52 protein-coding genes (2 of these 52 cut by a window edge) are annotated in these 55,903 nt (G+C 60.3%); 36 read left to right on the top strand and 16 right to left on the bottom strand.

Going from position 1 to position 55,903, the window contains the following annotated elements; all coding sequences use genetic code 11:
- Together MRBLRC7O_RS16765 and MRBLRC7O_RS16760 are read left to right on the top strand one after the other, a co-directional pair.
- A protein-coding gene (locus MRBLRC7O_RS16765) for a GlxA family transcriptional regulator (RefSeq protein ID WP_112539570.1) crosses the window boundary here: on the top strand, positions 1-765 show its 3' portion. It extends 222 nt beyond the left edge of the window; 765 of the gene's 987 nt are visible here — the last part of the coding sequence; its start codon lies off the left edge, out of view; it ends in the stop codon at positions 763-765.
- A 95-nt stretch (positions 766-860) separates the two neighbouring features.
- Positions 861-1,592, top strand: coding sequence for a FadR/GntR family transcriptional regulator (locus tag MRBLRC7O_RS16760; RefSeq protein WP_060726935.1), 732 nt, complete (start codon positions 861-863; stop codon positions 1,590-1,592).
- A 27-nt stretch (positions 1,593-1,619) separates the two neighbouring features.
- Here MRBLRC7O_RS16760 and MRBLRC7O_RS16755 read toward each other — a convergent pair whose 3' ends face one another.
- A complete protein-coding gene (locus tag MRBLRC7O_RS16755) occupies positions 1,620-2,255 on the bottom strand; it encodes a LysE family translocator (RefSeq protein WP_099087263.1) in 636 nt (211 codons plus the stop codon).
- A 312-nt stretch (positions 2,256-2,567) separates the two neighbouring features.
- On the opposite strand from MRBLRC7O_RS16755, the gene MRBLRC7O_RS16750 reads away from it, so the two are divergent.
- Genes MRBLRC7O_RS16750 through MRBLRC7O_RS16735 form a run of 4 tightly spaced genes read left to right on the top strand, consistent with a single transcriptional unit; the run spans position 2,568 to position 6,075 of the window.
- On the top strand, positions 2,568-3,590 hold the full coding sequence (locus MRBLRC7O_RS16750) for an ABC transporter permease (protein WP_003506959.1): 1,023 nt from the start codon (positions 2,568-2,570) through the stop codon (positions 3,588-3,590).
- On the top strand, positions 3,590-4,477 hold the full coding sequence (locus MRBLRC7O_RS16745) for an ABC transporter permease (RefSeq protein ID WP_003506957.1): 888 nt from the start codon (positions 3,590-3,592) through the stop codon (positions 4,475-4,477). Before MRBLRC7O_RS16750 ends, MRBLRC7O_RS16745 begins: the two co-directional genes overlap by 1 nt.
- 3 nt (positions 4,478-4,480) lie before the next feature.
- A complete protein-coding gene (locus MRBLRC7O_RS16740) occupies positions 4,481-5,317 on the top strand; it encodes an ABC transporter ATP-binding protein (protein ID WP_060724875.1) in 837 nt (278 codons plus the stop codon).
- Positions 5,317-6,075, top strand: a complete 759-nt coding sequence (locus tag MRBLRC7O_RS16735) for an ABC transporter ATP-binding protein (protein WP_003506952.1) — start codon at positions 5,317-5,319, stop codon at positions 6,073-6,075. Before MRBLRC7O_RS16740 ends, MRBLRC7O_RS16735 begins: the two co-directional genes overlap by 1 nt.
- 383 nt (positions 6,076-6,458) lie before the next feature.
- Here the strand turns inward: MRBLRC7O_RS16735 and MRBLRC7O_RS16730 are convergent, their stop codons facing one another.
- The 3 genes from MRBLRC7O_RS16730 to MRBLRC7O_RS16720 all read right to left on the bottom strand — a co-directional run bounded on the left by MRBLRC7O_RS16730 (position 6,459) and on the right by MRBLRC7O_RS16720 (position 9,923).
- Positions 6,459-8,057 (bottom strand): ABC transporter substrate-binding protein, encoded by a 1,599-nt coding sequence (locus tag MRBLRC7O_RS16730; RefSeq protein WP_112539572.1) that lies wholly within the window; start codon positions 8,055-8,057, stop codon positions 6,459-6,461.
- 81 nt (positions 8,058-8,138) lie between these two features.
- Positions 8,139-8,768, bottom strand: coding sequence for an SGNH/GDSL hydrolase family protein (locus MRBLRC7O_RS16725; protein ID WP_080866902.1), 630 nt, complete (start codon positions 8,766-8,768; stop codon positions 8,139-8,141).
- A 6-nt stretch (positions 8,769-8,774) separates the two neighbouring features.
- Positions 8,775-9,923 (bottom strand): mandelate racemase family protein, encoded by a 1,149-nt coding sequence (locus MRBLRC7O_RS16720; RefSeq protein ID WP_020012026.1) that lies wholly within the window; start codon positions 9,921-9,923, stop codon positions 8,775-8,777.
- Positions 9,924-10,347: 424 nt separating this feature from the next.
- Here MRBLRC7O_RS16720 and MRBLRC7O_RS16715 point away from each other — a divergent pair, with 424 nt between their 5' ends.
- Positions 10,348-11,376, top strand: coding sequence for an LLM class flavin-dependent oxidoreductase (locus tag MRBLRC7O_RS16715; protein ID WP_060724872.1), 1,029 nt, complete (start codon positions 10,348-10,350; stop codon positions 11,374-11,376).
- Between the two features lie 83 nt (positions 11,377-11,459).
- Here the strand turns inward: MRBLRC7O_RS16715 and MRBLRC7O_RS16710 are convergent, their stop codons facing one another.
- A complete protein-coding gene (locus tag MRBLRC7O_RS16710; protein ID WP_020813150.1) occupies positions 11,460-12,767 on the bottom strand; it encodes an NtaA/DmoA family FMN-dependent monooxygenase in 1,308 nt (435 codons plus the stop codon).
- Between the two features lie 357 nt (positions 12,768-13,124).
- On the opposite strand from MRBLRC7O_RS16710, the gene MRBLRC7O_RS16705 reads away from it, so the two are divergent.
- The 9 genes from MRBLRC7O_RS16705 (at position 13,125) to MRBLRC7O_RS16665 (ending at position 23,016) form a co-directional block, all read left to right on the top strand.
- Complete coding sequence (locus tag MRBLRC7O_RS16705) at positions 13,125-14,192, top strand: ABC transporter substrate-binding protein (RefSeq protein ID WP_112539573.1); 1,068 nt, start codon at positions 13,125-13,127, stop codon at positions 14,190-14,192.
- A gap of 9 nt (positions 14,193-14,201) precedes the next feature.
- Positions 14,202-15,098 carry an NmrA family NAD(P)-binding protein gene (locus tag MRBLRC7O_RS16700; protein WP_112539576.1) on the top strand — a complete coding sequence of 299 codons (897 nt, stop codon included), beginning with the start codon at positions 14,202-14,204 and terminating at the stop codon, positions 15,096-15,098.
- The gene (locus MRBLRC7O_RS16695) at positions 15,089-16,273 is read left to right on the top strand and encodes an LLM class flavin-dependent oxidoreductase (RefSeq protein ID WP_111791668.1); all 1,185 of its coding nucleotides are present in this window, start codon (positions 15,089-15,091) and stop codon (positions 16,271-16,273) included. Before MRBLRC7O_RS16700 ends, MRBLRC7O_RS16695 begins: the two co-directional genes overlap by 10 nt.
- A 92-nt stretch (positions 16,274-16,365) precedes the next feature.
- Positions 16,366-17,565, top strand: coding sequence for a M20 aminoacylase family protein (locus MRBLRC7O_RS16690; RefSeq protein ID WP_020813154.1), 1,200 nt, complete (start codon positions 16,366-16,368; stop codon positions 17,563-17,565).
- A 35-nt stretch (positions 17,566-17,600) separates the two neighbouring features.
- On the top strand, positions 17,601-19,190 hold the full coding sequence (locus MRBLRC7O_RS16685) for an ABC transporter substrate-binding protein (protein WP_087745743.1): 1,590 nt from the start codon (positions 17,601-17,603) through the stop codon (positions 19,188-19,190).
- Positions 19,156-19,494 (top strand): hypothetical protein, encoded by a 339-nt coding sequence (locus tag MRBLRC7O_RS16680; RefSeq protein ID WP_112961742.1) that lies wholly within the window; start codon positions 19,156-19,158, stop codon positions 19,492-19,494. Before MRBLRC7O_RS16685 ends, MRBLRC7O_RS16680 begins: the two co-directional genes overlap by 35 nt.
- Before the next feature lie 137 nt (positions 19,495-19,631).
- Positions 19,632-19,982 (top strand): DUF3088 domain-containing protein, encoded by a 351-nt coding sequence (locus tag MRBLRC7O_RS16675; RefSeq protein WP_080865082.1) that lies wholly within the window; start codon positions 19,632-19,634, stop codon positions 19,980-19,982.
- Positions 19,983-20,022: 40 nt separating this feature from the next.
- The gene (locus tag MRBLRC7O_RS16670; RefSeq protein ID WP_080864818.1) at positions 20,023-21,618 is read left to right on the top strand and encodes an ABC transporter substrate-binding protein; all 1,596 of its coding nucleotides are present in this window, start codon (positions 20,023-20,025) and stop codon (positions 21,616-21,618) included.
- A gap of 45 nt (positions 21,619-21,663) precedes the next feature.
- A complete protein-coding gene (locus MRBLRC7O_RS16665) occupies positions 21,664-23,016 on the top strand; it encodes an LLM class flavin-dependent oxidoreductase (RefSeq protein WP_020813158.1) in 1,353 nt (450 codons plus the stop codon).
- 16 nt (positions 23,017-23,032) lie between these two features.
- Here MRBLRC7O_RS16665 and MRBLRC7O_RS16660 read toward each other — a convergent pair whose 3' ends face one another.
- From MRBLRC7O_RS16660 to MRBLRC7O_RS16630, 7 genes are all read right to left on the bottom strand, one after another.
- Positions 23,033-24,004, bottom strand: a complete 972-nt coding sequence (locus tag MRBLRC7O_RS16660) for a LysR substrate-binding domain-containing protein (protein ID WP_020813159.1) — start codon at positions 24,002-24,004, stop codon at positions 23,033-23,035.
- A gap of 37 nt (positions 24,005-24,041) precedes the next feature.
- A complete protein-coding gene (locus MRBLRC7O_RS16655; protein WP_020813160.1) occupies positions 24,042-25,280 on the bottom strand; it encodes an acyl-CoA dehydrogenase family protein in 1,239 nt (412 codons plus the stop codon).
- Between the two features lie 71 nt (positions 25,281-25,351).
- Positions 25,352-26,407 (bottom strand): aldo/keto reductase, encoded by a 1,056-nt coding sequence (locus MRBLRC7O_RS16650; RefSeq protein WP_060724862.1) that lies wholly within the window; start codon positions 26,405-26,407, stop codon positions 25,352-25,354.
- Between the two features lie 18 nt (positions 26,408-26,425).
- On the bottom strand, positions 26,426-27,361 hold the full coding sequence (locus tag MRBLRC7O_RS16645) for an ABC transporter ATP-binding protein (RefSeq protein WP_080864821.1): 936 nt from the start codon (positions 27,359-27,361) through the stop codon (positions 26,426-26,428).
- The gene (locus MRBLRC7O_RS16640) at positions 27,339-28,337 is read right to left on the bottom strand and encodes an ABC transporter ATP-binding protein (RefSeq protein WP_003506916.1); all 999 of its coding nucleotides are present in this window, start codon (positions 28,335-28,337) and stop codon (positions 27,339-27,341) included. Before MRBLRC7O_RS16640 ends, MRBLRC7O_RS16645 begins: the two co-directional genes overlap by 23 nt.
- Positions 28,334-29,329 (bottom strand): ABC transporter permease, encoded by a 996-nt coding sequence (locus MRBLRC7O_RS16635; protein ID WP_003506910.1) that lies wholly within the window; start codon positions 29,327-29,329, stop codon positions 28,334-28,336. The genes MRBLRC7O_RS16640 and MRBLRC7O_RS16635 overlap by 4 nt, the downstream gene beginning before the upstream one ends.
- On the bottom strand, positions 29,326-30,315 hold the full coding sequence (locus tag MRBLRC7O_RS16630) for an ABC transporter permease (protein WP_367727498.1): 990 nt from the start codon (positions 30,313-30,315) through the stop codon (positions 29,326-29,328). The genes MRBLRC7O_RS16635 and MRBLRC7O_RS16630 overlap by 4 nt, the downstream gene beginning before the upstream one ends.
- Positions 30,316-30,586: 271 nt before the next feature.
- On the opposite strand from MRBLRC7O_RS16630, the gene MRBLRC7O_RS16625 reads away from it, so the two are divergent.
- From MRBLRC7O_RS16625 to MRBLRC7O_RS16615, 3 genes are all read left to right on the top strand, one after another.
- Complete coding sequence (locus tag MRBLRC7O_RS16625) at positions 30,587-32,194, top strand: ABC transporter substrate-binding protein (RefSeq protein ID WP_020808992.1); 1,608 nt, start codon at positions 30,587-30,589, stop codon at positions 32,192-32,194.
- A gap of 110 nt (positions 32,195-32,304) precedes the next feature.
- Positions 32,305-33,336, top strand: a complete 1,032-nt coding sequence (locus MRBLRC7O_RS16620) for an ABC transporter substrate-binding protein (RefSeq protein WP_031233451.1) — start codon at positions 32,305-32,307, stop codon at positions 33,334-33,336.
- On the top strand, positions 33,333-34,511 hold the full coding sequence (locus MRBLRC7O_RS16615) for an acyl-CoA dehydrogenase family protein (RefSeq protein ID WP_003506903.1): 1,179 nt from the start codon (positions 33,333-33,335) through the stop codon (positions 34,509-34,511). Before MRBLRC7O_RS16620 ends, MRBLRC7O_RS16615 begins: the two co-directional genes overlap by 4 nt.
- 60 nt (positions 34,512-34,571) lie before the next feature.
- Here the strand turns inward: MRBLRC7O_RS16615 and MRBLRC7O_RS16610 are convergent, their stop codons facing one another.
- Positions 34,572-35,642, bottom strand: a complete 1,071-nt coding sequence (locus tag MRBLRC7O_RS16610; RefSeq protein WP_020808990.1) for an LLM class flavin-dependent oxidoreductase — start codon at positions 35,640-35,642, stop codon at positions 34,572-34,574.
- 399 nt (positions 35,643-36,041) lie between these two features.
- On the opposite strand from MRBLRC7O_RS16610, the gene MRBLRC7O_RS16605 reads away from it, so the two are divergent.
- The 7 genes from MRBLRC7O_RS16605 (at position 36,042) to MRBLRC7O_RS16575 (ending at position 42,570) form a co-directional block, all read left to right on the top strand.
- Positions 36,042-36,644: an alpha/beta hydrolase gene (locus tag MRBLRC7O_RS16605; RefSeq protein ID WP_020808989.1), complete on the top strand. Its 603-nt coding sequence runs from the start codon at positions 36,042-36,044 to the stop codon at positions 36,642-36,644.
- Between the two features lie 264 nt (positions 36,645-36,908).
- Positions 36,909-37,838, top strand: a complete 930-nt coding sequence (locus tag MRBLRC7O_RS16600) for a sulfurtransferase (protein WP_020808988.1) — start codon at positions 36,909-36,911, stop codon at positions 37,836-37,838.
- Between the two features lie 78 nt (positions 37,839-37,916).
- Positions 37,917-39,098, top strand: a complete 1,182-nt coding sequence (locus tag MRBLRC7O_RS16595; RefSeq protein ID WP_364653171.1) for a YeeE/YedE family protein — start codon at positions 37,917-37,919, stop codon at positions 39,096-39,098.
- 206 nt (positions 39,099-39,304) lie between these two features.
- Positions 39,305-39,502, top strand: a complete 198-nt coding sequence (locus tag MRBLRC7O_RS16590; protein WP_003506893.1) for a hypothetical protein — start codon at positions 39,305-39,307, stop codon at positions 39,500-39,502.
- Positions 39,503-39,670: 168 nt separating this feature from the next.
- Positions 39,671-40,840: an FMNH2-dependent alkanesulfonate monooxygenase gene (gene ssuD / locus MRBLRC7O_RS16585; protein WP_020808986.1), complete on the top strand. Its 1,170-nt coding sequence runs from the start codon at positions 39,671-39,673 to the stop codon at positions 40,838-40,840.
- Positions 40,841-41,029: 189 nt separating this feature from the next.
- Positions 41,030-41,575, top strand: coding sequence for a flavin reductase family protein (locus MRBLRC7O_RS16580; RefSeq protein WP_003506889.1), 546 nt, complete (start codon positions 41,030-41,032; stop codon positions 41,573-41,575).
- Positions 41,576-41,625: 50 nt separating this feature from the next.
- On the top strand, positions 41,626-42,570 hold the full coding sequence (locus MRBLRC7O_RS16575; RefSeq protein ID WP_020808984.1) for an acyl-CoA dehydrogenase family protein: 945 nt from the start codon (positions 41,626-41,628) through the stop codon (positions 42,568-42,570).
- A 44-nt stretch (positions 42,571-42,614) separates the two neighbouring features.
- Here the strand turns inward: MRBLRC7O_RS16575 and MRBLRC7O_RS16570 are convergent, their stop codons facing one another.
- Positions 42,615-43,064, bottom strand: coding sequence for an RrF2 family transcriptional regulator (locus MRBLRC7O_RS16570; RefSeq protein WP_003506886.1), 450 nt, complete (start codon positions 43,062-43,064; stop codon positions 42,615-42,617).
- A 289-nt stretch (positions 43,065-43,353) separates the two neighbouring features.
- On the opposite strand from MRBLRC7O_RS16570, the gene MRBLRC7O_RS16565 reads away from it, so the two are divergent.
- The 7 genes from MRBLRC7O_RS16565 (at position 43,354) to MRBLRC7O_RS16535 (ending at position 51,402) form a co-directional block, all read left to right on the top strand.
- Positions 43,354-44,358, top strand: a complete 1,005-nt coding sequence (locus MRBLRC7O_RS16565; protein WP_020808983.1) for an LLM class flavin-dependent oxidoreductase — start codon at positions 43,354-43,356, stop codon at positions 44,356-44,358.
- Between the two features lie 22 nt (positions 44,359-44,380).
- Complete coding sequence (locus MRBLRC7O_RS16560; protein WP_367727497.1) at positions 44,381-45,721, top strand: LLM class flavin-dependent oxidoreductase; 1,341 nt, start codon at positions 44,381-44,383, stop codon at positions 45,719-45,721.
- 83 nt (positions 45,722-45,804) lie between these two features.
- On the top strand, positions 45,805-46,992 hold the full coding sequence (locus MRBLRC7O_RS16555; RefSeq protein WP_020812197.1) for a M20 aminoacylase family protein: 1,188 nt from the start codon (positions 45,805-45,807) through the stop codon (positions 46,990-46,992).
- A 21-nt stretch (positions 46,993-47,013) separates the two neighbouring features.
- Entirely contained in the window at positions 47,014-47,568 is a 555-nt protein-coding gene (locus MRBLRC7O_RS16550) for a GNAT family N-acetyltransferase (protein WP_003506874.1), read from the top strand.
- Between the two features lie 13 nt (positions 47,569-47,581).
- A complete protein-coding gene (locus tag MRBLRC7O_RS16545; RefSeq protein ID WP_077998640.1) occupies positions 47,582-49,387 on the top strand; it encodes an amino acid ABC transporter permease/ATP-binding protein in 1,806 nt (601 codons plus the stop codon).
- Positions 49,388-49,410: 23 nt separating this feature from the next.
- Positions 49,411-50,349: an ABC transporter substrate-binding protein gene (locus MRBLRC7O_RS16540; protein ID WP_020812196.1), complete on the top strand. Its 939-nt coding sequence runs from the start codon at positions 49,411-49,413 to the stop codon at positions 50,347-50,349.
- 117 nt (positions 50,350-50,466) lie between these two features.
- The gene (locus MRBLRC7O_RS16535; RefSeq protein ID WP_020812195.1) at positions 50,467-51,402 is read left to right on the top strand and encodes an ABC transporter substrate-binding protein; all 936 of its coding nucleotides are present in this window, start codon (positions 50,467-50,469) and stop codon (positions 51,400-51,402) included.
- A gap of 67 nt (positions 51,403-51,469) precedes the next feature.
- Here MRBLRC7O_RS16535 and MRBLRC7O_RS16530 read toward each other — a convergent pair whose 3' ends face one another.
- Entirely contained in the window at positions 51,470-52,393 is a 924-nt protein-coding gene (locus tag MRBLRC7O_RS16530; protein WP_020812194.1) for a LysR family transcriptional regulator, read from the bottom strand.
- A 113-nt stretch (positions 52,394-52,506) separates the two neighbouring features.
- Here MRBLRC7O_RS16530 and MRBLRC7O_RS16525 point away from each other — a divergent pair, with 113 nt between their 5' ends.
- From MRBLRC7O_RS16525 to MRBLRC7O_RS16515, 3 genes are read left to right on the top strand one after another with little or no spacing between them, the layout of a single operon-like run.
- Positions 52,507-52,818, top strand: a complete 312-nt coding sequence (locus MRBLRC7O_RS16525; protein ID WP_031234289.1) for a (2Fe-2S)-binding protein — start codon at positions 52,507-52,509, stop codon at positions 52,816-52,818.
- Complete coding sequence (locus tag MRBLRC7O_RS16520) at positions 52,797-54,179, top strand: FAD/NAD(P)-dependent oxidoreductase (protein ID WP_367727496.1); 1,383 nt, start codon at positions 52,797-52,799, stop codon at positions 54,177-54,179. Before MRBLRC7O_RS16525 ends, MRBLRC7O_RS16520 begins: the two co-directional genes overlap by 22 nt.
- A complete protein-coding gene (locus MRBLRC7O_RS16515) occupies positions 54,172-55,323 on the top strand; it encodes an NAD(P)/FAD-dependent oxidoreductase (protein WP_031234288.1) in 1,152 nt (383 codons plus the stop codon). Before MRBLRC7O_RS16520 ends, MRBLRC7O_RS16515 begins: the two co-directional genes overlap by 8 nt.
- A 7-nt stretch (positions 55,324-55,330) precedes the next feature.
- Here MRBLRC7O_RS16515 and MRBLRC7O_RS16510 read toward each other — a convergent pair whose 3' ends face one another.
- Positions 55,331-55,903: the end of an NAD(P)/FAD-dependent oxidoreductase gene (locus MRBLRC7O_RS16510; protein ID WP_020812190.1), read on the bottom strand. It continues 753 nt past the right edge of the window; 573 of the gene's 1,326 nt are visible here — the last part of the coding sequence; the start codon falls outside the window, past its right edge; its stop codon occupies positions 55,331-55,333.

Here is a 55,903-nt window from a genome sequence, read left to right as displayed (position 1 = left end):
ATTTTCGTTGTACCCGGCCGGTTGACGGGGCCCACTGAGATCGAGGAAGCCGAGCCTTATGCCCGCTGGCTGCTGGATCGGCATGCGCAGGGGGCGACGCTCGCCGCCAGTTGCGGCGGCTCCTTCATGATTGCGGCCACGGGCCTCCTGTCTGGTCGCCCGGCCACCACCCACTGGCTGTTTGCCGAGCGTTTCCGCGAGCGTTTTCCCGATATCCGGCTGGAGATAGACAAGATCGTCATAGAGGATGGCGATATCATCACGGCTGGCGGGCTGATGGCATGGACCGATCTTGGCCTGCGCATCGTCGACCGGCTGCTCGGACCTTCGGTGATGATCGAGACCGGCAAGTTCCTGCTGATCGACCCTTCGGGGCGTGAACAACGCCATTATAGCAGTTTCGCCCCAAGGCTGACGCATGGCGACGAGCCGATCCTGAAGGTGCAGCACTGGCTGCAGGCCCGTGCCGGGCGGGCGACGAGCGTTACCGACATGGCAGGCCATGCCGGGCTGGAGGAGCGGACCTTCCTGCGCCGCTTCAAGGCGGCGACAGGCATGAAGCCGATTGAATATGTCCAGCATCTGCGGGTCGGCAAGGCGCGGGAATTGCTGGAATTCACCCGCCGTTCGGTCGATCAGATCGCATGGTCGGTGGGTTATGAGGATGCCGCGGCCTTCCGCCGGGTGTTCCACCGCATTCTCGGCCTTTCACCGGGTGAATATAGAAGCCGCTTTTCCAGCAGTTCGGCCATGGCTGCGGCGTGAGGGCGGCAACAGTCGCGGTGGTGAGGAGGTCCGGCCCTTGCAATGTGGCGGGTGTTTGCTAACATGCCAGACAAGTTTAAAACAGGTGGGCCGGAATGGACGTTGAGAGCATCACGAAGCAGGGGGTATCGCTCGCGGCGAAAATCAGTTCGGCATTGCGGCGGGATCTGGCGGAAGGCGTTTTCCGCCCCGGTGATCGTCTTCCGAGCGAAAGCGCCCTGACGCGGGAATATTCCGTCAGCCGCACGGTGGTGCGCGAAGCCATCGCCATTCTGCGCGCCGATGGTCTCGTTGAAGCCCGCAAGGGCGCAGGCGTTTTTGCCGTCGAAGTAAAGCCGGCCAAGGAACTGCCTTTTAACGATCTGGCCGTGGGGCGAATTTCCTCGGTGATCGAATTGCTGGAATTGCGCACCGTTTTCGAGGTCGAATCCGCCGGGCTTGCGGCATCGCGCCGTTCCGCCGTGCAGGTGGAGGCGATTGTGGATGCGCACCGGCGCGTCGGCGACTGTCTTGCCGCCGGGCTGCCGACGCGGGATGCTGATTTCGAGTTCCATCTGGCAATTGCGCAGGCGACGCAAAACAGGCGGTTTCCCGAGTTTCTTCAGCTCATTCGCTCCGGCATCATTCCCCGCGGCGAATTGCAGGGGGCAGCGCCCGGGTCGCGTCCGAAGGACTACAACCTGCATCTCCAGGAGGAGCATGCGAGGATTGTCGATGCCATCATCGAAGGTGATGCCGATGCCGCCCGTCAACATATGGCGGCGCATCTGCGCGGCAGTCTTGAGCGCTACAAGGTGCTTCTGCGCTCACGCACTGCCGCTGAATGAGCCGGAAATGGCCTAGAGGTCAATGGGTTACGCAGTCGCCCGCCGATAGAAGGCCAGGGAGGCGGCAAGCGTCAGAAGCGCGCCGCCGCAAATCCGGTCGAGCCACAGGGCTCCGGTTTTCCGCAACAGCCGGACGGCCTGCGAACCGAGCAGGGCATATCCGAACATCACGATGAAATCGATGCCGGCGAAGATCAGCGCAAGCGCCGCATATTGCTGGATCTGCGGCGCGGCGGGATCGATGAATTGCGGCAGGAAAGCCGAAAAGAACAGATATCCCTTGGGGTTGGTGACCGCCACGAGAAAGCACTTGAGGAAAATCGAGCGGGCGGAAGCGACCCCGTTGGCCTCTGCGGATTGAAGAGCACCATCGAACGTGCCTCTTGAGCGCAAAAGCATGATGCCGAGGAAGGCTAGATAACAGACGCCCACCCATTTGACGACGCTGAACCAGAATTCGGAGGCGGCGAGCAAGGCACCCAATCCTAGTGCTACTGCGCCGATCAGGACGAAATCCGAGAGGACAGCGCCAGCCATGCCAATCATGGCGCGGCGTACTCCGAATCTTGAACCATTTGCAAGCGCGAGCAAGACGGTAGGGCCGGGCGTGGCAATGCCGATAAAGGCGACCACCGCAAACGCCAGAAGTGTCACGTCAGCCATATTTTCCTCCCCCTGTCGGCACGGATGTCATCGGTGCCACCGCCCAGCTAGCCTCCGCGCATTCCGCGAAGTCGGAGAATACAGGCTTTTACGGGTGCCGCAACACAAGTGCTTTTTCCCAAAGCAACACGAAAGCCGGATGATTTCAGCATGAGATTCCTCCTCGAGGCACGCCTTTCAGAGCCCTGGGCGATGCGGATTTCACAGTCACGCGCTTGACAGCTCTCAACACCTGTGACAACTTGCGAATAGTTGTCAGACAGGATTGCGCCTTGGTCACTTGCGCAGTCGATCTCTGGCAAGGGAGGAATCATGTCAAAAAGACGCCTTTCGCTTTATGGCCTGTCCGGCCAGATCGGAAGTATTGCCGTTACGCTGCTTGGATTGCTGCTACTGACCTTTTTTATCGGTCGCCTGATGCCGGCCGATCCAGTGCGGGCCATCGTTGGCGAGGATGCGACGCGCGAAACCTATGAACAGGTCTATCATGCGCTCGGTTTCGACCGTCCGCTGTGGCAGCAGTTCATCTATTATCTCGGTGATGTCTTCAGCGGCGATTTTGGAACCTCGATCCGCACCGGTCGTCCGGTCATCGAGGATATCATCAGGGTCATGCCGGCGACGATGGAGCTTGCGACCTTTGCGATCCTGATCGGTGCCGGCCTTGGCATTCCCATGGGTGTTTATGCCGCGGTCAATAAAGACCGCTGGCAGGATCATCTGGTACGTGTGCTCAGCCTGTTCGGCCATTCCATGCCGATCTTCTGGACCGGCATGATCGCGCTGATCGTTTTTTACGCCTATCTCGGCCTTGTCGGCGGCGGTGGCCGCATGGACCAGTTCTATATCGGACTGGTTGAGGAGCGGACGGGCTTTCTGCTGATAGACAGCCTGCTTGCGGGCGATATGGAGGTTTTCTGGTCGGCCATCAACCACCTGATCCTTCCCGCCGCTTTGCTCGGTTATTCCTCCTCGGCCTATATCACCCGCATGACGCGCAGCTTCATGCTGGACCAGCTGGGCCAGGAATATGTGACGACAGCGCGCGTCAAAGGTCTGTCGCAGCGGCAGACGGTGTGGCTGCATGCCTTTGGCAATATCCGGGTGCAGCTCGTCACCATCATCGCCCTTGCCTATGGTTCGCTGCTGGAAGGCGCGGTTCTCATTGAGACCGTCTTCGCCTGGCCGGGTTTCGGGCAATATCTCACCAGCAATCTTATCATCGGCGACATGAATGCCGTGATGACCTGCGTGCTTATCGTCGGCGTCATCTTCATCGGGCTCAACCTCCTGTCCGACATTCTCTACCGCTTTTTCGATCCGAGGACCCGCTGATGACGGCCCGTGCAGAAACTTCCTCTCGCCTTCCCGTGCCCTTGAACGCGCTGAAGAACATCGTTGTTTTCCTGCTGAAAAGCCCGACATCGGCTTTCGGTCTGGCCGTCCTGCTGCTTCTCGTCATCGCCGCTGTTTTCGCGCCCTGGCTTGCGACGCATGACCCCTACGCGCAGGATCTCGCCAATACGCTGCAGGCGCCCGGCAACGGCCATGTCTTCGGCACGGATGAGCTGGGGCGCGACATCTATAGCCGCCTTCTCTGGGGCGCGCGCATCACGCTCACCATCATCTCGCTGGTATCGATCATTGTTGGTCCCGTCGGCCTTCTGGTCGGCACGGCCTCCGGTTATCTCGGCGGCAAGTTCGACACGGTGATGATGCGCATCACGGATATCTTCCTGTCGTTCCCGAGCCTCATCCTGTCGCTTGCCTTCGTCGCAGCGCTCGGGCCGAGCCTCAACAACGCGATCATTGCCATCGCGCTCACCTCATGGCCGCCGATTGCGCGCCTTGCGCGCGCCGAGGCCATGACCTTCCGCAAGGCGGATTATATCGCCGCCGCGCGGCTTCAGGGCGCGTCGCCTCTGCGTATCATCGTTAAATCGATCATGCCCATGTGTCTGCCCTCGGTCCTCATCCGCCTGACGCTGAACATGGCGACCGTCATTCTCACCGCCGCCGGCCTCGGCTTTCTCGGTCTCGGCGCGCAGCCGCCGCTGCCGGAATGGGGGGCGATGATCGCCACCGGCCGCCGTTACATGCTGGATAGCTGGTGGCTGGTGACCTTCCCCGGCGTTGCGATCCTGTCCGTCAGCCTCGCCTTCAACCTTCTGGGAGACGGCCTGCGGGATGCGCTCGACCCGAAGCAGATGAACCGGAGATAGGTCATGGAAAAACCAATTCTTGACGTCGAAAATCTCCGCATCCGTTATGGCGGCTCACCCACCGAGGCGGTGCGGGGCATTTCCTTCACCCTTGGCCGGGAACGGCTTGGTATCGTCGGTGAAAGCGGCTCGGGCAAATCCACCGTCGGCCGCGCCTTGCTGCGCCTTTTGCCATCGGCGACGATCACCGCCGACAGGCTGGATTTCGATGGCCTCGATCTTCTCTCGCTCGATGAGAAAGAGATGCTGAAGGTTCGCGGCCGGCGCATGTCGATGATCCTTCAGGATCCGAAATTCTCTCTCAATCCCATCCGTCGGGTCGGCGATCAGGTAACGGAAACCTATCTGCGCCACTTCAAGGCTTCGAAACAGGAGGCCCGGGAAAAGGCGCTTGCCATGCTCGATGCAGTGAAAATCCGCGATGCCGCCCGCGTTTACGAGCAATATCCGCATGAAATCTCCGGCGGTATGGGCCAGCGCGTCATGATCGCCATGATGCTGCTTGCCGATCCCGATCTCGTCATTGCCGATGAGCCGACGTCGGCGCTTGACGTGACGGTGCGGCTGCAGGTGCTGAATATTCTCGACGGTCTCGTGCGTGATCGCGGCATCGGCCTGATCATGATCAGCCACGACCTCAATCTCGTGCGCAATTTCTGCGACCGGGTGCTCATCATGTATTCCGGCCGGGTGGTGGAAACGCTGGCCGCGCGCGATCTCGATCGGGCGCAGCATCCCTATACGCGCGGCCTGCTGGCGGCGCAGCCGCGCATTGGCGGTACGCGTGCGCCGCTTGCGGTGCTGGACCGTCGCCCCGAATGGCTGGAGGAGAACGTATAATGGCCGTTTCCGTCGAAACCCGCGATCTCTCCATCACTTTCGGCAGCGGCCACACGGCGCTGAAAGTGCTGCCTTCCGTATCCTTCCGCGTCGAGCCGGGCGAGTGCTTCGGGCTGGTCGGCGAAAGCGGTTCGGGCAAATCCACCGTGCTTCGCTGCGTCTCCATGCTCAACGATTTCTGGACCGGCGATATCCTTATCGACGGCAGATCGGTGCGCGACATGCCGCTGATCGAGCGGTGCCGCATGCTGCAGATGGTGTTTCAGGACCCCTATGGTTCCCTGCATCCCCGCCAGTCGGTGCGCACCGTGCTTTCGGAATCGCTTGCGATCCACAAGCTTGGCGACCGCGAAGAGCGCATGCGCAAGGTCATCACCGATGTCGGCCTGCCCGTATCGTTTCTGGATCGTTTCCCGCACCAGCTTTCCGGCGGCCAGCGGCAGCGCGTGGCGATTGCGCGGGCGCTGATTCTCGAGCCGTCGCTGTTACTGCTCGATGAGCCGACGTCTGCGCTCGATGTCTCGGTGCAGGCGGAAATCCTCAACCTGCTGCAGCGGCTGCGCGAAGAGCGCGGCTTTACCTATATCATGGTGACCCATGACCTCGCCGTCGTCGATCACATGTGCGACCGGTTCGCGGTGATGCTGCGCGGCGAAATCACCGAAATCCTGCCGCGCGAGGCCATCGCCGACAATCGCGCGACGCATCCCTATGCGCGTGAATTGATCGGCGCTTCGCTGGAATATGAAGGCGCGTGACGGCTCCAAGAACGTGACCGTCCTCCTCCGGGGCGTCACGGATAATAACATCCTCCTTCCTTGCCCGGCCTCCCCGCCGGGCATTTTTTTGGAGGTAGCTAGGCGGGATGGCGGGCCGCCAACTGCGCCTAGGCTGCTGACATAGTGCGAGACCGGCCTTTCCGTCATGCCGGACTTGATCCGGCATCCAGCCACGGCGCGTCCGCGCCGTGAACGGACTCTCTCGCGATCAAGGACTTGATCGCACTAGACCCCGGATCTAGTCCGGGGTGACGGAGTGCGGAGGCTTCGCTTGCGCCTAACACATTGGGTGAGTGGGGCTTTGTTACAGCAAAAAGGCGCGGGGTTAGCCGCGCCTTTTTATTCGCAGATAGGACGGCCGATTACCGCTCCTTGCTCACCTCTTCAAACCGCGAAAGCCAGGGGCTGACGATCATGCCCTTGATGTCGCTGCGGAAGGCGGCGGTGTCGATGACTTCGGAGAAGGGCTGGATCGACATGACAGTCTCGTCCATATAGCCCTGCAGGTCCTCATAAAGCTTCGTCTGTTTTGCCACATCGCGCTCGACCAGCGCTTCCTCGATCATCTTGTTCAGTTTCTCATCGAAGAAACTGGTGCGCCAGCTCTGGTAATTGGTGAGCTTGGCATCGTCGGCATTGTTGGGGTTATAGGCGATCGAGCGCAGGTTGTTGTCCGGATGCGGCTGCTGGCCGCCGCCGCCGCGCCCGAGCAGCAGTTCGAAATTCCGTTCGCGCATTGCACCGTAAATCTGGTCGCCCGAGCCGCTGATCAATTCAGCCTGAATGCCGGCCTGGGCAAGCGTGTTCTGGATCGCCGTTGCCGCCTTCATGAAGGGATCTTCCGAAAGAACGCGCAGCGTGGTTTTGAAACCATTGGGATAACCGGCCTCGGCCAGAAGCGCCTTGGCTTTTGCGATGTCGAGCTTGTAGCCCTGATCGGGCAGCGCGCCCATCACGCCGGTGCTGAGAGAACGCTGATGCAGCTTGCCGTAATAGGGCATGACCGCCTTGTCGAGACCGTCGTAATCGATCAGGTAACGCAGGGCCTCGCGCACTTTCCTGTTCGCGAACTTCTCATCCTTCATCGAAACGCTGAGGTAATAAAAACCGGAACCGGGTGTGGATTCGATGGTGACGGCCTTGTCGGCCTCAAGCGATTTCAGGTCCGGGGCCTGCAGGGAATAGGCAACGTCGATATCGCCTTTTTCCAGCATCAACCGCTGCGACTGCGATTCCGGCAGATGGCGCATCAGGATGCGTTTCATCCTGGCCTTCTCACCCCAATAATCATCGTTGCGCGTGAGGATGATATATTCGTTGGATTTCCACTGGGTGAGCTTGAAGGGACCGGAACCGGCGGAATTCAGCGTCAGCCAAGCGCCGCCCAGATCGCCGTCCTTTTCATTCTCAAGCGCTGTCTGGCTGTCGATGATTGAGCCGGGGCCGTTCTGTGCAAGGATCATCAGGAGCAGGTTGGGATCATCCGGCTTTGGAATATTCAGCACGAAGGTCTGGTCGTTTTCAGCGACAAAGAGCTTGTCGGCCTCTTCCAGCTTGAAGCCGCGGGTCTTCAGGAAGGACGATTGCGCCAGGTTGCGGGCGAGCAGCCGCTTCAGGCTCCAGACCACGTCTTTTGCCGTCACCGCATTGCCGGAAGAGAATTTGGCATCGCCGCGCAGATGAAAACGGATGGATTTGCGGTCTTCGGCAATTTCCCAGCGTTCGGCAAGACGTGGCTGGACGCTGCGATCTTTCGGTGAAAGCACGACCAGCGTGTCATAAACGTTGTTCAGAACCTGCACGGTCTCGCGGCCGGTAATGGCGGCGGGATCGAGGGTCAGAATATTGCTCATGGTCGTGGCGACAATGAGCTGGTCCTTCGGCGTTTCGGCAAAGGTGCTGAGCGGCATCGCGCCGATCAGCAAGGCGCCAAGCGCTGCGGTTGCAAGAAAATGTTTCATTTTTCCTCCCAATACGGCCGGTTCATACGGCCTTTCCACGTTTTGATCCACGCGCCTGGTTCCTCCACAGGTGTCGCATGATCAGCCAAGAATCTCTCTGACCGGGTCTGCGAGCGCTCGCCCGATTGCGGCCGTTGCCGGCGCATCCAGATGCACGCCATCCACCGGTGAGGCGCTGGCGACCGATCCGGCATCGAAGAAGTGATGCCCCAGTTCGGCGGCGAGTTTGCGGTAAAGCGGCGCAAGCCGTAGCGATTGCGCGATATCCCGCCCGCCGGCCGGCTCTTCGCCAGGACCTGCAACGCAGGGCGGCGGGGCGACGATCAGCAGTTTCGGCACCGCCTCGCGTGGTTTGTAGATGAAGGTCTCGACGATCTGCGCCAGTCGCCGCATGCCGGAAACCGCCGCTTCCGCCCGCCCGCCATGCACCGGCTTGATGTCGTTGGTGCCGAGCATGATGATGACGAGATCGAGCGGCATATGGCAGGAGAGCGCGACTTCAAGCGCCCGTGCGCCATTGCGGCAGGCGGAGCCGGTATGGTCGTCATAACAGGTGGTGCGCCCGCCAAGGCCCTCGGGGTGAACCTTCGCCTTTCCGGAAAGCTCGGCCTCCAGCACCTCCGGCCAGCGATGCTCAGGCCGGTGGCGGAGACCCGTTGCCGGGTCTGCGCCCCAGGTGAGGCTATCTCCGAAGGCGAGCACGGTTTTCATCGCCCGTTACCTCACCCGGTTGTTGTCGATGAAGGTAAAATCGATGTCCTCGCCAAGGCCCGGCCGATCAGGGACATGCACGAAGCCGTCGCGATCCATCGGGTCGGACAGCGACTTCAGATAGTCGTGGCCGTCATCATATTCGAGGAAGGGGTGCAGCAGGCCGCGCTCGTACCAGCGGCAATTCTTGGTGGCGGCGACAACGTGCAGGTTCATGGCCGTGTTGCCATGCACTTCGCATTCCATGCCGAAAGCCTCGGCCAGATGCATGGTCTTGAGCGCCGGGGTGATGCCGCCGACATCGTTGACGCCGGTGCGCAGAATATCGCAGGCACCGGCCTTGATCCATTCTGCCCGATGCCAATGCTTGCCGGCCGCACTTTCAGGGCCGACGACGGGGATATCGAGATTGTCGGAGAGCCACTTGTAGGAGGACAGCGACTGCTCATCCATAGGCTCTTCGATCCAGTCGAAATCGAGTTTTTCGAGGCCTCGGCCGAGCGCCAGCGCGTCGGTGCGGGAATACCAGTGGAAGGCGTCGATCATCAGGCGAATATCGGGACCGACCGCCTCACGCACGGCGGCGCAGGCCTTGAGGTCCATCTTCACATCCGGCGCCCAGCTGACTGGCGGCATCCAGGTGTGCAGCTTGATGCCCTTGTAGCCGCGTTTCACCAGCGTTTCGGCAAAGCGGCCGTAATCTTCAGGCGTCGCCAGCCCGCCTTCCAGCTCATCGCCGCACATGATGGAGCCATAGGCCAGCACCTTGTCGCGATAACCGCCGATCAACTTGTATACAGGTTGCCCGAGCGAGCGGCCGGCAAGGTCCCACAGCGCGCAATCCACCACCGCCAGCGTGCGGTCAGTCAGCTGTGCGGCCGAACCGCGCTGCCAGTGGGCAAGGTCCTGCCACAGCCGTTCCCGGTCGCGATGATCCTCACCGATCAGGACTTTCTTGACGAATTTTTCAATGACATGCGGGCGAACGATCTCCGGCGCGGTGAAGGAATGACCTTCCTGACCGTCTTCGGTGCGGATGGTCAGCATGGCCTGTTCCACCTGATGCGCCGGACCCGGATGCGCGTGACCGGCACTGTCCGAGTGGCGACGGGTCGTCGTGCGGAAAACACGGACCTCGACGTCGGTGATGATCATAATTCCTCCCTCATGCAGGTATGGCAGCGTTTGCGGCTGCTGCAATGTCATACATGTATGCGATATTTGTCAACATGTATGATAATCTGTATTACATGTTGCCGCGAAAAATCAAGGCCATTTACAGGCGGTGTTGCACAGATCTTCGGTGAAGAGGGCGGTTGGGGAGATTTTGCCGCTTCGCAGAAGAAAATCGGGTGGGCGCGGCCTATGCTATCCGAGATTAATCTATAATTTTAGTAGACTATTAAATCGCGCAATGATCTTTCAACAATGACCGGGACTATAAACGAACATGCCGTGCCAGCCGTGCCTGTCATCATGCATTCTGCGTGAGCATGCGCCGCATTGAACGGCTGTCCCGCAACAAGGATGGCTGCGTCTGCGCCGCTGAGCTTCAACACTCGTTTCCGGATGCACAACCATGCCCCTTTCCCATATCTCCCACTTTGCTTTTCTCGTGCCCGGCAATTATCAGGACGACGATCCGGCGCAGGGGCTGGAAGAAACCCTGCAGCTTTTTGAAGCCGGGGAGGCGCTGGGGTATCACAGCGCCTGGGTTCGCCAGCGCCACCTGGAACGGGGCGTTTCCTCGGCGGCCACTTTTCTTGCAGCGGCATCGCAGCGCACTAAGCGGATCGGATTAGGCACCGCCGTCATTCAGCTTGGTTACGAAAATCCCTTCAGGCTGGCGGAAGATCTGGCCACCGTGGATGTGCTGTCGCGTGGGCGGCTGAATGTCGGGGTTTCCGTGGGCGCACCGCCCTTCGCCCATCTGATTTCGGATTATGTCGATACGGTTCCCGATGCGGATTACAGCCATGCCCGCGCCGAAAAGCTGGCGAGGGCTCTGAGATCGGAACCGCTGTCCAGCGAGACGGAAGCGGGCAATGCGGCCGGTGCGCAGGTGCCGCGCCTGCGGCCCGTCGCCGAAGGGTTGTCGGATCGGTTATGGTATGGCGGCGGATCTCAGAATTCCGCCCGCTGGGCGGGCAAGGCAGGGTTCAATCTTCTGACGGGCAATATCGTCAGCGGTGAAAATACCGATGATTTTCTGATTGCGCAGGCTGCTCTCGTTGCCCGCTTCCGGCAGGAATGGGCGCATGAGCGTCAACCGCGTGTTGCTCTCGGGCGCGTGATCCTGCCGACGGATAGCGCCAGCCCCGCGACCCGCCGCCGTTACGAGGAATTCGCCGCCGAGCGCGACAAGCGCACGACCACGGCGCATGGCGCGCGCCGCACGCTTTTCCTGCCCGATATCGTTGGGACGACGGACGAAATTCTGGAGAAACTGTCGCGCGATCCCGTTCTGCCGCTCGTCTCGGAGTTCCGTCTTGAACTACCCTATGAGTTCCAGCCGGAAGATTATCGCCAGATCGTCACGGATTTCGCTTCCGTCCTGCCGCAGCTTTCCGGCGGGCGGCCCGTTTTGAAAGTGGTGACCGGCCAATAATATTTCCCGTTCCCGCCACTCCCGCTTCCAGCGGGAAGCGGCGATAGATGGACGTGTGGCGCTTTACCTGCGCCACATCCTATTCAGTCGGGATAGGGCAGGCCATAGCGGTCGCGTATTGTCGCGCCTTCATATTCGCGCGGGTAAACACCGCGATCCTGCAGCACTGGCACGACCTTTTCGACAAATTCAGCAATATCGTCTGGCGCGCGCGGCGGCTGCAGGGTGTAGCCGTCCACCGTGCCATCCTGCCAGAGATCGATAATGCCATCCGCCACATCTTCTGGCGTGCCGAGTAGCAACCGGTGGTGTCCCTCCGAACGGCGTACGGCCTCGCGGGCTGTGAGCTTTTCGTGGGTCAAAAGGTCGGAAAGGCCAAGCCCCATGCCCACCGCCCACTGCCGGTTCTGGTCCGGGATGAAACGCTCTGCATCGAGCTTTGCATCGGGATCAAAATCGCGGGGATCAATGCCGTTTTCCCTGGCGAAACGCGCCAGCAGCCCGTCTTCCGAACCGGCTCCACTGTATAGTTCGTGTTTGCGCAACGCTTCCTCCCGGGTCTCGCCGAGAATGACAACGAGGCCGGGAACGATGCGGATGCCGGAGGGATCGCGGCCGAGGGAGGCAGCGCGGTCGCGGACCTTCTTGCCGAAGGCCTGGCCCGCCGGCCGGGACAATATGTTGCAATAGATGATCTCGCCATGGCGTGCCGCGAGATCGATGCCACCTTCGGAGGCGCCGGCCTGCGCGATGACGGGATGCCCCTGTGGTCCGCGCGGAACATTGAGCGGCCCTTTTACATGGAAATATTGCCCCTCGTGATCGATGGTTTCGGCCGTCGCCGCATCCCAGAAACGCTCTTCTGGCACCTCGCCTTCGCGGCGCGGATCCCAACTCGACCAGAGTTTTTTCGCGACATCGAGAAATTCGGTGGCCTTGGCATATCTCTCGTTGCGCGGCGGCAGCGGGTCGTTGCCGAAATTGGCGGCGACATTGGGATTGAAGGAGGAGACGATATTGACGATCAGCCGTCCGCCGGTGACGAGATCGATGGATTGGGTCCGTCTGGCAAAGTTATAGGGCGAGTTATAGGTGGAGGATATCGTTGCCACAAAGCCGATATCCGGCACCTGCGCGGCAAGTGATGTGGAGAGAATGAGCGGATCGATGGTGTGAAACGGCCGGCTTGCCGGGTCGGTCAGCAATGCGGGATGGTCGGAAAGGAAAACGGCGTCAAAACGGCCCTTGTGGGCCAGTTCCGTCAGCCGCCGGTAATATCCGATCTCGTTGATGTCGTGCCGATCTCCGCTCCGGTATTTCCAGGCGTTGGCGAGGTATCCGGTCGTGTTGATGCCGACATTGAGATTGAGCCGGCGTTTGGTCTTGCTCATGCTTTTACTTTTTCTTCTCGGTCTGCTGGGATTTCCGGCCTTGGCCGGTGCAATTGCATGAAAGCGTAACAGCCGGGGTTCGGCCCGCGAGTTAAAAATCCTTGCTGCTCGGAGAAGAAAAACTTTCATCAGTAGCGGCAGCCAAGCTGCAGTGGACTTAAAGAGCGGATAGAGTCCGGGCGATGATCCGACCCGAAATCCTGCCACCATCGAAAGGATATTCCGTCATCCCGGTGAAGACGTGACAAGATGGAAACGAATTTCCTCAATCGCACATGAAATAGTACACTTTATCTATAGAAAATATCTCACGACGTGTAGCGTGCCGTTCAGATCGCAATTTCGAGGACGAACGCCATGGCTGATGCCGCCCTTCGCCAGGTAACCCAACCCGTAACCGTGTGGTATACACGCTGCCCGGCGCCCACCCCGCTTTCCATCGCGGCGCAACTCGGCTGGATTGAGGACAGTTTCGCCACCCATGGCATCTCCGTTTCCTCCATTCGTGATGCGGCCGACCCGGCCATTCGCCAGAGCCATTTCGACCATCGTCTGGACTGGTCCTTCCGTCAGGGCGGCAATATTCCGCCGATCTGGGCGAAATCCGGTGGCCGGAAAACCCGGCTGGTGGGGCTGACGAGAACCGATGAGTTCCAGGCCGTCATTGCCTTGCCCGCAAGCGGGATAAACAAGGGCAGCGACCTGAAGGGGCGGCGCATCGGTTTGCCGAAGCGCCCGAACGAAACCATCGATTTCCAGCGCGCTACATCGCTCAAGGGCATCGTGTCGGCGCTGACGGTCTCGGGTCTCTCCGTCGCGGAGGTCGAGCTTGTCGATCTCACGGCTAAAGAACCGGTGTTGCTCGGCCCAGCGGATGAGCGGTTTCACGGTCTGCGCCGGCGGCTTCCCTATGGCGAAGAAATTGCAGCGCTGCACCGGGGCCAGATCGATGCATTTTTCGTCAAGGGAGCGGAAGGCGTCACCGTCGCCAATCTCATCGGCGCGCAGGTCGTGGTGTCGACGGGGTTTCACCCCGATCCGAAAATCCGCATCAACAACGGCACCCCGCGTCCCTTAACGGTGGACGCCACCTTTGCCGATGAGCGGCCCGATCTGGTGGCGGAACTGGTGGCTACGGTTCAGCGTGTCGCCCAATGGGCAAATGACAATCCGGCCGAAGCCGTGCGTTTCATCGCCCGCGAGATCGGCGTCAGCGAGGAGGCGGTTCTGGCTGCGAATGGGGCGGATGTGCATCGCAATCTGAGGCTTGATCTCGATCCGACCGAGCTGGATGCGCTCAGCCACTTCAAGGATTTCCTGCTGGAATGGAAATTCATCCCCGAAGATTTCGACGTGCAGGAATGGGCTGATCCACGCGCCCTTTCTTTACTGCAAGACGCCACGCAACACAGCGCCGGAAAGTGAGGGAGAGCCATGGCATCCACCATTCTTGTGACAGGTGCAACCGGCAAGCTCGGGCAACGGGTCGTCAGCCGTCTTTTGCAAAATCACGCAGAGGTTCGCGTGCTGACCCGCCGGCGAGAAGATGCGCTGAAGTTCTGGGGCGACAGGGTTGATATTTCGGAAGGCAATTTTTCCGATCCTGCCAGCCTGAAAGAAGCTGCGCGGGGAATAGACCGGTTGTTCCTGCTTTCCCCCATCGGAGAGACGCTCGCGGCGGACCAGAAGGCGGTCATCGATGCCGCTCTTTCCGCCGGTGTATCGCGGATTGTGAAAATATCCGGTTCCGACTGGACCATTAAAAATGCCGCACGCTCCATTTCGGGGGCGGCCCATGCAGAGGTGGAACAGCATCTGGCCGCAAGCGGCATCGCGCATGCGGTGCTGCGGCCGAACGCCTGGATGCAGGTTGCGCTGGAGCCCGTTGTCGCCGCGCTGCGCAAGGGGGAGGATGTGCCCGCCCGCTTTGGCGATGCGGCCGTCTCCTTCATTGATGCCGATGATATTGCCGATGTCGCCGTTCACGCCCTGACATCAAGCGCGCTGGTTTCCGGTACTTTTGTGCTGACCGGCGGCGAAGCCCTGACGGCGCTGGAAATCGCCCGCATCGCGGCGCGTATCCTGCATCGCCCTGTCGGGATTTCCCATCATGCCGCCCCGGCCTTTCCGCCCCATATCGGTGCGTTTGAACAGACGGCGATCGGTGAATTCGGAGAACTCATCCGCGAAGGTCTCGCGGCATCTGTCACCGATACCACCCATCAGATTACGGGCCAACTGCCCCGTGGCGTCGAAGATTATCTGCGCGCCCGGCTGGCGGCGACCGCCCCGCAGGGCGAAAATTCCGAGGGAGAAAAGACATGGCGCTGACTGTTCCATTGCCCGAAGGTCCCGAGCTGAAAGGCCTTGAACTGAAAAGCCCGGTCGATTTCGAGGACAGCCCGCTCAGCCGCGCGGTAAAGCAGCCGCTGATTCTGGGCCTGTTCCTCAATCTGCAGGACATCAATTTCTCCAGCCTGCCGACCAGCAACAGCTGGACCTTCGATTACAACGTCGAACTGGTGAAGCGTGCGGAAGAGCTTGGTTTCGAAATTGCTTTCAGCCGAACGCAATGGCTGCCCAAGGGTGGTTATGATGGCGAATCCTCGCTCGACAGCTTCATTGCGCTCGGCGCCATGGCGGCGGTCACGAAGAGCATTTTGCTGATCTCCACCATCCATGTGCTCTATGGGCCTCTGCATCCGCTGCATCTCGCCAAATATGGCGCGACGCTGGATCACATTGCTAGAGGACGATGGGGCATCAACATCGTCACCGGCCACCGCGCCGTTGAGCATGAAATGTTCGGCTGGCAGCGCATCGACCATGACAAGCGTTACGATATGGCCGGAGAATTGTTCGATGTGCTTCATCGCCTGTGGGGCGAAACCGAAAACTTCTCCTATGAAGGCAAGCTCAATCCCTGGGCGATCAACAATGGCTGGATCACGCCGAAGCCCGCCTTCGGCCGCCCGCCGCTGGTGACGGCGACCGGTTCGCCCGCCGGTATCGATTTCGCCGCCCGTCATTCCGATCTGGTTTTCGTCACCTCGCCAGGTGGTGCGCATATAGACAGTGCGCTCGAAACGCTTCCCGATCATGTCGCCACCGTCAAGAACCGCGCCAAAGCCTATGGCCGGCAGGTGAAGACGATCATCAATCCGATCATCGTCAGCCGCGACACGGAGAAGGAAGCGATAGCCTATGCCGATGCCATCGAGGCCGGAAAACCGCAGCCCGGCACCCGCGCCTTCGCCACCAATAATTATGATAGCGACGCGCATGCCTGGCGCGGACGCGGCGATGCGCGCCACAAGCAGGGGCGCAATCTCGGCGGTAATATCGAAATCATCGGTTCGCCCGAGCAGGTGGTCGAGCAGCTTGTCGGTCTTAAAAAGGCAGGGATCGACGGCGTTCAGCTCAATTTCTACGATTTCCGCGAAGACCTCGACTATTTCGCCGAGCGCATTCTGCCCTTGATGAAGGAGGCTGGCCTGAGGCTCTGACGTCTTTCCAGCCCTGATTTTCCATATCCGAAGCCAATCCTTCGCAATCGCCCGATTGCGAAAACGATACTTTTTTGCCCTGAGGAGATACCGTGAATATCGCCGTCGATCCCATCAAAACGCCCGCTCCTAAAATCCTTGATCGGATCGGGACCTATGTTCCCGAACTTGTCTCCATCCGCCACGATCTGCACCAGCATCCCGAAATCGGTTTCGAGGAGCTGCGCACGTCCGGCATCGTCGCTGAAAAGCTCGCTTCCTGGGGCATCGAGGTCCATCGCGGTTATGGCAAGACCGGCGTGGTCGGTGTGCTGCGCGGCCGGCATGCAGGCAACCGCTCCATCGGGCTCCGCGCGGATATGGATGCCCTGCCGATGCCGGAGGAAACCGGTCTGCCCTATGCGTCCGTCTATCCTGGTAAGTTCCACGGCTGTGGGCATGATGTGCACACCACCATCCTGCTAGGCACCGCCCGCTATCTGGCGGAAACCCGCGATTTTGCCGGTACGGTGGTGTTTATTTTCCAGCCGGCCGAAGAGGGTCTGGGCGGTGCGCGCGCCATGATTGCCGACGGGCTGTTCAAGGATTTTCCCGTTGACGAGATTTACGGGCTGCACAATTCCACCCATGCCGCGCCCAATCACCTGAAGGTTTCGCCGGGCACCATTCTGGCAGGAGCGGATTTCTTCGATATCCGGTTGAAGGGCAGGGGCGCTCACGCTGCGCATCCCGATGTCTCTCGCGACCCGGTGCCGGCGACGGGCGAACTGATCCAGGCGCTGCAGACCATTGTCAGCCGAAACGTGTCGCCGACCGATCCCGCCGTGTTGTCGATCACGCGTATCGAGGCGGGATCAGCCTATAACGTCATTCCCGAAACGGCGGCGATTGCCGGGACGGTGCGGGCCTTCTCCGACAGCGTGCGCGAAACCATAAGGCAGCGCATCCGCACCATCTCGGATCACGTTGCTGCCGCCCATGGCCTTACCGCCGAGGTGGAGATTCGCGACATATTCTCGGTCCTGACCAATGATGACGCATCGGTGGATATCGTCGCCGGCGTGGCGCGCGAGGTTTTGGGAGATGAGCGCGTTTCCACGGAACCCGGCCGCTTCATGGGCAGCGAGGATTTCGCCGATCTCCTGAAACACGCACCCGGCGCATTTTTCACCCTCGGTCATTCCGGCACCGTGCCCGCCCATAATCCTGGTTTTATCGTTGACGACGACATCCTGCCCGTCGGCGCCACCTTGTTTGCCCGGCTGGTGGAGACCCGGCTGAAGGCTGCCTGAAAATTTTAAAAACAAGTCTGCAAGAGGAAACATCCATGGATATTACAAGACGTAAGACATTGCTTCTGAGTGCTGCCCTTGCCGGGGCCATGCTCCTGCCGTCCTTGCCGGTGCTGGCGGCGGAAACGCCGAAGAAAGGCGGGATCGTTACTCTTGCAGGCCTTGGCGAGCCGACGACGCTGGTGCCGCTTTCCGATTCCAACACACGAACCCGCGCCATCTCCACGAAAATCCTCGAAGGACTGGTACGGTTCGACAGCGAATTCAAACCGCATCCGGTTCTGGCCGAAAGCTGGGAAACATCAGCCGATGGGCTGCGCTACACTTTCAAGCTGCGCAAGAGCGTCAAATGGCATGATGGCAAGGATTTCACGTCGCAGGACGTCAAATTTTCCCTGCTGGCCTTCAAGAAGGTTGGCCCGCGCGGACGCATCACCTTTGCCAATGTTGCCGATATCGAAACGCCCGATCCACTGACGGCCGTGGTGGTGCTTTCCAAACCCGCACCCTATCTCTTGAGGGCGCTGACGGGCGGCGAAACGCCCATTCTGCCGGCTCATGCCTATACCTCGGAAAAATACAATGAGAGCCCGAACGGCAACGCGCCTGTCGGCACCGGCCCCTTCGTGTTTGAGGAATGGAAACGCGGCAGCTATGTGAAGCTGAAGAAGAACCCGAATTACTGGCAGGCCGATCTGCCCTATCTCGACGGTTTCGTGGCGCGCTTCGTCGCCGATGCGGCCTCCACCACCATTTCGGTCGAAACCGGTGAGGCGGATTACACCGCCGATGTCTCCTACAGCGATCTGGAGCGGTTGCGGCAGAATCCGAAACTTGCGGTGGAGGTCTATACCGACGCCTATCTCAACAATGCCGCCATATTCGAGTTCAATCTGGAGAACCCGATCCTCGCGAAGAAGGAAGTCCGGCAGGCGCTGGCCCATGCCATTGATCGCGATTTCATCAACGATGCCATCTTTTTCGGTACGGCCAAACCAGCCGGTTCAAACATCCCGGCGGTCTTCACTGCCTATAATGACGAAAAGCCCTTCACCTATCCCTTTGACCTCGCCAAAGCGAATGAGTTGCTGGACAAGGCCGGTTATCCGAAGGGCGCGGATGGCACCCGCTTTTCGCTGCGGCTTGCCTTCCTGCCGTCAGACGTCTTCCGCAAGACCTCCGAATATCTGCGTTCATCCTTCGGCAAACTGGGCGTGAAGGTGGATATCGTCGAAGGCGATCTCGCCACCTTCATCAAGCGCGTTTATACGGAGCGCGGTTTTGACCTGACGGTGAACGGCATCAGCCGGCTGTTCGATCCGACGGCGGGCGTGCAGCGCCTCTACTGGTCCGACGGCATCAAGAACCCCGCTCCCTATGTCAACGCCGCCCACTACAACAACCCCAGGGTGGACGATCTTTTCCGTGCCGCTGCGATTGAAGTGGATGAAACGAAACGGGCGGGGCAGTTCCACGACATCCAGAAAATCACCGGCGACGAATTGCCGAATTTCTCTATCGTCGCCCTGCCGACCGTCATTCTGCGCAACACCAGCCTCCGGTCCCTCGTGACGACCATCGACATTGCCTATGGCGATCTGTCTACGGCGTGGAAAAGCGAGTGAGGGAGAAAATCTGACGATCCGGCGGATCGAGAGTGATGACGAACTTTCCTCCACGTTCGACGTCATCCTCGGTCTTGTACCGAGGATCTGCCACGGCATCCTAATCTTGTCGATTGCAGATGCTCGGGGCAGGCCCGAGCATGACGAAGGAGAGGTTTTTCCCCCACTGTCAGCCAATATTAACCCGGCAATTTTGCCGGGTTTTTTATTGTCGAAATCCACCCTCGATCCTTTTTTGCCTTCGCGCAGCAACGCTGTTTTCGGGAAAAACGTTGCGTGCGGCAAGGTCTGGCCGGAACAGTGATGCCTGTTATCGGAGCTCTAAAAAAATCAAATTCTTCAATAATTTAGCGCGAAGGAATTCTTCGTTTCAAAGCAAGAATAGCTTTCTGGACCTCTGCTTTTCCCGCCTGCACTGTGTTCATGAAATCTCACCCGCAAATGATGGATGCCATGGCCAAGGATACGCTTTTTTTGATCGCCCCCGGTTTTGAGGACCCAAAGCACCCCGGTGTCCGCTTCGTCTGCCCGCATTGTAACCAGATCGAAGGCCTGCTTGCCGCCTTTCCGGATCTTGCCGCCGGCATCGATATTCACCGAGTCGGTTTTCAGCGCCCGCGCGAGGCGGTCATCGCCGCCGTGGGGGAGGAAAACCAGTCGCTGCCGCTGCTCATCTTTGCTGGCGATGCACCCGGTGACGCGACCGCAAGGGGCGACACGCACTTCATTCAGGACACCAAACGTATTTTGCAAATCCTCGCCGAGCGCCACGGGTTCCCGCAGCTGCATTAAGCTGCCGCACCTCGCATATCGGATTTTTTCGGAGACAGACATGACCTTTTCCCGACGCCAGTTTCATAAAATTGCACTTGCCGCCGGTGCATTCGTGGCGCTTCCGGGCGGTTCTTTTGCCGCCGCCGAAGAGCCGGTTTCGGGCGGCACGCTCAAGATCGTTTATTTTCCCGAGCCGACCCAGCTCGTGGCCATCAATACGAGCGCGGGCGGCCCGCAATTCATCGGCTCGAAGATCTATGACGGGCTTCTGACCTATAACTACGAGCTTTCGCCCAAGCCGAGCCTTGCCAGGGAATGGAGCGTTTCGGCCGACGGGCTGGAATATGTCTTTCACCTGCAGCCAAAGGCGAAATTCCATGATGGCAAACCGGTGACATCGGCGGATGTGGCATTTTCCATCCTGCGGCTGAAGGAGGCCCATCCGCGTGGCCGGGCGACTTTCGCAAATGTCGAGAGCGTCGATACATCCGATCCGCTTGTTGCGAAGGTGAAACTTTCCAAGCCGGCGCCGGGTCTGATCACGGCGCTCGCCTCCTCGGAATCACCTGTTGTGCCGAAGCACATCTTCGAGACCTTCAAACCGACTGATAATCCGAAGCCGGCGCAGATCATCGGTAGCGGTCCCTTCGTGCTGAAGGAATGGGTGCCGGGCAGCCATATTCTGCTGGAGAAAAATGCCGACTACTGGGATACGCCGCGCCCTTATCTCGACCGCGTCATCATCCGCCTCATCAATGATGCGGGCGCACGCGCGGCGGCGCTGGAAACCGGGGAAGGCGACATTGGCCCCAACCCGGTCGCTCTTGCCGATCTGGAACGGTTGAAATCCATCCCGACGCTGAAAGTGGATGACCGCATCTATGCCTATGCCGGCCAGCAGAACCAGCTGGTGATCAATCTTGAGAACGAATATCTGAAGGAATTGAAGGTCAGGCAGGCGATTGCCCATGCCATTGATGTTCCGGCGCTCATCGATACCGTGCTTTACGGTTATGCCGTGCCGTCGCCGACGCCGATCAGCCCCGGCCTTGCGAAGTTCCACAATTCCGATATCGGTTTTGCCAAATTCGATATAGCGCTGGCGGAAAAATTGCTGGATGAGGCAGGCTTTCCGCGCAAGGACGGCGGCAAGCGCTTCAAGCTCAGGGTCACCACCAACCCGTTCAATCCGCAGACCTATTCGGATTTCATCGCGCAGGCGCTGTCGAAGATTGGCATCGAGGCGGATATCCAGAAGTTCGATTTCGGCACCTATGTGAAGGTCGTTTATACCGACCGCGCCTGGGATCTTTCGGTGGAATCCCTCTCCAATACCTTCGATCCGACGGCCGGCGTGCAGCGTGTCTACTGGAGCAAGAATTTCAAGATCGGCCTGCCGTTCTCGAATGCCAGCCATTACGCCAATCCGGAAGTCGACCGATTGCTGGAAGCGGCGGCGGTGGAGCCTGACATCGAGAAGCGCGCCGCCTTCTTCAAGGAATTTCAGGCCGTTGTCGCCAAGGATCTTCCCGTCATCAATCTGGTCTCACCCATCCAGCCGGTCGTCGGCAGCGTTCGCATCAAGGATTATGCGACCGGGGCGGAGGGGCTGAGCGGCAATCTCGCCAAGGCCTGGGTGACGAAGGAGGCGTGAGCCTCCTCACCTTTCGGTTCGTAGAGCGAAGAAGAGGTCATTTCCATGAGCAGAAAATCCGAAAAGCTGGTTCTCAATGCGTTCATCTATCCGGGCGGACATCATGAGGCGGCCTGGCGGCATCCGGACTCGGAGCCCCACCGCGTCACCGACATAAAGCTCTATCAGGATATTGCCCGCAAGGCCGAGGCAGCAAAGCTGGACGCCATCTTCTTTGCCGATGCGCCGGTGCTGGACGCCAATATCCGCTATGCCGCCCGCCACCGGCTGGAGCCTATCACCATGCTTTCGGCTCTCGCCGCCGTCACGGAAAAAATCGGCTTCATCGCCACGGCGTCCACTACCTATTATGAGCCGTATAATCTCGCCCGGCTGTTCGCTTCGGTCGATCATATCAGCGGCGGCCGCGTGGGCTGGAACATCGTGACGACTTCGGCCGATGCTGCGGCCGGCAACTTTAACCTCCAGAAGCACCCGCCGCATGCCGATCGATACCGTCAGGCCATTGAATTTGTCGACGTGGTGACGAAGCTCTGGGATAGCTGGGAAGATGACGCCATCGTCGCAGACAAGGAGAGCGGTCTGTTTGCCGAGACCGACCGCATCCATCCCGCCAATCACGACGGCGAATTTTACCGGGTGCGCGGCGCGCTGAACGTGCCCCGTTCACCGCAGGGACGGCCGGTTTACGTGCAGGCCGGCTCTTCGGAGGAAGGGCGCGGCTTTGCCGCCCATTATGCCGAAGCGATCTTTACCGCGCATCAGACTCTGGAGAGTGCGCGGTCTTTTTACTCCGATATCAAGCGGCGGGTTGCAGCCACCGGGCGCAACCCCGCCCATGTGAAAATCCTGCCGGGCATCAGCCCCTTCATCGCCTCCACGGAAGAGGAGGCGCGCAAGCTGGAGGCTTCGTTCAACGATCTCATCCAGCCGGCCTTTTCGCTCAAGCAATTGCAGCGCATCACCGGCATCGATCTCTCATCCGCCGATCTCGACAAGCCTTTGCCGAAAGAGGCAGTCGAGTCGACGCGGGCGCAGGCGGATAGCAGCCGCCATCAACTGGTTCTCGACGTCATCGACAGGGAGAACCCGACGATCCGGCAATTGCTGCACCGGCTTGCCGGCGGGCGCGGGCACAAGGTGATTTCCGGAACGCCGGAACAGGTGGCGGATTGGATAGAAACCTGGTTCCGTGAGGGCGCGGCCGACGGCTTCAACATCATGCCGCCCTGGCTGAACGGCGGGTTCGATATCTTCGTGGACGAGGTGGTTCCGATCCTGAAACGGCGTGGTCTGTTCCGCGAGGAATATGAGGGTGATACGCTGCGTGACCACTATGGTCTGCCCCGACCGGAGAACATTTACGCGGCCAGAGAGTTGCAAAGGGAACGCGCCTGAGGTGGGACGGGCGTGTTCAGGCGGCGGCCTCAAGAGAGCGCATATCCTCGCGCAACAAAGCGAGTAGAGATGCAACCTCCGGCAGCCGCCGCCTGTCAGGACTGGTCAACAGGTGATAACGGCTGGCGGTCGGCTGCGGCGCGCCGAAGGGGGCGATCAGGCGCCCGGTTTTCAGGTCTTCGGAAATCAGCGAGTGACGCACAAGACCGATGCCGTGGCCGGATGAGATCGCTTCTATCAGTGCGGTCTGGCGTGAAAAACGGGGACCCGTCGCCGAAATCCGGAGTGGAATGCGGCAGGCGCGAAGCCAGTTTGCCCATTCGAATGCCGGGTCCAGACCATTGCCGCGCAGCATCGCAAAGCCGAGATCCCGCAATCGCTCCGGTTCGCCTGCAAGCCCATGGCGGGCTGCGAAGTCCGGAGCACAGACGGCGCTGACCGTGTCGGTGAAAAGTGGCTCATGGATGAAACCCGGAATTTGCGCAGAAGTAGCGACGATCGCGCAATCGGCGTCGAAATGGGTGAGGTCGATGGTTTCACCATCAAGGGATTCGATGGAAAGCTCGACGTCTCCCAGCGCCGGAACGATACTTCCCAGCCGCGGTGCCAGCCAGCGGGCGGCAAAGCAGCCCTCGGCCAGAACCTTCAGCTGCGGTCTGGCGTTCGAAACCATCAGGTCGGAAAGGCTGCCGATCATGGTCTCGAAGGCATCCGCAAGGCCGGGATAAAGTGCGCTGCCGGCATCGGTCAGCAGCAACTCTCCGCGCTGGCGGCTGAAAAGCGGCTGGCCGAGATGGGTTTCGAGAATGCGGACCTGCTGGCCGATGGCAGCGGTTGATACATGCAGTTCCTCCGCCGCCCGCGAGAAGCTGGCGTGGCGGGCGGCCACGACAAAGGCGCGCAAGGCCGTCAGCGGCGGCAGCCGGGAAAGTGTCGGCAGGCGAAAAGCCGTCCGGCTCCCGGCGGGAGCGACAAACTCCGTTCTCATTGCTGTTTCTCCTTTGCCGCCTGGACCTCCGGCATGGTCAGAATACCCGGCCTTCCCTAAGGTGCGTCGTGGTGCCGTTGAGGTAATAATCACCGATGACACGCGCCTTGTGGGCAAGCGGGTTGTGGTTGTAGACGGTGCGGATGTTGCGCCAGTGGCGATCGAAATTCCGATCGCTTGACGTCGCCGAGCCGCCGCCAAGTTCGTAGAGATTGGTGGCGACCGTCAGCGAAAGCTGCGAGGCGATGATCTGGGTGCGGGCGGTGGCGAGCGAGCCTTCCAGCAGGGCTGCCTCTATGGCCTCTTCGTCGCCGGTGGCAAACGCGATGGCGCTGCGGTCGAGCGTTCTGGCCGCTTCACGTATCAGGGTCTTGACGGCGAAAGCGCCGGCGCTGATTTCCCCGAGCATCTTCTGCACGAAGGGATCCTGATTGGCTGTTTCCGCGCTGCTGTGGAGCGTGGTGCGCGCCTGCCGCAAGACATAATCGACGCCGTCCTTGAGCGCGCCCTGAACGGCGCCGGCGGCGGAGGCGGCAAGGTGCAGCTGCCGCATGGCCGAGCTGTGGCGGCCGATCTGGCTGCCGAGCTTGCGGGTCGTCAGCTCATGCGGCAGCACTTCGACATTTTTCAGCAGGACGCCGCCGCTTGCCGTCATGCGCTGGCCCATGCTGTCCCAGTCGTCGAGAATGGTGATGCCGGCGCGATCGAGCGGAATGAGCACGCCGATCGGCTGGCCGTCGTCACCGATGGCGCTGAAGGTGCCGAAATCGGCAAAGGCCGTGCCGGTCGCATACCATTTGCGGCCGTTAAGGCGATAACGCTCACCATCGGCGCTGAGACGCGTGGTGATTTCGCCGGGGCGCTTGGTGCCCTGTTCGGTGCTGGCGCCCGCGAAGAGGTTGCCGGCGAGGACATGTTCGAGATGCCGCCGGTCCTCCAGTTCGATGGGGGAGAGAGCGAGGTTCTCGGTGAAATTGAAATGGCTGCGAAGTGCGTGCGGAATATTGCTGTCGGCTTCGCCAAGGATCATCAGCACCTCGATGTAGTCCGAAATCGAGCCGCCCGGGCCGCCCTTGGCTTCGGGAACGCGCAGCGTGCCGATCTTCGCCTCCTTGATAAGGGCGAAGATGTCGAAGGGAAGTTCCCGCTGGCGTTCGCGACGGGCGGCATCCTTTGCCGCAATAGCCGCAATGTCCTTTGCCCGGGCCAGAATCTCGTCCCGGCTCGGCACGCCGGCATTGTCGGTGGTGGTTGTCTGCAGTTTCGGATTGGACATTGCGGTTTTCCCTGAGCGGATGTGAAGGCCTGCGGCGCGGTCGCGCCGCAGGCATTTGTACTTCTGGACGATCAGGCGACCGCGCGCGGCTTGAGCGCCGGGCGGTGTGCCGGTTCGAGATTGCGCGGCACGCGGCCTTCGACGGGGTGGCTCGGATCGTTGAAGCCCGGCGTCGAGGGATGGCCTGTCGTGACGAGGCTATCGATAAGCGCCTCATCTTCCGCATCGATCTTCACATCGAGCGCACGGACGTAACCGTCCCAATGCTCCTCGGTGCGCGGGCCGGTGATCGCGGCGGTGACGAACTTGTTGTTCAGCACCCAGGCGAGCGCAAAATCCGCCGCCGAAACGCCCTTCGATGCGGCATGGGCCGCGACCTTCTGGGCGATTTCGACCGATTCCGGACGCCATTCCGTTTCCAGAACACGCTTGTCGCCACGGCCGACGCGGGTATCGGCGCCCGGCTGTTCGCCCGGCTGATATTTGCCTGTCAGCACGCCGCGTGCGAGCGGTGAATAGGACACCACGCCAAGGCCATAATGGTTGGCGGCCGGCAGCTGTTCGGCTTCCGCCGTGCGGTTGACGATATTGTAGAGCGGCTGGCTGGCAACGGGCCGGTCGATGCCGAGCTGGTCGGCCAGATGCGAAATTTCAGCGATACGCCAGCCGCGGAAATTCGACACGCCGAAGTAACGCAGCTTGCCTGCATGGATGAGATCGGCGATGGCGCGCACCGGCTCTTCCAGCGGCGCATCGAAGACGGCGCGGTGGAAATAGAGGATATCGATATAGTCGGTGTTGAGACGGCGCAGCGAATTCTCGACGGTCTCGATCACCCACTTCCGGGAATGCCCACCGAGGTTGGGGCCCTTGGTGTGGGAATTGACGAATTTCGTTGCCAGAACCCAGTGATCGCGATTGGCCTTGATGCCGCGGCCGACGACTTCTTCCGACTTGCCGTCGTGATAGACATCAGCTGTGTCGATGAAATTGATGCCCTGCTCGCGCGCCTTGTCGATGATGCGGAAGGCCACGTCATCCGGCGTCGGGCCTCCGAACATCATCGTGCCGAGGCTCAGCGGTGACACTTTCAGCGCGCTGCGTCCGAGATAGCGATAGTCGACCATTATGGTTGCTCCTTCAGTTTATTGGGTATGGTGGCAGGCCACGGCGTGGTTCTTGCCGAAAAGGGTGTAATCCGGCGCTTTTTCGCGACAGAGATCGGTGGCGAGCGGGCAGCGGGTGTGAAACCGGCAGCCGGATGGCGGATCGTGCGGGCTCGGCAGATCGCCGGAAATGGGGGCTGCCTGCTTGCGGCGCGCGGGATCGGGAACGGCTGCGAGAAGCGCGCGGGTATAGGGGTGTTTGGGTGAGGCCCAGAGTTCCGATGTCGGTGCGCTTTCCACGATCTTGCCAAGATACATGACCAGCACGCGGTCGGAGAAATAACGCACCACGGACAGATCGTGGGAAACGAAGAGATAGGAGAGCGAAAGCCGCTTCTTCATCTCCACCAGAAGGTTGAGAATCTGCGCCTGTATCGACAGATCGAGCGCTGAAACCGGCTCGTCGCAGACCACCAGTTCCGGTTCCAGAACCAGCGCGCGGGCAATGCCGATGCGCTGGCGCTGGCCGCCGGAAAATTCATGCGGATACCGGTCGAGCGAATCCGCCGGCAGACCGACCTGCGTGACGATGGCTTCGACGATTTCCCGCTGGCGCGCCCGGTCTCCGATACCGTGCACCTTCAGCGGCCCGGTCAGAATGGTGCGCACGGTCTGGCGCGGGTTGAGCGAGGCGAAGGGGTCCTGAAAGATCATCTGGATGCGGCGGCGGATGCCGCGCAGTTCGGACGATGTCATTGCCGTGACGTCGGCGCCCTTGAAGGTGATCCGGCCGGAAGATGGCTCAACCAGACGCATCAGCGACTTGCCGAGCGAAGACTTGCCGCAGCCGGATTCGCCCACCAGCGCGACGGTTTCGCCAGCCTCGATATCGAGCGAGACGTCATCGACGGCGCGCACGGTGCCGCGCCCTCCCGAATAGTGGGTGGACAGGCTATGCACTGACAAGAGCGCCATCGGGTACCTCCTGGGATGTGGGAGCAACGAAGGGGCAGGCAGCGTAACGGCCTTCCGAAACCTGCCTCAGCGGCGGTACGAATTGCCCGCAAAAGCCGCGGGCGCTCGGACAGCGCGGTCGGAAGGCGCAGCCGCGTTCCCCCGTGGCGGAAACGATGGAGCCTGGAATTTCAATGAGCGGCCCATCGCGATAATGCTGGCCGTCTTCCGCGCGCGGCGAGGCGGCAAGCAGGCCGCGCGTATAGGGATGGTAGGGATTGGAGAAAACCGGTTCCGGCAATCCCTCTTCCACCTTGCGGCCGGCATACATGACCATCACCCGGTCCGCCCATTGCGCCACGATGCCGAGATCGTGGGTGATGAGAATGACGGCCATGTTGAGATCGCGGCGGAGATTGTCGAGCAGTTGCAGGATTTGCGCCTGTATCGTCACGTCGAGCGCCGTCGTTGCCTCGTCGGCGATCAGCAGTTTCGGATTGCAGGCGACGCCGATGGCGATCATGACACGCTGGCGCATGCCGCCGGAAAGCTGATGCGGATAATCATCCACACGGCGGCGGGCGTCGGGAATATTGACCAGTTCCAGAAGCTCGATTGCGCGTTTGCGCGCTTGGTGCCGGTCGATCTTTTCGTGGATGCGCAGTACCTCGATGATCTGCTCGCCGACCGTCAAAACCGGGTTCAGTGAGGTCATCGGCTCCTGAAAGATCATGCCGATATCGCGGCCGCGAATGCCGCGCCATTGCCGCTCGGAAAGCGGTAGCAGCTCGCGGCCTTCGAGCAGAACCCGCCCGCCGGTCTTGGCGTGTGATGGCAGGAGGCCGATCAGGCCGAGCGCTGTCAGGGATTTACCGGAGCCGCTTTCGCCGACGATTGCCAGCATCTCGCCCGGGCTGACATCGAAACTGACGCCTTTGACAGGCTGGGCCGAGCCGAAGCTGACGGACAGATCATGGACTTCAATCAGTTTGCTCATCGGCGTTCCTCCGAAAAGCGGGGGTTGAGCGCATCGTTGAGACCGTCGCTGATGAGGTTCAGCGAAATGACGGTGAAGACGATGGCAAGGCCGGGAAGGGCGGTCAGGTACCAGGCGGTGCGGATGACATCGCGGCCGGACCCGATCATCGATCCCCAGGAGACGCGGTTGGGATCGCCAAGCCCCATGAAGGAAAGGGCTGCTTCCATGAGGATTGCACCCGCCACCATGACGGAGGAAGTGACGATAATAGGCGGCAGCGCGTTGGGCAGGATTTCCTGAAAGACGATCCGCGCATGGCCGTAACCGAGGCTGCGGGCGGCGAGCACATAGTCCTTTTCGCGGATGGCGCGGAATTCCGCGCGGGTAAGGCGTGCCACCAGCGGCCATGTGATGATGCCGATAGCCGATGTGACCGTGGTGACGGAGGGCTGGGCGATGGCGACGAGCACGACGAGCAGCACGAAGTTCGGCAGGGTCTGGAAGATTTCGATCAGCTTCACGAGAATATCGTCGATGACGCCACCGAAATAACCGGCGAAGGCGCCGACGGCGATGCCGATGGTGAGCCCGATCAGCGTCGCCACGACGCCGACGGTGAGCGAGATACGCGCGCCATGCACGATCCCGGCCAGAACATCCCGGCCCATGGAATCGGTGCCGAGCGGATAGGCGGCATTCTGGCCGGGCCAGAGGAACGGGCGGGCCACCATTTCCAAGGGATCACCGGGATAGATCAAGGGGGCGATCAGTGCGGTGATGATGACGGTGGCGAGAAACAGCAGGCCGACGATGGCGTTGGGATTGGTGAGGAAAATCTTCAGTTCCCGCCGCAGGCCGCGCCGAGGCACGGAGACGGAGCGGGCCGAAAGCGCATCCGGTGCGTGGATATAGGGCCAGACCTTTTCTTCCGGCTTTTTCGGTTTGGGATTGGTCTCTTCAGTACCGAGTTCGGCCGTGTCGAGAACCGCTGACGTATGGGAGGAATTCATCGGCTTTCTCCGATGCGGGGGTCAAGCCATGCCTGCAACAGGTCCACGGCCGCATTGACGATGATGACGACGAGGGAAGAGAGGAGCAGAATGCCGAGCAGCACGCTGAAATCGCGCGCCATGACGGCTTCGAAAGCTAGACGGCCAAGGCCGGGCCAGCTGAAGACGGTTTCAACCACGACAGCGCCGCCGAGCAGGCCGCCAATGTGCATGCCGGCCATGGTGGTGATGGGGATGAGCGCGTTGCGCAGGATATGGCGTGTGGTGAGCCTGGTCGGCGAAACGCCCTTGGCGCGGGCCGTGCGCACATAATCCTGCGACTTCACTTCCAGCATCGCCGCGCGGGTGAGGCGGGCATAGATCGCCAGAAAATAAAGCGCCAGCGAAAGGGCGGGAAGAACGATGTAACGTAACCGGTCCAGCAGGGCGGAAAAGCCGGTGAGGCTGCTGCCGATGGTGCTGTCGCCGCCCGAGGGAAGCCAGCCGAGCTTCACCGAAAAGGTCAGGATCAGCATCAGGCCGATCCAGAAGCCCGGCACGGAATAAAAGATCAGCGAGCCGATGGAAATGATCCGGTCCGGCAGCTTGCCGGAAAACAGCGCCATGATGGAGCCGAGGAACACGCCAACGAAAATTGCTATGCCAAGCGCTGCTCCCATCAACGCAAGCGTGCCGGGCAGTCGCTGGCCGATGAGATCAGCAACCGGCATACCGTAACGGGGCGAAAAGCCGAGGCTGAACTGCGCGAGATTGCCGAGATAATTCATCAGCTGGTGCAGAACCGGCAGGTCCAGTCCGAAACGATTGCGGATTTCCGCCATGGTCTCGACCGTCGCCGAACCCGCTTCCGCGGCCAGCACATCGGCGGCATCGCCCGGCGCCAGCTGCAGCAGGAAAAAGTTCAGGATGACGATACCGAGAACCGTCGGAATGGCCTGAATGGCCACCCGCCTCGCCTGCGATAAAATCCTTTTCGAATTCGACATCGGCTCCAGTCCGTAAGCGTGAAATCAGGAAATCGGCCCCGCTGGGGTGTTGGTATTAGTTGACTAATTTTATGGAATTTGTCAAAGAGTAATAGAATTATTTTCTGAAATTTACGAAAATAGGTGCAATAAAGAAAAGATAATTCCTATTTATGAGAATGACTGGTTCTTCATGCCAAGCTCGCTCTCGTCTGCGGAACAAACTTCTTCCTAAGCGCAACTGTTGAGTTTTGTCGGTTTTTCGCCGGTTCAATCAAGGAGAGGGTATCGCATGACTGTTTTCAACCAGACGACGCGGCGTGGATTTCTGCTGGCGTCGGTGGCGCTTGGCGTGGTGTCATTGCCGGGGCTGAAGCTAGAGGCTGCAGAGCCGGCCCGTGGCGGCACGGCCACGCTGCTGATCTCGTCAGAGCCGCCGGTACTGACGACGATCGCGCACACGGCCTATAATTCCGTCTATATATCGCCCAAGGTCACCGAAGGGCTGCTGACCTATGGTTTCGATCTCAATCCCAAACCGCTGCTGGCCAAATCATGGGACGTGAGCGCAGATGGTCTTCGTTATACCTTCAAGCTGAGGCCCGGCGTGAAATGGCATGACGGCAAGCCCTTCACTTCCGCCGATGTGGCATTCTCCATAAACACCATCAAGGAAGTGCATCCGCGCGGCCGCAATACATTCCTGAATCTCACTGCTGTCGAGACGCCGGACGAGCTGACGGCGGTTCTGGTTCTTTCCAAACCCGCGCCGTACCTCATAACGGCGCTCGCGGCGGCCGAAACGCCAATCGTGCCGAAACATCTTTATGAGGGTACGAAGGTTACCGAAAACCCGGTCAATCTCGCGCCTGTGGGCACCGGCCCTTTCAAGTTCAAGGAGTGGGTGCGCGGCAGCCATATCGTTTTCGAGCGCAATGCCGATTATTGGGATGCGCCGCGTCCCTATCTCGACAAGCTCATCGTCCGCTTCATTCCTGACGCTTCTGCCCGCGCAATTGCCATCGAAACCGGCGAGATCGATCTCGCCCCCAGCACGCCGGTCGCCTATAGCGATCTCGACCGGCTGAAGGAACTGCCGAGCCTCGGCTTCGAGACCAACGGCTATCAATATACCAACTCGATCAGCCGCGTGGAATTCAACCTCGAAAAGGACGTGTTCAAGGACGTGCGCGTTCGCCGCGCCTTCGCGCATGTGATTGACCGCAACGTCATCTTCAACACGGTCAATTACGGTTATGGCGCGACGATCACCGGCCCGATCAATCCGAAGCTGACGAAATGGTTCGTGGATGATCTGAAGACCTATCCGATCGATCTGAAGGCGGCGGAAGCGCTGCTGGATGAGGCCGGATACAAGCGCGGCGCGGATGGCATCCGTTTCAAGCTCAATCTGGACTATGTGCCGAGCACCGAGGCCTATCCGCGTGGCGCGGACTATATTCGCCAGGCGCTGGCGAAGGTCGGCGTGGATGTGACGGTGCGGACGCAGGATTTCGCCACCTATACCAAGCGCATCTACACGGATCGCGATTTCGATTTTGCCTATGAGGGCATGAGCAATCTCTTCGATCCGACCGTCGGCGTGCAGCGGCTTTACTGGTCCAAGAACTTCAAGAAGGGCGTGCCCTTCTCCAATGGCGCGGCTTACAGCAATCCCAAGGTGGATGCGCTTCTCGAAGCCGCCGCCATCGAGATTGATCCGGACAAGCGCGTCGCGCAATGGAAGGAAATCCAGCAGATCCTGGTTGAAGACGTGCCGGCCATCGACATCGTCGCGGCACCTGAGATTACCATCTTCAACAAGCGCATTTCCGATCACACCATCGGCGCAGAAGGCGTGGCGGGAAGCCTCGCTTTCGCGCATATCGCTGCATCCTGATCGTCTCGCCAAACCCGGCTCGCCCTTTGGGGCGGGCCGGGATGTCCCTTCAGTCGACAGGCGCCGCAGCATCGCTTTCCGGTGCCATCGTTTTCATTGAGGCCAAAGCCATGAGCACGACACTTTCTGAAATCTGGTACACACGCTGCCCGGTGCCCACCCCAGTAGGGCTGGCGGCACAGCTCGGTTATCTTTCGCAGACCTTCGAGGAGGTCGGCATAGCGCTGAAATCCATCATCGATTCGCCTGACCGTTCCGTTCGCCAGAGCCATTTCAACCACACGCTGGAATGGTCGTTCCGCCACGGCGGCAATGTACCTCCCATCCGCGCCCGCTCGGAAGGGCGCAATACGCGTCTAATCGGGGTTACCTGGACGGACGAGTTTCAGGCAATCATCACCCTGCCGGAAACCGGTATCCGTTCGCTTGCCGATCTCGTCGGCCGCCGTTTCGGTGTGCCGCGCCGGCCGGAAGGCATCGTTGATTTCATGCGCGCGACGGCGCTGAAGGGCATCGTCTCGGCGCTTTCGCTGGAAGGGCTTAAGGTCGAGGATGTCGAGCTCAAGGATATTGTCATCAAGGATTCGGTGCTGGCCTCGCAGGAAGGGCCGTCGCTGTTCGGCCTGAAGCGCCGGCAATCCTTCGGCGAGGAAATCATCGCGCTGCTGCGTGGCGAGGTCGATGCGATTTTCGTCAAGGGAACGGCCGGCATTGCCGCCGCCAACCTGATCGGTGCCGTGCAGGTGGTGGAGTTCGGTTTTCATGCCGATCCGAAGATACGCATCAATTCCGGTTCACCCCGGGTGCTGACGGTCGACGGGCGGCTTGCCGATGAGCGCCCCGATCTGGTGGAGCGGCTGGTTGACGCCATCGCCAGGGCCTCTCTCTGGGCGGAGCAACATCCGGAAGAAACGCGCCGTTTCATCGCGCGCGAGGCCGGCGCGACGGAGGAACAGGTTCTGGCTGCCAACGGAGCTGAGGTTCACCGTCATCTTGGTCTCGGCCTCGATGCCGATCTTGTTGGCGCCGTCGGCCATTACAAGGACTTCCTGCACCAATGGGGCTTCCTTGAAAACGACTTCGATCTTGGCGACTGGATTGACGATCGTTTCGTCACGGCAAATGAAAGGGCGGTGGCATGAGCGTTGCACTTTCCGCCGTTGCGAACACGCCGGCGCAGCGGCCCGATCCCGTTGCCATCGCAACCGTGCTGGCCGGGGATTTCGGCCTGACGGCTGCGGACCACGACAAGAGCGGCGAATTCGCCGCCGGTAATTTCGAGGCGCTTTTCAAATCAGGCCTGCTTGGTCTCGTCACGGCTGAAAAGGATGGCGGCTGGGGCGAGGGCATGGAAACGGCCCATGCCGTCATTACGGCCATCGCCAAGGGCGATCCGTCGACCGCTCTCATTCTCGCCATGCACTACAGCGTCCATGCCGCGATCCGGCGTGGCAAGTGGCCGGCAGCACTTGCTGCAAAGGTACTGGCCGCCAATAGCACGGAGCCGGCGCTTTTGAACAATGCGCAGGCGGAGCCGGGTGTCGGTTCGCCGGCCCATGGCGGCCTGCCGGAAACGACGGCGCGGATCGAGGGCGATGTCTGGGTGGTCAATGGCCGCAAGAGCTTCGTCACCGGCCTGCCGGGTCTGAAATGGGCGATCGTGCTTGCCGTGACGACGGAAGAGACGCCGCGCCTCATCCAGCTTCTGGTGCCGCTCGATGCGGCTGGTATCGCCGAGGAAAAAGCGTGGGAAGCGACCGGCATGTACGCCACCGCCAGCCATGATCTGGTGCTGGAAGAGGTGAAGGTGCCGCTTGCCGACGTCGTTGCCGAACAGCCGGCGGATGAGCCGCTGCGGCGCGATGAGGCAGATGGTTATAATTTCTTCGTGCTGCTGGCTTCCGTCTACCACGGTGTCGCGCTTTCGGCGCGGGACGATCTGTTGAGCCATCTGAACGGCCATGTTCCGGCAAGCCTTGGCGCACCCCTGTCCTCCATTCCTCGGATTCAGGAAGGTCTCGGTCAGATCGAGGTGCTGCTGGCGGCGAACCGGCGCCTCCTTCTCTCCGTCGCCCGCGACGTCGATGCGGGCGAGAGGGTGGGAACCGATGCGCTCGCCGTTCGCCATGTGGTGATCGACAATGCGGTGGCGGTGACGGATCTGGCGCTGGAGCTTGGCGGCAATCGCGGCCTGCGCCGGGACTACAACCTTGAACGCCATCACCGCGATGCCATCACGGCAAGGGCACATGCGCCGCAGAGCCATATGATCCGTACGATTCTTGGCCGTCAGAGCATCAAGGCGGCGGGTGGCTGATCAATGAAGCAACAGGGCGGCCTTGTCTGGGGCGGGCCGCCCATGTTCAAGCCACGCCAATCAATCCCGCAGCAGCGGCAGCAAGCTGTCGCCCTGCCTTTCGATTTCCTTGAGATAGGGCGTGTCGGAAAGCACGAAATGGGTGATGCCCAGCGCGCGGTATTTACGCAGTGACGCGGCGACATCCTCCGCCGAACCGACAAGCCATGTGGTTCCCGCACCGCCACCGCCGAATTTGCCCGGCGCGGTATAAAGATTGTCGTCCAGCACGTCGCTTTGACGGTGCAAATCCAGCAGACGGCGCTGGCCGACAGCTACGGCCTGAAGGTGGTCGTTCCAGCGTACGCCACTGTTTGCGGCCATCTCGGCAACTTTCGCTTCCGCATCTTGCCAAGCCTTGGCCGTGGTTTCGCGTACCAGCGTGGTGATCCGCAGGCCGAATTGCAGCGGCGGCAGATCGCGGCCGAGCTTTTCACTGAAGTGCCTGAGCCGCTCGATCCGTTCGCGCACGCCGGCAAGCGGTTCTCCCCAGAAAAGCTGCACATCGGCCTCGGTTGCGGCAACCTGCTCGGCTGCTTCGGAAGCGCCGCCGAAATAGAGTTTGGGATGCGGTCGGCCTTCGCGTGCGGTGATACGTGGCGAGACGGTGGAGTTCGTCACCCGGAAATGGTCGCCATTAAACGTGACGTTTTCCTCGGTCCAGAGCCGCCGTACCAGCCGCATGAATTCTTTCGTGCGCGCATAACGCTGCGCCTGATCACCTTCTTCGTCGCCATAGGCGGCAAGCTCATCCCTGCCGGAGACGATGTTGATCCGCACCCGGCCGGCGGAAAGCTGATCGAGGGTGGCAGCGGCCGATGCGAGGTTGGCCGGCTTCCAGTAGCCGGGACGGATAGCGATCAGCGGCTCGAATGTGGTGGTGCGCGCCGCAAGCGCCGCCGCCACCGTAAATGTATCCGGACGTCCCCAGCCGGTGCCGATCAGCGCGCCTTTCCAGCCATGGGTTTCAAGCGCCCTGGCATGGCTCGTCAATGTCTCGAGACTGTTGTGGTTTTCGCTGACGGCGTCGCCCCGGTGGCCGGGTTTGACGTCATTGGGGATGTACCAGAGAAATTCGCTCGTGCTGCTCACATTATCCGCCTGAATTTTCGTTTTATGTTGCGGTGGAATGGCCCTGCCGACGCTTTGCCTTCACCACTTGGGGCTCGCGGAGGCGCAAGCCTCCGCTGGTGCGAGAATGGCAAAGCGGCGGCGGTCCGGCGAAGCAGCGACGTTTCTTTTGTCATCCGGCAGAGGAAAAGCTTTCCGTCTGGAAAGACTATATTGCACATATTTTCTATATAAAAAATTTGAGGAAATGATTCCCTGCGATCGACATTATCTCCGTCGGTGGGAAAGCATTTTCTGCGCTACCGAAATTGTCTGGATTGATTTTTCTCGTGCGTCCGAAAGGTGAGCAAGGCAATAGTCGACTGGAATCGCGAAATTCACCATGCTTGCCACACACCGCCCATAACTCACGGAGCAGGCATGTGTACCACCTTGATTGTCCCTGGCCTGAATGGTTCGGATGAAGGACATTGGCAACGGCACTGGTTGCTGGATGATCCCGAAGCGCAACTGGTCGATCAGGACAATTGGCAATGCCCGGTTCTCGAGGACTGGCTCGACCGTCTCGAGGCAGCGCTGGCGACAGTCGACAGCGCTTATATCGTCGCCCACAGCCTCGGTTGCCTGCTGGTGGCGAATATGGGGGCTCGACCCTCTGCCGCCAAAATCAAGGGCGCGCTTCTTGTCGCACCTGCCCATCTCGACCGCGTGGAGGCGATGCATCCCTGCATCGTCAGGTTCGGTGCCTTTCCGCAGCAACCGCTTGCTTTCCCCAGCCTCGTCGTGGGCAGCATGAACGATCCCTATATGGATTCCGAAGAGCTCTCGCGCAGTGCGAGCCTGTGGGGCAGTGGCCTCATCAATCTCGGTCCCGTCGGACATATCAATATTGCCAGCGGTTACGGACGATGGCCTGAGGGTTATGCTCTTTTCGAGCGGTTGAAGGCAGATGGCGCACCTTCAAAGGCGGTGGCGGGATCGAGGCTGCGCAGACTGACTGCCCTGGGCGACGCGCATTTTTAGAGAAAGATCGGGTTTTTCCAGCCTTCCTTGCTAAACGGGATGGATAGCGGTCGGTTTATCGCTCTTTTCGATTTTTGGCATCATTTACAACCTTTGGAAGTTTTATTGGCAATTTTTACGGACGGAATTTTGAATTTCTCCTGAAGATTGTTTTTGAGTGGTCGCATTTATTTTCTACAGAAAATATAGAAAAGCGTTTCTTCGCTCCGGACGGTTTTGTCGTCACCTTTCATTGGTCATCAAATCAGGGAAAGGGGTAAGGAAATGTCCAGAATCAAGCTTGTAACGTCGGCTCTCGGCGGATTGTTTTTGTCGGCGATATCGTTGGCCACGGCTGGAGCATCGGAAGCGCTGGTCACGGCCGACTGGCTGAAGGAGAATCTCGACAATCCGAAAGTGCGGGTCTTTGAAGTCAGCGTCGATACGGGCGTCTATGAGCGCGGGCATATTCCGGGCGCAGTGAACCTCAACTGGCATACGGATCTCGTTGACAAGGAAAAACGCGACATTGCCGCGCGTGAGAATTTCCAGTCCCTGCTGCAGAAAGCCGGCGTGGGTGACGATACGACGATCGTTTTATATGGCGACAACAACAACTGGTTTGCCGCCTGGGGTGCGTGGATTTTCGAAACCTACGGTCTTGGCGACCGCGTAAAGCTGCTGGATGGTGGCCGCAAGCTTTGGGAGGCGCAGGGCCTGCCTTTCGACACATCCGCACCGGCAACGGCCGAAACGAAACTGAAACTCGCCGAGCCCGACACCTCGGTCCGGGCGCGCTTTGTCGACGTCGTTGCGGTGGCCGAGGGCAAGCACAACATCAAGCTGGTGGATATCCGTTCGGCGGATGAATATTCCGGCAAGATTTTCGCGCCGGATGGCGTCAAGGAGCTATCCGTCCGTGCCGGTCACATCCCCGGCGCCGTCAATGTTCCGTGGGGCACAATCGTCAACAAGGATGGAACCTTCAAATCGGCAGAAGAGATCAAGGCGATCTATGCCGAGAAGGGCATCGACGGCTCGGCTCCCGTCATCACCTATTGCCGCATCGGCGAGCGCTCCAGCCACACCTGGTTCGCGCTGAAGAAGATACTCGGTTACGACGTCCGCAATTATGACGGTTCTTGGACCGAGTACGGAAATGCGGTCGGTGTTCCCATCAGCAATCCGACGGGAACGGTCTGGACGGGCAAATAAGCCTCCACTGCCTTCACCATAGGGCCGGTGCGTCGGGTGGCGCACCGGCATTTATTCTTCCGACATCGCCGGTATTCCATGCATTTGATCCTTTCCCGCCTCGCGGCGCTTGCCATTTTATGCGCCCTGACGGTCGCTGCTTATCAATTGGGGCTGCTTGAGAATGGCAGGCCGCTTGCATTTTCCCTTCTGGCCGGCGCCGCTTTCGGCATCGTGATGCAGCGCGGACGGTTCTGCTTTCTCTGCAATTTCCGCGATTTCATCGACGACAGGCGTTCGGACGGTGTTGTGGCCATTCTTGTGGCACTGCTGGCGGGCGTGGTGTTTTATCAGGTCGTCACCGCGGCGTGGATGCCGGTGCCGCAACCCGGCCGCCTGCCGCCCAATGCACATATCGGCCCCGTCGGCTGGATTCTGGCGTTGGCTGCGAGCGTCTTCGGTTTGGGCGCAGCACTTTCCGGCTCCTGCCTGTCCGGGCATTTTTACCGGCTGGGCGAGGGGGCTTTCGGTTCCGTGCTTGCCATAGCCGGGGCGGGACTTGGTTTCCTGCTGGCATTTCTCAGCTGGAATTTTCTCTATACGGTCAGCATTTTTGACGATCTGCCCATCTGGTTGCCGCATCATCTTGGATACGGCCCGGCGCTGCTGGTTGCCTGCACTGTGTTGGCCATTCTGATCCTACTCGTTCTGTTTTTCGATAAAATCGAGCCCGCTTCATCGACTGCCGCCACGGGAAGCCGGCTGCAGCAGGCGCTCCGAAGCATTTTCGTCGAACGCTGGCCGCCCGTCATAACCGGCGTTCTTGTCGCGGCCATCAGCGCCTTTTCCTATTTCCGTGTCGCACCGCTCGGAGTGACGGCCGAACTCGGCAGCATCGTCAGAACGACCGGGGCTGCGGCGGGCTGGGTGCCGGAAACGCTTGCGGGATTAGACACGGTGGGGGGATGCATCAGCGCCGTTAAAACAACGATCCTGTCGCCGAACGGTGTTTTCGTCCTGGGACTGATGTTTGCGAGTCTGGCGTCCGCGCTGTCAGCGGGGAAATTTCAGCCCGCATGGCCTTCCGCCGGTGGGTTGGCGACACGGTTTGCCGGTGGCGTACTGATGGGCTGGGGTGGCATGACCGCGCTTGGCTGCACCATTGGCGTGCTTTTGTCAGGCATCCACGCGGGCGCGCTTTCCGGCTGGGTATTTCTCGTTTTTTGCGGTTTGGGTGCATTTGCCGGCCTTTTTCTCAAGCGCCGGTTTGCCTTGCCATGAGACCGGATGCTTGAAATTTACCACCATCGTTAGATGAGGCGGCGATGGCCCATTCTCGGCGGCCGGAAACGGATTTTTTCCCGTCGCCGCAACCTTAGTCCACATTTGCCGGTGATCCTCCAATTATAGAATAGTAATTTTATGGAAAATATTGACGATTTCGGACCGTCGCCCGAGGATAAGGGAATTGAGCAAAGGAGGCGCACATGCCGCAGGGACTTCATGCGTTTACTTTCGATCTGTTCGGTTTGACCCGGCGCCAGCCGCGTAGCGAGGAACAGGTTAGTCTTCATCCTCTGGATCATTCCGGACGCATCAGGCAGGAGAAAAGCGATCTCGAACTCGAAAGGGAAGAGATCTGCGAAATGAACTTTGCGATGCTCGGCCTTTATCCGGTCTTCTGACGATCATTAACGAAGGCTCCTTTTCCCTTCGGAGCGCGGTTTATCGGGGAGAGAAACTCTCTTCGCCGGGTGGAAATTGGAACAAAATTTCTTAAACGCGCCGGGGAATTGGCTACCCTTTTATCATCAAGCCGCATTGCCCGAGGGCAGATTGCAAAGGACCTGCCGATGAGCACACCCGATAAGCCACTCGATTTTCTGTGGTTCATACCCACCTCAGGCGATGGCAGCTATCTCGGCTCAGACGATCTTTCGCGTCCTGCCGATCCCGGCTATTTCCGGGAAATAGCCCAGGCCGCTGATCGGCTCGGTTATTCAGGCGTGCTCATTCCCACCGGCGTTGCCTGTGAGGAATCCTTCATCCTTGCGGCCAATCTTGCCGCCTATACCGAAAAGTTGAAATTCCTGGTCGCCATCCGTCCGGGCGTCGCATCGCCCGCTTATTATGCGCGGCTTGCTTCCACTCTCGATCGCGTTTCCCATGGCCGGCTGCTGCTTAATATCGTGGTCGGCGGCAGCGCCCAGGAACTCGCCGGCGATGGCATTTTCCTGCCCCATGACGAGCGTTACGATCACGCCGGGGAGTTCTTCCAGGTGTTCAATTCGCTGATTGAAACCGGCAAGGGAAACCTCGACGGCAAATATATCAAGGCGGTGGACGCAAAACTCGGCCTGCCGCCGGTGCAGGAACCGCGACCGCCTATTTATTTCGGCGGCTCCTCCGATGCCGGCATCGAGTTTTCGGCCGGTATCACCGACAAATACCTGACCTGGGGTGAACCGCCGGCGCAGGTGGCTGAAAAAATCGCCAAGGTGCGCGCCGCCGCCGCCAAAAAAGGGCGAGAGGTTACCTTCGGTATCCGGCTGCATTTCATCGTTCGCGAAACAGACGAGGAAGCGTGGGTCGATGCCGACCGGCTGATCTCGAAGCTTTCCGACGAAACCATCGCATCCGCTCAGGAGGTCTTCTCCAAGGCTTCGGATTCCGTTGGGCAGGCGAGAATGCAGGCGCTGCACAATGGCCGGCGCGACCGGCTGGAAGTCTCCCCGAATTTGTGGGCGGGCATCGGTCTTGTCCGTTCGGGTGCAGGCACGGCGCTGGTCGGTTCGCCGAAGACGGTGGCGGCGCGGCTCAGGGAATATCAGGCGCTGGGCATCGATACCGTCATCGCCTCGGGTTATCCGCATCTGGAAGAAGCCTATCGGCTATCCGAACTGCTGTTTCCGGAAATCGGGCTCGGTGGGCCCCGTAACCAGATACGGTCCTCTTTCGGCGCGAAACAGGTTTTCGGCGGTGGCGGTCATGGCGGTAACGTCAAGCTGGTGTCCGGATCCTGATTCATCGGCGGGAGGCGGCTTATGCCTTCTTCCGTTTCGGCAGACATCCTTGCGGCGCAATGAAATCAGGCAACGGCATATAAGACATTATTTCTATAGAATATTATCAATATGGAAAACGATGTCTATTTCACCCCCCGCCATCGCTGCTAGCTATTGAACAATTCAGCTGTTTTCAGGAGCAACCCGATGACATTGCAATATGCGGCCAAGGATCAACACTTCATCAATCTCCGCGACCCGGTTGGCGGCAAGTCGGCGGATGCCGACAGCCTCAAGGCGGCGTTGAGAACGCTGGGCGGCGGTGTCAGCGTGATTACGGCGGGTGAGGGTGACGAGCGAACGGGAGCGACCGTGACTTCGGCCACCGCTTTGTCGGTCGATCCGCCGCGCATTCTGGTAGCGCTCAACCGTTCCTCGTCAACGTGGCCGGTGGTGCAGCGTTTCGGTCATCTTGCCGTCAACATCATCGGAGCGAACCATCAGTTCATTGCCAATCAGTTTGCCGGCATCGGTGGCCTGAAGGGCCCGGATCGGTATCGCGGCGCTGAATGGACACGGCTGTCGAGCGGCGCGCCCATCCTCGAAGACGCGGTTGCCGCGATCGATTGCACCATCGAAGAAACGATCGAACGGCACAGCCATGTCATCGTCATCGGCAAGGTGGAGGCGATCCGCATCGGCTCCGGTCATTCGCTGCTCTATCAAAACGGGCGTTATCATTCTCTGGACTGAGCGCCGGCCATTCGGCGCTTTCACTTTGTCATTCTTTGAGGGAGTTGAGCATGGGATCCGTCACGCCTCTCGGCGAAAGACTTCGTTTCGTTCCTCCACGCCTCGGCGCGGATATCGATGTGCTGACCGTTGCCCGGACGATCGCCGAAAACTGCGCCGTTGAAAGTCCCGGGCAAATCCATGCGCGGATCGCCCGTTCCGGTCTTCTTGCTCTTTCCGTTCCAACGGAACTCGGCGGAGCGGATATCACCAATGATGTTCTTTCACAGGCGCTTGCCATCATTTCCGCAGCCGATGCGGGGGCGGCGCATGATCTCGTTGAACATTTCACCGCCCTTGAATTCATCAGGAACGCGGGTAGCGAAGACCAGCGCAAGGCGCTCTTCGCCCGTCTTGATCTTGGCGAGACCTTCGCGCTGGCAATATCTGCCGCTGATCTGGATCAGGCGGTTGTGGTGACGGAAGACGACTACGCCCTGCGGCTGCCCGATGAAGTCGCGGGGTCGGTCAAGGTCGATGCGGACTGGATCGTTGTGCCGGCTGTCAACACGGCCGGACAGCCCCTGCTTGTCGTCCTGCGCAATCGCCCCAATACGTCATGGGAGGGTCTCTTGCGCGCCGATCAGGTGGTGTTCCTTGCCCAGGGCGCCGGGAACCTGGCCGCTTCCGTTTCCGCCCTTTTGAAAGCCGCAGTGGCTCTGGGGCAGAAGCAGCGTGAGCTTTCCGTTCTGCTGATCGACAGACTGGCGGACGAGGGCGCAGCGCGGCCCATGATAGGTGAAATATTTCTCGCCATCGAACTCCTGAAGGCGCAGATAACAAGCCTTGCGGCCAATATCGATGCGGCGCAGGTGGGGGCGGAGAATGTCACCTTTCGTTCGGTCCGCAACAATGCCATCACGCTTGAAATCCTGATGGCGCGCCTCGGTCTTGTCGAAGGCGTCAGCGAAGCCGGGCTGATCGCGTCGCTGGACAGTGATCTGCGCAGGCAATAAGCGACGCTCTGTCGTGGAACCCGAACGAAGGGCCGTGCGAAATCCTATTCGCCGGCCGGAATAGAACGGGCATCCTGCCCGTCCTTTGCCACGAATTGCGCAAGCGTCATATTGTCCAGAATGGTTGCGATGGCGTCACGCACGTCCGTCATCGAAACCCTGACCTGACAGGTCTCGGGATCATCACAGTCGTCACAGGCTTCAAAGGCCGTGCGACTTGCGCAGCGGATGGGAGCCAAGGGTCCATCCAGCGTACGGATAACTTGCCCGATCATGATTTCGGATGGCATTTTCGACAGTGAATAACCGCCATTCGGGCCCTTCTTGGAGCGCAGAATGCCGCTATTGCGCAGTTCCAGAAGAATAGTGTCCAGGAATTTTTTCGGGATGTTGTTGCGGGTCGCAATCTCCGTCACGAAGGCGGTCTCGCCCTGAGGCAACCGCGCCAGATCGACAAGAGCCTTTAATCCGTATTTGCCTTTTTTGGTCAACATCGCACGATCCGAAAAGAGAGTCGGCACAGTTTACAGTGCCGGGCCGTATTATTCCTTACTTACTAAGTAGTTTTTAGCGAATTCCGGCGCAAGCCCGTTTCGTCCGGGTTTGGTGCTGAAAGCGGCCTGTTGCAGCCTTTTTGAGACTAGGTCCCCCGCTTTGCCGGCACGGGCTTTCGAAAACATCACTGAAAACAATATTTTCTCTGATCGTGCCGCAACGTGGAACGATCATCCTTTATTAGAATATAAAATCGGTAGACAAAGTATGCATCAAAGACGCGAGGTGATGATGTATACGCTCAGTTTGCTGGACAAGAGCCCGGTTTCAACGGGGGAGGACGCCGCGAGCGCGTTCCGCGACACGATCAATCTTGCCAAACGCGCCGAAGAGTTGGGTTATCGCCGTTTCTGGGTGGCCGAACATCACAATTCGCCGGAGCTTGCCGGTTCCGCGCCGGAGGCGCTGGTTGCATGGATACTGGCGAAGACTTCCCGCATCCGTGTTGGCTCGGGCGGCGTCATGCTGCAGCACTATAGCCCTTACAAGGTTGCCGAGGTTTTCAACGTCCTGTCGTCGCTTGCACCCGGCCGGGTCGATATCGGCATCGGCAAGACACCGGGCGGGTTGCCGCTTGCGACGTCGGCCTTGCAGCAGGCCCATGATCCCGCCCGCAAGCCGGATTTCGAAACGGCCTTCGGCGAACTCACCACATTTTTATCGGGCGCCGCGCCGCAGGATCATGCACAGGCCGGGCTGCAGGCAACACCTGCGCCGCCGGTCGCGGCAGAGAGATTTCTGCTCGGCGCCAGCCCGGAAAGCGCAAGGCTTGCAGCTTCAAGGGGATGGAATTTCGTTTTTGCCGGCCACCTCAATGGTGATCCGGAGGTTCTTCGCCGCAGCCTCTCGGCTTTCCGGGAGGAGAGCGGTGGAACGGCCCCGATCCTTGCCCTGTCGGCTTTTGCGGCCAGCGATCCAGCCCATGCGGCGAGACAGGTCGAAGGTCAACGCATCTACCGGGTATTCCTCAGCGACGGCAGGGCGTTCAACCTCGGCCGCCGCGAACAGGCGGAGGAATTCGCCCGCCAGTCCGGCGATACCGATTATCGCATCGAAGAGCGCAAGCCCAACGTCCTGCATGGCGGGCCGGAGGATATTCACAAGGCGCTTCGTGCGCTTTCCGAAGAGCACGGCATCGAGGAATTCATCATCGAACCGCCCCATGTCGGGGCTGATCAGCGGCTTGCCTCGGTCGAACTCTTGGCCCCACATCGCCTTTCCCGGGCGGCATAATTTTCTCTCAGGAGGGAATGACATGACGAGAAAGAAAATCCGTTTCGGCATCATGCTTCAAGGTCCCGGCGGGCACATGAATGCCTGGCGGCACCCCAAAAGCCCTGTCAATGCCAGCGTCAACTTCGACTTTTTCAGAAAGAACGCGCTGAAGGCGGAAGCAGCCGGCATCGCCTTCGCCTTCGTGGCGGATGGGCTTTACATCAACGACAAGTCCATTCCGCATTTCCTCAACCGGTTCGAGCCGCTGACGGTCCTTTCGGCGCTCGCCGCCGTCACCTCGAAGATCGGCTTGGTGGGAACCGTTTCGACCTCCTATAGCGACCCCTTCACCATTGCCCGCCAGTTTGCCTCGCTCGATCTTTTGAGCGGCGGCCGTGCCGGGTGGAATGCCGTGACGACACCGCTCGAAGGCACGGCGAAAAATTACAGCCGCAATCACCCCGAACATGCGCTGCGTTACGAGATCGCCGACGAATACCTCGAGGTTATCAAGGGCCTGTGGGACAGCTGGGACGATGACGCTTTCCTGCGCAACCGCGAGACGGGACAGTTTTTCGACCGCGCCAAACTCCACACCCTCGGCCACAAGGGCCGCTTCTTCCAGGTGGAAGGCCCGCTGAACATCCAGCGTTCTCCACAGGGTCAGCCGGTGGTGTTCCAGGCAGGCTCGTCCGATGCCGGCATCGGTCTTGCGGGCAAACATGCGGATGCGGTCTTCACCAATTCCGCTTCGCTGGATGAAAACCAGACCTTCCTCAAGCGCGTGAAACAGAGCGCCGTCGCGCAGGGCCGGTCCGCTGCCGATGTGAAGATTTTCCCCGGCATCGGCCCGATCGTTGGCGAAACGCAGGAGGAAGCGGAGGCGAAATACGACGTCATCCGCAACCTCATCACTATCGAGGATGCGCTCGCCTATCTCGGTCGCTTCTTCGATCATCATGATTTCAGCGCCTATCCGCTGGATGAGCCTTTCCCCGAACTCGGCGAGATCGGCAAGAACAGTTTCCGCTCGACGACCGACCGCATCAAGCGGCGGGCCAAGGAAAAGAACCAGACGCTGCGCGAGGCGGCGCTGGAGGCTGCGACCCCGCGTGAAGGCTTCATCGGCACACCGGACAAGGTGGCCGACGAGATCATACGCTGGGTGGAACACGATGCGGCCGATGGCTTCATTCTGGGCTTTCCGGTGATTGCCGAGGGACTGGATGATTTCATCCGCCTCGTCATTCCGGTGCTGCAGCGGCGCGGTTATTTCGATCCGCATCTGGAAGGCGCGACATTGCGTGATCATCTCGGTCTGCCTTTTCGGGAAAGCGTCTATGCCGGCGGCGAAAACGCGTCTGACAAGGCCATCGCCTGAGCTTGCAGCCGGGCGGCGTTAATCGCTGCCCGGCGCATATTTCAAGACGCGGCGCGCAAAGGCCCCGCGCAGGAGACAGAACCATGAATATCCGCATTGACGGCGCGCGTCCGCAGGACGACGCCGAACGGGGAATCCTTGCCTTCATCGAAGAGAGCATCGCCATCCGGCATGATCTCCACCGGCATCCGGAGCTTTCGCTCAAGGAGACGCGCACGGCGGCGCTCATTGCCCGTTATCTCCTGTCTTTCGGATACGAGGTGGCGGAGGGTGTCGGTGGTCACGGTGTCGTCGCCACGTTGAAGCGCGGTCATGGTGAAAAACGTCTCGGAATCCGCGCCGATATCGACGCCCTGCCTATTATCGAGGAGACCGGCCTTGCCTATGCCAGCCAGACGTCGGGCGTCATGCATGCCTGCGGTCATGATGGCCATACCACCATCCTGCTTTCAGCCGCCCGTTATCTTGCCGAAACATCGAATTTTTCCGGCACGCTGACACTGATCTTCCAACCGGCCGAGGAGATCGGTGCGGGTGCAAGGGCGATGATAAAGGACGGGCTGTTCGAGCGGTTTCCGGTCGATGCGGTCTTCGGCCTGCACAATTGGCCGGGTGTCGAAACCGGGCAGTTCGGCTTCGTCGAAGGTCCTGCCATGGCCTCCGTCGACAAGGCGAAGGTGCAGATCATCGGCAGGGGCGGGCATGGGGCGGCGCCGCATGAGACGGTCGATCCGGTTCTCGCCTCGGCAAGCTTCATCACCGCCCTGCAAAGCATCGTTTCGCGCAATGTCGATCCGCGCGAGATGGCGGTGCTGACGGTCGGCTCCATCCATGGCGGAACCGCCTCCAACGTCATTCCCGAGAGCGTTGAACTGCAGATCACCGCCCGGGCCTTTTCGCCCGTCGTGCGTGACAGGCTGGAGGAGCGGCTTCCGGCGCTGGCCAGAGCGCAGGCGGAGAGTTTTGGCGCAAGGGCCGATGTCTCCTATTCCCGTGGTTTCCCTCCGGTCATCAATCACGCCCCGCAGACGGTCTTCGCCCGTGAGGTTGCCAAAAGGCATTTCCCGTCCGCGCAGATTGCCGAAGCGTTCCAGCCGCGCACTGCGAGCGAGGATTTTGCCTTCATGCTGCAGGAGCGGCCCGGCTCCTATCTCTTCGTCGGCAATGGCGACAGCGCGCCGCTGCACAGCCCCCACTATGATTTCAACGACGCGATCATCGCACCGGCAGCGCGCTTCTGGGTGCGTCTGGCGGAAGCATACCTCTCCTGACGCGAAATTTAGGACAAGGACATGAGCGACAGTTTTCTCTACACATCGGTCAAGGATCCGCTCGCAACGCCGCTTCTGGAGGAGTTGCTGTTTGAATATGACAGCCGTTACGGCACATTTTTCAACGCGGAAGGGGCGAAGGCCGAGCTGAACAAATATCCGCCGGAGGCCTTCAGCCCGCCATCGGGCAATTTCCTGCTGCTTTTGCGTGACGGTAAGGCGATCGCCGGCGGCGCTTTCATGCGCTACGACCACGAGACGGCCGAATTCAAGCGCGTCTGGACCCACTCGGCCCACCGCCGGCAGGGGCTTGCGAAAATCGTGCTTCAGGAACTGGAGCAGCAGGCGATCCGGCAGGGTTACGCCCGCGTTTATCTGACCACGGGTTTCCGCCAGCCGGAAGCGGTCGGCCTTTATCTCACCAATGGCTATCGCGCCCTGTTCGACACGGCGGCCGATCCCGAGACGATCCGGTCGCTGCCCTTCGAAAAATGGCTTTCCGACGCTGCCGCCTCCATCCCGGATGGCGCGCCAGTACAGGCCGCCCGGCCGCAACTCTCTCCGGTTCATCCGTGAAAGGCTTTCTCCGATGACAATAGCCTCCGATTTTCCGCATGTTGCGGTGAACGAACAGAAGGGTGAGCCGGTCAAGGACGGTTACGCGCATTTTCGCGTCGTTCCCGCCCGTTATCCGCTGCGCACGGCGGGCACCGTTCTCTCGGTCCTCATCATCGCGGCCATTTTGCACTCCGTATTCGGCAATCCCCGCTGGGGCTGGAACGTGTTTGCGGAATGGTTCTTTGCCGAACCGGTGCTTGTGGGGCTCGGCCGGACGCTGTTGCTGACGGTGCTCGGGGCTTTTCTCGGTTTCGTGCTCGGCACGGTTCTGGCGCTTGCGCGCGTTTCAGGTTCGCCTTTGCTTGTCGCGATCTCCTGGACCTATATCTGGATATTCCGTTCCATTCCGCTGATCGTGCTTTTGCTGATCCTCAACAATCTCGGTTATCTCTACGAGACCGTGACGATCGGCGTGCCCTATACCGGCATCAATTTCTTCAGCTGGAATACCACGCAGCTGATGACGCCCTTTGCGGCTGCGGTGCTGGGGCTGACATTACATGCCGCAGCCTTTTCATCGGAAATCGTGCGCGGCGGTATTCTTTCGGTGGAACAGGGCCAGCTTGAGGCTGCGGCCTCACTCGGCCTGCCGCGGCGCAGACAGTTTTCACGCATCGTGCTGCCGCAGGCGATGCGCACCATTCTGCCGAATGGTTTCAACGAGATCATTCTGCTCGCAAAGGGCACCTCGCAGGTCTATATCCTCGCCCTGCCGGAGCTTTTTTATACGATCCAGATCATCTATCGCCGCAATCTGGAAGTGATCCCGCTGCTGATGGTCGCAACCGTCTGGTATCTGGTGATCCTGACGGCGCTTTCCATCGTGCAGCACCATATCGAACGGCACTTCTCGCGCGGCGCGCTGCGCAATCCGCCGCCCTCGCTGTTCGCCACGCTCTACCGCACCTTCCTGCCGCGCAAGCCCTTGCCTGAAGCGGTGGAGACGGCGACGCCTGCGGTTGCCTTGTCCCAACGCCCCGCCACCGTCAGGTCGGGAAGTTTCCAGCTCGGAAATCGCGGCGGTTCGGTCAATATTCACGGTGTCTCGAAATCCTTCGGAACGCTGAAGGTGCTGGACGACGTCAGCCTTTCCATCCCGGCAGGCAGCGTCACCACCATTCTTGGCCAGTCCGGCTCCGGCAAGTCCACATTGCTTCGTTCCATCAACCATCTGGAGCGTGTCGATGACGGCTTTATCGCCATAGACGGCGAGCTGGTCGGTTATCGTCAGAAGGGCGATACGCTTTACGAACTGAAGGAACGGGAAATCCTGAAACGCCGCGTCGAAGTGGGCATGGTGTTCCAGAGCTTCAACCTGTTCCCGCATCTGACCGCACTTGAAAACATCGCCGAAGCGCCGGTCGTGGTTCGCGGCATATCGAAAGAGCAGGCCGAGGCCGAAGCACGCGATCTTCTGGCCCGTGTCGGCCTTGCCGAAAAAGCCGGCGCCTATCCGCGCCAGCTTTCCGGCGGGCAGCAGCAGCGCGTGGCGATTGCCCGGGCGCTGGCCTTGCGGCCGAAGGTGCTGCTCTTCGATGAGCCGACATCCGCTCTCGATCCTGAACTCGTCAACGAGGTGCTTGACGTCATCAAGGAGCTTTCCCGCTCCGGCGTCACCCTCATCATCGTCACCCATGAAATCGGTTTTGCCCGCGAAGTCTCCGACAGGGTCGTCTTTATGGAACAGGGCTGCATTCTCGAAACGGGCACGCCGGAAAAGGTGTTCAACAACCCGGACCATCCGCGCACGGCCGAATTCCTCGCAAAAGTTCTCTAATCAACAACAAAGGAAACACTCGCATGGCATTTTCATCGAAATTATTGTCCCTGCTCGCCGGCGGTCTTTTCACCGCCACCGCCGCACTCATTCCGGCCGCGCATGCGCAGGAAGTGGACCTGTCGCCCGAACAGAAAGGCCGGGTGCGCGCTGAAAAGGTGGAAGAGGCGATCAAGCTTCTGCCCGCAGGACATAAATTCATCGCCGACGGAAAGCTGACGGTCGCGACCGTGCCGTTCCGTCTGCCGCTGGTGGATTATGCGAGCGACACGAAAACGCCGATCGGCGTGGAGCCGGATATCGCCCAGCTGGTCGCCGACAGCCTTGGCCTTGAGCTGCAACTTGTTCCCATCGCCTGGGCCGACTGGCCGCTCGGTCTCACCTCCGGCAAATACGACGCCGTCACCTCGAACATCACGGTCACGGAAGCCCGCAAGGAAAAATTCGATTTTTCCAGCTATCGCAACGATCTGCTCGGCTTTTACGTCGGCAATAATAGCAAGGTTACGTCCATCGGCAAGCCCGAGGATGTCGCCGGGCTGAAGGTGATCGTCGGCGCGGCAACCAATCAGGAGCAGATCCTGCTGAAATGGATCAAGGACAACAAGGCCAAGGGTTTGGCCGATACCGACGTGCAATATTACGACGATCAGGCCGTGCTTGACGTCGCCCTGCAATCCGGTCGCGCGGATGCCTATCTCGGCCCCAACGCCACCTCTGCCTTCCAGGCGGCAAGCCAGAAGAAGACGAAACTTGTCGGCACCTTCTCCGGCGGCTGGCCTGAGGCGGCGGAAATCGCCGTCGCTTCGAAAAAGGACGCGGGCATCGCCGAGGCCATCACCGCCGCGCTGAACGCCCAGATCAAGAACGGCAATTACGGCAAGGTTCTCGCCCGCTGGAATCTTGGATCGGAAGCCATCACCGAATCCCGCACCAATCCGCCCGGCCTTCCGAAGAGCTGAGTTCTGGTTTGCTTGCCAAAAAGCTGAGTTGAAGGTGGGACATCACTCAGCCGGTAGCGCGGGCATCCTCCCGCCCGCGCTACCTCCGTCCCGCAATCATTCTATCGGGAAACCACAATGACTTTCACCTCTCGTCTCGCCACGGCCACGCTCGGTGCTTTTCTGTCCGTTGCCGGTTTCGCACCGGCTTTTGCAACGGATGTCTTCGATCTGTCGCCGGACCAGCCAGGCCGCGTCAGGGTTGAAAAAGACCCCGGTGCTATTGCCGCTATTCCCAAGGATTTCAAATTCGTCACGCCGGGCAAACTCACCGTCGCGGTCGCACCCGGTGGGCCACCGCTTGCGACCTATGCGACGGATGCAAAAACTGTGGTCGGTGCAGACCCTGATTATGCCCTTGCGGTGGCCGACAGCCTCGGCCTCGATCTGGAATTGGTGGCGGTGGCCTGGGCGGACTGGCCGCTGGGGCTTGCTTCCGGCAAATACGATGCGGTGATCTCGAATGTCGGTGTGACCGAACAGCGCAAGGAAAAGTTCGATTTCTCCACCTATCGTCAGGGCCTGCACGGATTTTTCGTCAAGTCGGATAGCGGTATAACCTCCATCCGCGAGCCGAAGGACGCGGCCGGCCTGAGGATCATCGTCGGCGCTGGCACCAATCAGGAGCGTATTCTGCTGAAATGGAGCGACGAGAATGTTGCCGCCGGGTTGAAGCCGATCGAGTTGCAATATTACGATGATGAAGCCACACGGTTTGTGGCGCTTTCTGCGGGGAGGGCGGATGTGATCGTCCAGCCGCATGCGCAGCTGGTTTTCATCGCCGCACGCGACAAGACGATCAAGCGCGTCGGAACCCTCTCCGCCGGCTGGCCGGAACGGTCCGATGTCGCCATCACCACCCGCAAGGGCTCGGGACTGGCCGATGCACTGACGCTTGCCACCAACGACCTGATCAAGAGCGGCGCTTATGCGAAGATCCTGGATCGCTGGCGGCTATCGGAAGAAGCCCTGCCGGAATCGCGCACCAACCCACCCGGCCTGCCAAAAAGCTGACCGGTCGAATAAATGCGGCGGACGACAATACCCGCAGGCTCAGGCCTTGCGGGTATTTTTTTGTCCGTCAGCCCTGGGCGGGAAGGGCGCGAAATAGCTGTCGCAATTCGCCGACAAAGGGTTTGAAGAAACGCGACAGCGGCCGGGCCGTGTTGGTGGAAACGGCGACATTCATCGTCACTTCAGGCATGAATGGGCGCACCGTCACTCCCTCGAAACTGTTCCACCGCACCAAGCCGTCAACAAGGGCGATGCCGATACCGCCACGCACCAGCGGCACAGCGCCGACCGATGAGGTGACCTGCACTGAGACATCACGCGTAAGCCCGTCGCGTTCGAAGACCTCGTTCAGCTGCGGGCCGATCTCGTCCGCCTGGTTGCCGTAGGAAATCAGCGGCCTGCCGGCGAGGTCGCGCGGCGTCACCGTCATCATTTCGGCCAGGGCATCATCATGCCGCATCACCGCCACAACAGGCACGGAGGCAAGAATTTCACTGCGCACTGTTGGTGCCTGAATGGTGGACAGCGTTACCGCAAAATCGATGTCTCCCAGCAGCAGCTGCTCGGCAATTTCTTTTTTGGGCAGGGCGTTGAGGTGGATTTTGACGGTCGGATGCGTCTGCCGGAAAGCGAGCAATGCTTCAGGCAGCACGGAATAGGTGACCGGCAGGCTGGCCCCGATGCGCAGAAGGCCAAGCTTGCGCTCGCCGATGGTGCGCGTCAGTTTTTTCAGCACTTCCAGTTCACGGAAAACCCGGTCGGCATCCTCGTAGATCAGATGCGCTTCCATCGTCGGCACCAGCCGCCCGCCGATGCGCTCGAACAGCTTGTAACCCAGCTGGCTTTCCAGATGGTGCAACACCTTGCTGACGCCGGGCTGGGAAACGGCAAGCGAATTGGCAGCCGCTGTCACGGAGCCGTCGCGCATGATGGCGCGGAAAATTTCAAGCTGTCGGGCGTTCATGGAAACCTCCGGCGTCATCTCTTCCATAACCCAAGGTTCTGTTCAAGCGACCATTTGCGATTGGCAGGAAACCTCCTGCCGTGGAAATCTGTGACGGTGCAGGAGAGGTGCCTGTGAAGGTTTCGGGAAAGGAAACGCGGATGCTTGCCAGATTCAGGCGCATCGCCGAAGAGCGACGCGCGGTTTGCCCTGTCCTGATCGACGGCATGCCGGTCGAGGCGCTGGAGGGAGACACGGTGCTGACGGCGCTGATGCTGTCGCGCGGGTTTGCCCGCCTTTCGGAATTCGCCGATGGCAAGCGCGCGGGGTTCTGTCTGATGGGCGCCTGTCAGGATTGCTGGGTCTGGACCGGGGAAGGGGAGCGGCTGCGCGCCTGTTCCACCGCCGTTCGCCCGGGCATGGATATCAGAACCGAGGTTCCGGAGGGGTTATGGCAGATTTGCGCGTCGTGATCGTGGGCGCCGGCCCCGCCGGTACGCGTGCCGCCGAGACGCTGGTGCGGGCTGGGCTTCGCCCCGTCGTCATTGATGAGGGAGATCGCAGCGGCGGCCAGATCTATCGCCGTCAGCCGCAGAATTTCAAGCGCTCATATACCGCTCTTTACGGCACGGAAGCGGATAAGGCGAAGGCTCTGCACGACACATTCGACGGGCTTTCAGACCATATCGATTACCGCCCGCAGACCCTGGCGTGGGCAATTCGCGACAATCGCATTCATATTCAGCGCGCAGAGACATCCGAAGCTCTGGATTTCGATGCCCTCATCATCGCATCGGGTGCGACCGACCGCATCATGCCCTTGCCGGGCTGGACGAGGCCGGGTTGTTTTTCGCTTGGCGCGGCGCAGATATCCCTGAAGGCGCAGGCCTGCGCGATAGGGCGACGGGTGGTTTTTATGGGCACGGGGCCGCTGCTTTATCTCGTGGCTTATCAATATATGAAGGCAGGGGCGGTGCCTGTGGCGGTGCTGGATACCACACCATTCTTCACGCAGATCAAGGGCCTGCCGGGGATGGCGGCACGACCAATGCAGCTCCTCAAGGGCATACGGCTTGTCGCGGCGCTGCTTGCGGGCGGCGTGAGGATCGAACGGGGCATCATGCCGATAGAGATTATCGGCGACGCTGAGAGTGGCGTGACCGGCATTCGCTATCGGGATGCGTCCGGTGAGGAAAAACGTCCCGCCTGCGATGCCATCGGCATGGGCTATCATCTGCGGGCGGAAAGCCAGCTTGCCGACCTTGCCGGTTGCCGCTTCTCCTTTGATCCGCTGATCCGGCAATGGCTTCCGGATGTGGACAATATGGGGCGGAGTTCCGTGCCTGATGTCTATCTGGCAGGCGATGGCGTGCGTATTCTCGGTGCAGATGGTGCGGAAGCCTCTGGCCGGCTCGCCGCGCTCGCGCTTCTTGAGGATCAAGGTTTGAAGCCATCCCGTGCGGAGATCGGCCGCTGCCGGAAATCGCTGAAAGCCGCGAGCCGCTTTGCGCAGGGAATGGCCCGGGCCTTCCCCTGGCCGCACCTGTTGGTGCGGTCACTTGCCGACGACACGATTATCTGCCGCTGCGAGGTGGTGACGGCGGGCGAGTTGCGCGCAAGTGTGAGCGGCAAGGGCGCGACGGAGGTCAACCGCTCGAAAGCTTTCTCGCGGGTTGGTATGGGGAGATGCCAAGGCCGGTTCTGCGGGCAGGCGGGACAGGAGATTGTCGCCGCCGCCTCTGGTCTATCGGTGGAATTGGCCGGACGGCTGCGCGGGCAGGCGCCGGTGAAACCGCTGCCGCTGGCGATTGTGAAGGGAGGCGATGATGCGTAACACGCTTGCAGAGGCCGATGTCATTATCGTCGGCGGCGGCATTGTTGGAACCGCGACGGCGTTTTTCCTGCGGCAACGGGGTGTCAGCGTCATTCTGCTGGAGCGTTTCCTCGTCGGCCAGCAGGCGAGCGGCACCAATTTCGGCAATGTCCGCCGTCAGGGCCGTTATCTCGGGCAGCTTCCGCTCGCCAACAGATCGCGGGATATCTGGAGCCGGATCCCGCAACTGACCGGTGCGGATGTGGAATTCATGCCCGTCGGCCATATCCGGTTTCTCTGGGCGGAAGAACAGATCGCCGTGGTCGAGAAATACCGCGACGATGCCACGCAATATGGTCTGGAATTGCAGATACTCTCGCGCGAGGCTGTCAGGCAGAAATTCCCCTTCATCGGACCGGAGGCGGTTGCGGGATCATGGTCGCCGCATGATGGTCACGCCAATCCGCGCCTTGTCGCGCCCGCCTTTGCCCGCGCGGCGCGGCGGGATGGTGCAACCATCGTGGAAAATTGCGAAGTTCTGGCCATCGAAAAGGCGGGCGAGGATTTCCGGGTGACGACGGAGGAAGGGGAATATCGCGCGCCCTCGGTGCTGGTTGCCAACGGTGCATGGGGCGGCGGGTTTGCCGGCGCCCTGGGAGAGGCGGTGCCGCTGGAAGTGGCCGGCCCGCAAATGGGCGTGACGGAACCTTTGCCATGGTTCATTCACCCCGTCGTCGGCGTCTCCACCAAAATTCACGGCGAGGTCATTTATATGCGGCAAATCCCGCGCGGAAACGTCATTTTCGGCGGGGTGAAACGATGCGCCGCCGCGCTGGACGAACGCCGGGCGAAATATGATCCCGCCGGGCTTGATGCTCAGCTGCGCCAGTTGCTGCGGCTGGCTCCCGCTTTGCGCCATGCCCGGCTGATCCGCACCTGGTCCGGCGTGGAAGGTTATATGGCCGACGATCTGCCGGTCATGGGGGAAAGTGCTGCAACCTCCGGCCTTTATTATGCCTTCGGCTTCAGCGGCCACGGTTTCCAGATTGGGCCGGGTGTTGGCGACGTGATGGCGGAGCTGATAGCGACCGGAAAGACCACGACGCCGATTGCGGATTTTCACATCGGCCGGTTCCATCGCGGTGAGTCTGTCGCATCCCATTAAGGGAGGGTCAGAAATCCGCGACCTTGCCCCAGGACGAATCGAGGAAGCGGCTGGGGTGATAGGGGGCGGCATCGACGATCGGGTTCGAGCCCGTCACGATATCGGCGATCAGATGGCCGGCACCCGGTCCGATGCCGAAACCGTGGCCGCTGAAGCCGGCGGCGAGGATGAAGCCGGGCAATTCGCTGGTTTCGCCAATGGCAGGCACGCCATCAGGCGTGCTGTCGATGAAGCCCGCCCAGGCGGCGGAAATCCGGGTTTTGCCGAGGGCCGGCAGAAGCTTCAGTGCCCTTTCATGGGTCTCGCGGATGGCGGCGGCATTGGGTTTCGGATCGAGAATACGAACCCGTTCCATCGGCGTCGGCGCATCGAGCCGCCAGCGTTTCAGCGTCTCGTGGCCGCCGCGAAGACCTTCCAGCCCGCCTGGCCGCAGGCTTCGCCAGCGCTTGAGAAACATCGGAACAAATTCACGGGCAAACCGCATCTGCTGCGCCGTCGGGTCGATGCGGCCCAGCCCGCTGATGGCGAGAGTATAGCCGCCGTCTTTTCTCTTCGTGGCTGAGACGGCGGCGGTGTGCAG

This window comes from Agrobacterium radiobacter, from assembly GCF_040801995.1.
GTDB lineage: Bacteria > Pseudomonadota > Alphaproteobacteria > Rhizobiales > Rhizobiaceae > Agrobacterium > Agrobacterium radiobacter.
This window is presented reverse-complemented; position numbering and strand designations above follow the sequence as displayed.

Bases quoted from the DNA above. Each gene is read 5' to 3' on its own strand.
- MRBLRC7O_RS16675 (WP_080865082.1), top strand. From the start codon at position 19,632: ATGATGGATGCCATGGCCAAGGATACGCTTTTTTTGATCGCCCCCGGT.
- MRBLRC7O_RS16520 (WP_367727496.1), top strand. From the start codon at position 52,797: ATGGCAGATTTGCGCGTCGTGATCGTGGGCGCCGGCCCCGCCGGTACG.
- MRBLRC7O_RS16565 (WP_020808983.1), top strand. From the start codon at position 43,354: ATGATGTATACGCTCAGTTTGCTGGACAAGAGCCCGGTTTCAACGGGG.
- MRBLRC7O_RS16705 (WP_112539573.1), top strand. From the start codon at position 13,125: ATGGCTGATGCCGCCCTTCGCCAGGTAACCCAACCCGTAACCGTGTGG.
- MRBLRC7O_RS16540 (WP_020812196.1), top strand. From the start codon at position 49,411: ATGGCATTTTCATCGAAATTATTGTCCCTGCTCGCCGGCGGTCTTTTC.
- MRBLRC7O_RS16685 (WP_087745743.1), top strand. From the start codon at position 17,601: ATGGATATTACAAGACGTAAGACATTGCTTCTGAGTGCTGCCCTTGCC.
- MRBLRC7O_RS16710 (WP_020813150.1), bottom strand. From the start codon at position 12,767: ATGAGCAAGACCAAACGCCGGCTCAATCTCAATGTCGGCATCAACACG.
- MRBLRC7O_RS16550 (WP_003506874.1), top strand. From the start codon at position 47,014: ATGAGCGACAGTTTTCTCTACACATCGGTCAAGGATCCGCTCGCAACG.
- MRBLRC7O_RS16530 (WP_020812194.1), bottom strand. From the start codon at position 52,393: ATGGAAGAGATGACGCCGGAGGTTTCCATGAACGCCCGACAGCTTGAA.
- MRBLRC7O_RS16745 (WP_003506957.1), top strand. From the start codon at position 3,590: ATGACGGCCCGTGCAGAAACTTCCTCTCGCCTTCCCGTGCCCTTGAAC.
- MRBLRC7O_RS16660 (WP_020813159.1), bottom strand. From the start codon at position 24,004: ATGAGAACGGAGTTTGTCGCTCCCGCCGGGAGCCGGACGGCTTTTCGC.
- MRBLRC7O_RS16760 (WP_060726935.1), top strand. From the start codon at position 861: ATGGACGTTGAGAGCATCACGAAGCAGGGGGTATCGCTCGCGGCGAAA.
- MRBLRC7O_RS16615 (WP_003506903.1), top strand. From the start codon at position 33,333: ATGAGCGTTGCACTTTCCGCCGTTGCGAACACGCCGGCGCAGCGGCCC.
- MRBLRC7O_RS16555 (WP_020812197.1), top strand. From the start codon at position 45,805: ATGAATATCCGCATTGACGGCGCGCGTCCGCAGGACGACGCCGAACGG.
- MRBLRC7O_RS16665 (WP_020813158.1), top strand. From the start codon at position 21,664: ATGAGCAGAAAATCCGAAAAGCTGGTTCTCAATGCGTTCATCTATCCG.
- MRBLRC7O_RS16670 (WP_080864818.1), top strand. From the start codon at position 20,023: ATGACCTTTTCCCGACGCCAGTTTCATAAAATTGCACTTGCCGCCGGT.
- MRBLRC7O_RS16695 (WP_111791668.1), top strand. From the start codon at position 15,089: ATGGCGCTGACTGTTCCATTGCCCGAAGGTCCCGAGCTGAAAGGCCTT.
- MRBLRC7O_RS16735 (WP_003506952.1), top strand. From the start codon at position 5,317: ATGGCCGTTTCCGTCGAAACCCGCGATCTCTCCATCACTTTCGGCAGC.
- MRBLRC7O_RS16635 (WP_003506910.1), bottom strand. From the start codon at position 29,329: ATGAATTCCTCCCATACGTCAGCGGTTCTCGACACGGCCGAACTCGGT.
- ssuD (WP_020808986.1), top strand. From the start codon at position 39,671: ATGAGCACACCCGATAAGCCACTCGATTTTCTGTGGTTCATACCCACC.
- MRBLRC7O_RS16700 (WP_112539576.1), top strand. From the start codon at position 14,202: ATGGCATCCACCATTCTTGTGACAGGTGCAACCGGCAAGCTCGGGCAA.
- MRBLRC7O_RS16725 (WP_080866902.1), bottom strand. From the start codon at position 8,768: ATGAAAACCGTGCTCGCCTTCGGAGATAGCCTCACCTGGGGCGCAGAC.
- MRBLRC7O_RS16560 (WP_367727497.1), top strand. From the start codon at position 44,381: ATGACGAGAAAGAAAATCCGTTTCGGCATCATGCTTCAAGGTCCCGGC.
- MRBLRC7O_RS16720 (WP_020012026.1), bottom strand. From the start codon at position 9,923: ATGATCATCACCGACGTCGAGGTCCGTGTTTTCCGCACGACGACCCGT.
- MRBLRC7O_RS16600 (WP_020808988.1), top strand. From the start codon at position 36,909: ATGTCCAGAATCAAGCTTGTAACGTCGGCTCTCGGCGGATTGTTTTTG.
- MRBLRC7O_RS16680 (WP_112961742.1), top strand. From the start codon at position 19,156: ATGGCGATCTGTCTACGGCGTGGAAAAGCGAGTGAGGGAGAAAATCTG.
- MRBLRC7O_RS16590 (WP_003506893.1), top strand. From the start codon at position 39,305: ATGCCGCAGGGACTTCATGCGTTTACTTTCGATCTGTTCGGTTTGACC.
- MRBLRC7O_RS16750 (WP_003506959.1), top strand. From the start codon at position 2,568: ATGTCAAAAAGACGCCTTTCGCTTTATGGCCTGTCCGGCCAGATCGGA.
- MRBLRC7O_RS16730 (WP_112539572.1), bottom strand. From the start codon at position 8,057: ATGAAACATTTTCTTGCAACCGCAGCGCTTGGCGCCTTGCTGATCGGC.
- MRBLRC7O_RS16625 (WP_020808992.1), top strand. From the start codon at position 30,587: ATGACTGTTTTCAACCAGACGACGCGGCGTGGATTTCTGCTGGCGTCG.
- MRBLRC7O_RS16630 (WP_367727498.1), bottom strand. From the start codon at position 30,315: ATGTCGAATTCGAAAAGGATTTTATCGCAGGCGAGGCGGGTGGCCATT.
- MRBLRC7O_RS16645 (WP_080864821.1), bottom strand. From the start codon at position 27,361: ATGGCGCTCTTGTCAGTGCATAGCCTGTCCACCCACTATTCGGGAGGG.
- MRBLRC7O_RS16715 (WP_060724872.1), top strand. From the start codon at position 10,348: ATGCCCCTTTCCCATATCTCCCACTTTGCTTTTCTCGTGCCCGGCAAT.
- MRBLRC7O_RS16580 (WP_003506889.1), top strand. From the start codon at position 41,030: ATGACATTGCAATATGCGGCCAAGGATCAACACTTCATCAATCTCCGC.
- MRBLRC7O_RS16620 (WP_031233451.1), top strand. From the start codon at position 32,305: ATGAGCACGACACTTTCTGAAATCTGGTACACACGCTGCCCGGTGCCC.
- MRBLRC7O_RS16650 (WP_060724862.1), bottom strand. From the start codon at position 26,407: ATGGTCGACTATCGCTATCTCGGACGCAGCGCGCTGAAAGTGTCACCG.
- MRBLRC7O_RS16755 (WP_099087263.1), bottom strand. From the start codon at position 2,255: ATGGCTGACGTGACACTTCTGGCGTTTGCGGTGGTCGCCTTTATCGGC.
- MRBLRC7O_RS16595 (WP_364653171.1), top strand. From the start codon at position 37,917: ATGCATTTGATCCTTTCCCGCCTCGCGGCGCTTGCCATTTTATGCGCC.
- MRBLRC7O_RS16605 (WP_020808989.1), top strand. From the start codon at position 36,042: ATGTGTACCACCTTGATTGTCCCTGGCCTGAATGGTTCGGATGAAGGA.
- MRBLRC7O_RS16575 (WP_020808984.1), top strand. From the start codon at position 41,626: ATGGGATCCGTCACGCCTCTCGGCGAAAGACTTCGTTTCGTTCCTCCA.
- MRBLRC7O_RS16525 (WP_031234289.1), top strand. From the start codon at position 52,507: ATGCTTGCCAGATTCAGGCGCATCGCCGAAGAGCGACGCGCGGTTTGC.
- MRBLRC7O_RS16640 (WP_003506916.1), bottom strand. From the start codon at position 28,337: ATGAGCAAACTGATTGAAGTCCATGATCTGTCCGTCAGCTTCGGCTCG.
- MRBLRC7O_RS16515 (WP_031234288.1), top strand. From the start codon at position 54,172: ATGCGTAACACGCTTGCAGAGGCCGATGTCATTATCGTCGGCGGCGGC.
- MRBLRC7O_RS16740 (WP_060724875.1), top strand. From the start codon at position 4,481: ATGGAAAAACCAATTCTTGACGTCGAAAATCTCCGCATCCGTTATGGC.
- MRBLRC7O_RS16545 (WP_077998640.1), top strand. From the start codon at position 47,582: ATGACAATAGCCTCCGATTTTCCGCATGTTGCGGTGAACGAACAGAAG.
- MRBLRC7O_RS16655 (WP_020813160.1), bottom strand. From the start codon at position 25,280: ATGTCCAATCCGAAACTGCAGACAACCACCACCGACAATGCCGGCGTG.
- MRBLRC7O_RS16570 (WP_003506886.1), bottom strand. From the start codon at position 43,064: ATGTTGACCAAAAAAGGCAAATACGGATTAAAGGCTCTTGTCGATCTG.
- MRBLRC7O_RS16535 (WP_020812195.1), top strand. From the start codon at position 50,467: ATGACTTTCACCTCTCGTCTCGCCACGGCCACGCTCGGTGCTTTTCTG.